This window comes from Paenibacillus sp. 2RAB27, assembly GCF_052115445.1.
GTDB lineage: Bacteria > Bacillota > Bacilli > Paenibacillales > NBRC-103111 > Paenibacillus_E.
This window is the reverse complement of sequence record NZ_JBFRGR010000006.1, coordinates 230,687-288,357: the sequence shown is the minus strand read 5'-3', so window position 1 is coordinate 288,357 and position 57,671 is coordinate 230,687. Positions and strand designations below refer to the sequence as shown.

The 57,671-nt window shown below is 44.5% G+C and carries 58 protein-coding genes and 1 riboswitch (1 of these 59 cut by a window edge); of the genes, 14 read left to right on the top strand and 44 right to left on the bottom strand.

The genetic code is table 11. From position 1 onward, the window contains the following. Positions 1-127: 127 nt before the first annotated feature. The 6 genes from AB4114_RS12160 to AB4114_RS12135 form a co-directional block, all read right to left on the bottom strand. A complete protein-coding gene (locus AB4114_RS12160; RefSeq protein ID WP_171631846.1) occupies positions 128-943 on the bottom strand; it encodes a carbohydrate ABC transporter permease in 816 nt (271 codons plus the stop codon). Between the two features lie 15 nt (positions 944-958). Then, a complete protein-coding gene (locus AB4114_RS12155; protein ID WP_441988740.1) occupies positions 959-1,852 on the bottom strand; it encodes a carbohydrate ABC transporter permease in 894 nt (297 codons plus the stop codon). Between the two features lie 121 nt (positions 1,853-1,973). After that, positions 1,974-3,305, bottom strand: a complete 1,332-nt coding sequence (locus AB4114_RS12150; protein ID WP_171631847.1) for an ABC transporter substrate-binding protein — start codon at positions 3,303-3,305, stop codon at positions 1,974-1,976. 11 nt (positions 3,306-3,316) lie between these two features. Next, positions 3,317-4,195 (bottom strand): HAD-IIA family hydrolase, encoded by an 879-nt coding sequence (locus AB4114_RS12145; RefSeq protein ID WP_312886288.1) that lies wholly within the window; start codon positions 4,193-4,195, stop codon positions 3,317-3,319. 220 nt (positions 4,196-4,415) lie between these two features. Beyond that, positions 4,416-4,964, bottom strand: coding sequence for a glycerol-3-phosphate responsive antiterminator (locus AB4114_RS12140; protein ID WP_441988690.1), 549 nt, complete (start codon positions 4,962-4,964; stop codon positions 4,416-4,418). Positions 4,965-5,062: 98 nt separating this feature from the next. Beyond that, positions 5,063-10,468: a glycerophosphodiester phosphodiesterase family protein gene (locus AB4114_RS12135; protein ID WP_441988689.1), complete on the bottom strand. Its 5,406-nt coding sequence runs from the start codon at positions 10,466-10,468 to the stop codon at positions 5,063-5,065. 699 nt (positions 10,469-11,167) lie between these two features. Here AB4114_RS12135 and AB4114_RS12130 point away from each other — a divergent pair. Further along, entirely contained in the window at positions 11,168-12,136 is a 969-nt protein-coding gene (locus tag AB4114_RS12130) for a cation diffusion facilitator family transporter (RefSeq protein WP_441988688.1), read from the top strand. Between the two features lie 92 nt (positions 12,137-12,228). Here the strand turns inward: AB4114_RS12130 and AB4114_RS12125 are convergent, their stop codons facing one another. Continuing rightward, on the bottom strand, positions 12,229-13,290 hold the full coding sequence (locus AB4114_RS12125; protein ID WP_441988687.1) for a LacI family DNA-binding transcriptional regulator: 1,062 nt from the start codon (positions 13,288-13,290) through the stop codon (positions 12,229-12,231). A 227-nt stretch (positions 13,291-13,517) separates the two neighbouring features. Between AB4114_RS12125 and AB4114_RS12120 the strand changes: the two genes are divergently transcribed. Then, complete coding sequence (locus tag AB4114_RS12120; RefSeq protein ID WP_441988686.1) at positions 13,518-13,652, top strand: hypothetical protein; 135 nt, start codon at positions 13,518-13,520, stop codon at positions 13,650-13,652. A gap of 12 nt (positions 13,653-13,664) precedes the next feature. Then, on the top strand, positions 13,665-14,306 hold the full coding sequence (locus tag AB4114_RS12115; RefSeq protein ID WP_441988685.1) for a phytanoyl-CoA dioxygenase family protein: 642 nt from the start codon (positions 13,665-13,667) through the stop codon (positions 14,304-14,306). A gap of 125 nt (positions 14,307-14,431) precedes the next feature. Here AB4114_RS12115 and AB4114_RS12110 read toward each other — a convergent pair whose 3' ends face one another. The 15 genes from AB4114_RS12110 to AB4114_RS12040 form a co-directional block, all read right to left on the bottom strand. Beyond that, complete coding sequence (locus tag AB4114_RS12110; RefSeq protein ID WP_441988684.1) at positions 14,432-14,587, bottom strand: hypothetical protein; 156 nt, start codon at positions 14,585-14,587, stop codon at positions 14,432-14,434. Between the two features lie 93 nt (positions 14,588-14,680). Then, on the bottom strand, positions 14,681-15,505 hold the full coding sequence (locus AB4114_RS12105) for an ABC transporter ATP-binding protein (protein ID WP_441988683.1): 825 nt from the start codon (positions 15,503-15,505) through the stop codon (positions 14,681-14,683). A 1-nt stretch (position 15,506) separates the two neighbouring features. Beyond that, positions 15,507-16,325 carry an ABC transporter permease gene (locus AB4114_RS12100; RefSeq protein ID WP_441988682.1) on the bottom strand — a complete coding sequence of 273 codons (819 nt, stop codon included), beginning with the start codon at positions 16,323-16,325 and terminating at the stop codon, positions 15,507-15,509. Positions 16,326-16,360: 35 nt separating this feature from the next. Beyond that, positions 16,361-17,380, bottom strand: a complete 1,020-nt coding sequence (locus tag AB4114_RS12095; protein WP_441988681.1) for an ABC transporter substrate-binding protein — start codon at positions 17,378-17,380, stop codon at positions 16,361-16,363. 65 nt (positions 17,381-17,445) lie between these two features. After that, a riboswitch (guanidine-I (ykkC/yxkD leader) is annotated at positions 17,446-17,554 on the bottom strand. 332 nt (positions 17,555-17,886) lie between these two features. After that, on the bottom strand, positions 17,887-18,357 hold the full coding sequence (locus tag AB4114_RS12090; RefSeq protein ID WP_441988680.1) for a YhcH/YjgK/YiaL family protein: 471 nt from the start codon (positions 18,355-18,357) through the stop codon (positions 17,887-17,889). Positions 18,358-18,389: 32 nt separating this feature from the next. Further along, on the bottom strand, positions 18,390-19,244 hold the full coding sequence (locus AB4114_RS12085; protein WP_441988679.1) for a MurR/RpiR family transcriptional regulator: 855 nt from the start codon (positions 19,242-19,244) through the stop codon (positions 18,390-18,392). A 64-nt stretch (positions 19,245-19,308) separates the two neighbouring features. Then, positions 19,309-20,187, bottom strand: a complete 879-nt coding sequence (locus tag AB4114_RS12080; protein WP_441988678.1) for an ROK family protein — start codon at positions 20,185-20,187, stop codon at positions 19,309-19,311. A 3-nt stretch (positions 20,188-20,190) separates the two neighbouring features. Next, complete coding sequence (locus AB4114_RS12075; protein WP_441988677.1) at positions 20,191-20,880, bottom strand: N-acetylmannosamine-6-phosphate 2-epimerase; 690 nt, start codon at positions 20,878-20,880, stop codon at positions 20,191-20,193. A gap of 26 nt (positions 20,881-20,906) precedes the next feature. After that, positions 20,907-21,749 carry a carbohydrate ABC transporter permease gene (locus tag AB4114_RS12070; protein ID WP_441988676.1) on the bottom strand — a complete coding sequence of 281 codons (843 nt, stop codon included), beginning with the start codon at positions 21,747-21,749 and terminating at the stop codon, positions 20,907-20,909. A 14-nt stretch (positions 21,750-21,763) separates the two neighbouring features. Next, complete coding sequence (locus AB4114_RS12065; RefSeq protein WP_441988675.1) at positions 21,764-22,639, bottom strand: carbohydrate ABC transporter permease; 876 nt, start codon at positions 22,637-22,639, stop codon at positions 21,764-21,766. A gap of 76 nt (positions 22,640-22,715) precedes the next feature. Next, complete coding sequence (locus AB4114_RS12060) at positions 22,716-24,128, bottom strand: ABC transporter substrate-binding protein (protein WP_441988674.1); 1,413 nt, start codon at positions 24,126-24,128, stop codon at positions 22,716-22,718. Between the two features lie 203 nt (positions 24,129-24,331). Next, positions 24,332-25,246: a dihydrodipicolinate synthase family protein gene (locus tag AB4114_RS12055; protein ID WP_441988673.1), complete on the bottom strand. Its 915-nt coding sequence runs from the start codon at positions 25,244-25,246 to the stop codon at positions 24,332-24,334. A 306-nt stretch (positions 25,247-25,552) separates the two neighbouring features. Then, positions 25,553-26,317: a succinate dehydrogenase iron-sulfur subunit gene (gene sdhB, locus AB4114_RS12050; protein WP_056613628.1), complete on the bottom strand. Its 765-nt coding sequence runs from the start codon at positions 26,315-26,317 to the stop codon at positions 25,553-25,555. 2 nt (positions 26,318-26,319) lie between these two features. Beyond that, positions 26,320-28,083: a succinate dehydrogenase flavoprotein subunit gene (gene sdhA, locus AB4114_RS12045; protein WP_441988672.1), complete on the bottom strand. Its 1,764-nt coding sequence runs from the start codon at positions 28,081-28,083 to the stop codon at positions 26,320-26,322. A gap of 16 nt (positions 28,084-28,099) precedes the next feature. Next, positions 28,100-28,756, bottom strand: a complete 657-nt coding sequence (locus tag AB4114_RS12040) for a succinate dehydrogenase cytochrome b558 subunit (RefSeq protein WP_441988739.1) — start codon at positions 28,754-28,756, stop codon at positions 28,100-28,102. 270 nt (positions 28,757-29,026) lie between these two features. On the opposite strand from AB4114_RS12040, the gene AB4114_RS12035 reads away from it, so the two are divergent. Next, the gene (locus tag AB4114_RS12035) at positions 29,027-29,923 is read left to right on the top strand and encodes a LysR family transcriptional regulator (RefSeq protein ID WP_441988671.1); all 897 of its coding nucleotides are present in this window, start codon (positions 29,027-29,029) and stop codon (positions 29,921-29,923) included. 14 nt (positions 29,924-29,937) lie between these two features. Here AB4114_RS12035 and AB4114_RS12030 read toward each other — a convergent pair whose 3' ends face one another. The 3 genes from AB4114_RS12030 to AB4114_RS12020 are packed head-to-tail and all read right to left on the bottom strand — an operon-like array spanning position 29,938 to position 32,778. Then, a complete protein-coding gene (locus AB4114_RS12030) occupies positions 29,938-30,693 on the bottom strand; it encodes a response regulator transcription factor (RefSeq protein ID WP_441988670.1) in 756 nt (251 codons plus the stop codon). Positions 30,694-30,750: 57 nt separating this feature from the next. Then, positions 30,751-31,413 (bottom strand): potassium channel family protein, encoded by a 663-nt coding sequence (locus tag AB4114_RS12025; protein ID WP_441988669.1) that lies wholly within the window; start codon positions 31,411-31,413, stop codon positions 30,751-30,753. A gap of 12 nt (positions 31,414-31,425) precedes the next feature. Next, entirely contained in the window at positions 31,426-32,778 is a 1,353-nt protein-coding gene (locus AB4114_RS12020; protein WP_441988668.1) for a TrkH family potassium uptake protein, read from the bottom strand. A gap of 211 nt (positions 32,779-32,989) precedes the next feature. Here AB4114_RS12020 and AB4114_RS12015 point away from each other — a divergent pair, with 211 nt between their 5' ends. Further along, the gene (locus AB4114_RS12015; protein WP_441988667.1) at positions 32,990-34,630 is read left to right on the top strand and encodes a CPBP family intramembrane glutamic endopeptidase; all 1,641 of its coding nucleotides are present in this window, start codon (positions 32,990-32,992) and stop codon (positions 34,628-34,630) included. Here the strand turns inward: AB4114_RS12015 and uvrC are convergent. The 3 genes from uvrC to AB4114_RS12000 form a co-directional block, all read right to left on the bottom strand. Then, on the bottom strand, positions 34,590-36,488 hold the full coding sequence (gene uvrC, locus AB4114_RS12010; protein WP_441988666.1) for an excinuclease ABC subunit UvrC: 1,899 nt from the start codon (positions 36,486-36,488) through the stop codon (positions 34,590-34,592). The genes AB4114_RS12015 and uvrC overlap by 41 nt on opposite strands. Positions 36,489-36,604: 116 nt before the next feature. Beyond that, positions 36,605-36,919 carry a thioredoxin gene (trxA, locus tag AB4114_RS12005; RefSeq protein WP_056613612.1) on the bottom strand — a complete coding sequence of 105 codons (315 nt, stop codon included), beginning with the start codon at positions 36,917-36,919 and terminating at the stop codon, positions 36,605-36,607. Positions 36,920-37,078: 159 nt separating this feature from the next. Next, on the bottom strand, positions 37,079-37,462 hold the full coding sequence (locus AB4114_RS12000) for a MerR family transcriptional regulator (protein WP_056613610.1): 384 nt from the start codon (positions 37,460-37,462) through the stop codon (positions 37,079-37,081). Positions 37,463-37,672: 210 nt separating this feature from the next. Here AB4114_RS12000 and AB4114_RS11995 point away from each other — a divergent pair, with 210 nt between their 5' ends. Further along, complete coding sequence (locus AB4114_RS11995; RefSeq protein WP_171631927.1) at positions 37,673-37,813, top strand: YqzM family protein; 141 nt, start codon at positions 37,673-37,675, stop codon at positions 37,811-37,813. A gap of 376 nt (positions 37,814-38,189) precedes the next feature. Here the strand turns inward: AB4114_RS11995 and dnaI are convergent, their stop codons facing one another. The 4 genes from dnaI to AB4114_RS11975 all read right to left on the bottom strand — a co-directional run bounded on the left by dnaI (position 38,190) and on the right by AB4114_RS11975 (position 42,148). Next, positions 38,190-39,143 carry a primosomal protein DnaI gene (gene dnaI / locus AB4114_RS11990; RefSeq protein WP_441988738.1) on the bottom strand — a complete coding sequence of 318 codons (954 nt, stop codon included), beginning with the start codon at positions 39,141-39,143 and terminating at the stop codon, positions 38,190-38,192. 54 nt (positions 39,144-39,197) lie between these two features. Further along, entirely contained in the window at positions 39,198-40,691 is a 1,494-nt protein-coding gene (locus AB4114_RS11985; protein WP_441988665.1) for a helicase DnaB, read from the bottom strand. Between the two features lie 207 nt (positions 40,692-40,898). Next, positions 40,899-41,795, bottom strand: coding sequence for an alpha/beta fold hydrolase (locus AB4114_RS11980; RefSeq protein WP_441988664.1), 897 nt, complete (start codon positions 41,793-41,795; stop codon positions 40,899-40,901). 68 nt (positions 41,796-41,863) lie between these two features. Continuing rightward, positions 41,864-42,148 (bottom strand): YuiB family protein, encoded by a 285-nt coding sequence (locus tag AB4114_RS11975; protein ID WP_056613601.1) that lies wholly within the window; start codon positions 42,146-42,148, stop codon positions 41,864-41,866. A 210-nt stretch (positions 42,149-42,358) separates the two neighbouring features. Here AB4114_RS11975 and hemQ point away from each other — a divergent pair, with 210 nt between their 5' ends. Continuing rightward, the gene (gene hemQ / locus AB4114_RS11970; protein ID WP_441988663.1) at positions 42,359-43,105 is read left to right on the top strand and encodes a hydrogen peroxide-dependent heme synthase; all 747 of its coding nucleotides are present in this window, start codon (positions 42,359-42,361) and stop codon (positions 43,103-43,105) included. A gap of 100 nt (positions 43,106-43,205) precedes the next feature. Here hemQ and AB4114_RS11965 read toward each other — a convergent pair whose 3' ends face one another. Beyond that, complete coding sequence (locus AB4114_RS11965; protein ID WP_441988662.1) at positions 43,206-43,487, bottom strand: hypothetical protein; 282 nt, start codon at positions 43,485-43,487, stop codon at positions 43,206-43,208. Positions 43,488-43,514: 27 nt separating this feature from the next. Next, positions 43,515-44,705 (bottom strand): NAD(P)/FAD-dependent oxidoreductase, encoded by a 1,191-nt coding sequence (locus tag AB4114_RS11960; RefSeq protein ID WP_056613596.1) that lies wholly within the window; start codon positions 44,703-44,705, stop codon positions 43,515-43,517. A gap of 392 nt (positions 44,706-45,097) precedes the next feature. Here AB4114_RS11960 and AB4114_RS11955 point away from each other — a divergent pair, with 392 nt between their 5' ends. Continuing rightward, complete coding sequence (locus AB4114_RS11955) at positions 45,098-46,099, top strand: NAD(P)/FAD-dependent oxidoreductase (protein WP_441988661.1); 1,002 nt, start codon at positions 45,098-45,100, stop codon at positions 46,097-46,099. A 61-nt stretch (positions 46,100-46,160) separates the two neighbouring features. Here AB4114_RS11955 and AB4114_RS11950 read toward each other — a convergent pair whose 3' ends face one another. Next, entirely contained in the window at positions 46,161-46,361 is a 201-nt protein-coding gene (locus AB4114_RS11950; RefSeq protein WP_441988660.1) for a hypothetical protein, read from the bottom strand. Positions 46,362-46,399: 38 nt separating this feature from the next. Beyond that, on the bottom strand, positions 46,400-46,645 hold the full coding sequence (locus AB4114_RS11945) for a sporulation histidine kinase inhibitor Sda (RefSeq protein WP_216855846.1): 246 nt from the start codon (positions 46,643-46,645) through the stop codon (positions 46,400-46,402). A gap of 255 nt (positions 46,646-46,900) precedes the next feature. Between AB4114_RS11945 and AB4114_RS11940 the strand changes: the two genes are divergently transcribed. Next, the gene (locus AB4114_RS11940) at positions 46,901-47,068 is read left to right on the top strand and encodes a mechanosensitive ion channel protein MscL (RefSeq protein WP_441988659.1); all 168 of its coding nucleotides are present in this window, start codon (positions 46,901-46,903) and stop codon (positions 47,066-47,068) included. A 42-nt stretch (positions 47,069-47,110) separates the two neighbouring features. Here the strand turns inward: AB4114_RS11940 and AB4114_RS11935 are convergent, their stop codons facing one another. Continuing rightward, positions 47,111-47,791, bottom strand: a complete 681-nt coding sequence (locus tag AB4114_RS11935) for a glycoside hydrolase family 73 protein (protein WP_441988658.1) — start codon at positions 47,789-47,791, stop codon at positions 47,111-47,113. A 158-nt stretch (positions 47,792-47,949) separates the two neighbouring features. Between AB4114_RS11935 and AB4114_RS11930 the strand changes: the two genes are divergently transcribed. Together AB4114_RS11930 and AB4114_RS11925 are read left to right on the top strand one after the other, a co-directional pair. After that, positions 47,950-48,999, top strand: coding sequence for a MerR family transcriptional regulator (locus tag AB4114_RS11930; RefSeq protein ID WP_441988657.1), 1,050 nt, complete (start codon positions 47,950-47,952; stop codon positions 48,997-48,999). Positions 49,000-49,080: 81 nt separating this feature from the next. Further along, entirely contained in the window at positions 49,081-49,767 is a 687-nt protein-coding gene (locus tag AB4114_RS11925; RefSeq protein WP_441988656.1) for a class I SAM-dependent methyltransferase, read from the top strand. A 467-nt stretch (positions 49,768-50,234) separates the two neighbouring features. Here the strand turns inward: AB4114_RS11925 and AB4114_RS11920 are convergent, their stop codons facing one another. Beyond that, positions 50,235-50,606, bottom strand: coding sequence for a HesB/IscA family protein (locus tag AB4114_RS11920; protein WP_441988655.1), 372 nt, complete (start codon positions 50,604-50,606; stop codon positions 50,235-50,237). A gap of 113 nt (positions 50,607-50,719) precedes the next feature. After that, the gene (locus AB4114_RS11915; protein ID WP_441988737.1) at positions 50,720-50,887 is read right to left on the bottom strand and encodes a Spo0E family sporulation regulatory protein-aspartic acid phosphatase; all 168 of its coding nucleotides are present in this window, start codon (positions 50,885-50,887) and stop codon (positions 50,720-50,722) included. 354 nt (positions 50,888-51,241) lie between these two features. Between AB4114_RS11915 and mqnE the strand changes: the two genes are divergently transcribed. Together mqnE and AB4114_RS11905 are read left to right on the top strand one after the other, a co-directional pair. Next, positions 51,242-52,348, top strand: coding sequence for an aminofutalosine synthase MqnE (gene mqnE / locus AB4114_RS11910; RefSeq protein WP_441988654.1), 1,107 nt, complete (start codon positions 51,242-51,244; stop codon positions 52,346-52,348). A 40-nt stretch (positions 52,349-52,388) separates the two neighbouring features. Further along, positions 52,389-53,453: an NAD(P)/FAD-dependent oxidoreductase gene (locus AB4114_RS11905; protein ID WP_441988736.1), complete on the top strand. Its 1,065-nt coding sequence runs from the start codon at positions 52,389-52,391 to the stop codon at positions 53,451-53,453. A 15-nt stretch (positions 53,454-53,468) separates the two neighbouring features. Here AB4114_RS11905 and AB4114_RS11900 read toward each other — a convergent pair whose 3' ends face one another. Then, on the bottom strand, positions 53,469-53,723 hold the full coding sequence (locus AB4114_RS11900) for a YuzB family protein (RefSeq protein ID WP_056613522.1): 255 nt from the start codon (positions 53,721-53,723) through the stop codon (positions 53,469-53,471). Positions 53,724-53,819: 96 nt separating this feature from the next. Here AB4114_RS11900 and AB4114_RS11895 point away from each other — a divergent pair, with 96 nt between their 5' ends. Beyond that, complete coding sequence (locus AB4114_RS11895; RefSeq protein WP_028558591.1) at positions 53,820-54,065, top strand: NifU family protein; 246 nt, start codon at positions 53,820-53,822, stop codon at positions 54,063-54,065. A 62-nt stretch (positions 54,066-54,127) separates the two neighbouring features. On the opposite strand, the gene AB4114_RS11890 is transcribed toward AB4114_RS11895, so the two are convergent. The 4 genes in view from AB4114_RS11890 to AB4114_RS11875 are tightly spaced (at most 49 nt apart) and all read right to left on the bottom strand, a layout consistent with a single transcriptional unit that may run on beyond the window. After that, complete coding sequence (locus AB4114_RS11890) at positions 54,128-54,916, bottom strand: SDR family oxidoreductase (protein ID WP_441988653.1); 789 nt, start codon at positions 54,914-54,916, stop codon at positions 54,128-54,130. Positions 54,917-54,922: 6 nt separating this feature from the next. Beyond that, on the bottom strand, positions 54,923-55,630 hold the full coding sequence (locus AB4114_RS11885; protein ID WP_171631951.1) for a Cthe_2314 family HEPN domain-containing protein: 708 nt from the start codon (positions 55,628-55,630) through the stop codon (positions 54,923-54,925). 49 nt (positions 55,631-55,679) lie between these two features. After that, positions 55,680-56,648 carry a DMT family transporter gene (locus AB4114_RS11880; RefSeq protein ID WP_441988652.1) on the bottom strand — a complete coding sequence of 323 codons (969 nt, stop codon included), beginning with the start codon at positions 56,646-56,648 and terminating at the stop codon, positions 55,680-55,682. Further along, positions 56,645-57,671, bottom strand: the 3' portion of a protein-coding gene (locus AB4114_RS11875; protein ID WP_441988651.1) for a UbiD family decarboxylase. Its footprint extends 737 nt past the window's final position; only the last 1,027 of its 1,764 coding nucleotides appear in the window; its start codon lies beyond the right edge, outside the window; the stop codon is at positions 56,645-56,647. Before AB4114_RS11875 ends, AB4114_RS11880 begins: the two co-directional genes overlap by 4 nt.

The window sequence follows — 57,671 nt, the reverse complement described above, 5'->3', positions numbered from 1 at the left end:
GGTGTGCGTCTGCGCTTTGCGAGTTTTTTACTCAAGCTTCATCCCTCCTGATTGTAAAGTCTTTATAGGAAGATTTAACCAATCAGGCAGGATATGAATCAGCTTCTTGGTTGTTTTCCAACCATCATTATTTAATACCCGAATGCATGAAGCTTTCTACAAACTGACGTTGAAAGACGAAAAATGCGGTTAATAGCGGCAGGATGACCAACACAGTAGCCGCTGTTACCGTCCCCCATTGCGCGCCTGTCTCAAACGATTGGGCAAAAATCGCAATCCCGACCGTGAGCGGTCTCGTTTCGATAGAGTTCGTGATGATCAGCGGCCACATGAAATCGTTCCAGTGCGCACTGACGGAGATTAACCCAAACGCGATATAGGTCGATTTGGCTGAAGGCAGATACACGTGCCAAAGCGTTTGCCACCAACGACAGCCGTCCATTCTTGCAGCTTCGTCTAAATCCATTGGTATTTGCTTAAACGTTTGCCTAAGCAAGAATACACTAAACGAAGATGCCCAATACGGCAGCATGATCGCCAGTTTCGTGTCAACCAGGCCCAACTCTTTCATGATCGTGTAATTCGGAAAAATGAGTATGTCAGGCGGTATCATGATTTGGACAAGAAAGAGCATGAACATAACGCCTCGACCTATGAAATTTAATCTAGCAAAAGCATACGCCGCAAGCGTAGCCGTAATCAGTTGTGCAGCCAGCACACCAAGTACAATGATGATCGTATTGGAATAATAGCGAAGGAAGGTGATGGTTTCCCAAGCAGTCTTGTAATTTTGGAAGGTGGGATGCTGAACCGCAAAGGGGTTTACTCGGGTAATGACTTCACTCGACGGCGTAAATGAAGTAAAGACAGCCCATACGAGCGGTACAGCAAAAGCGATCGCCAGCAGCGCGATGACCAAACGATTAGTGACCCTTACGACCATGATGCTGACTCCTTTCTAGTAATGGATCCGTTTATCCAGAAATGCATAATTAAAGATGGAGATACTAAGTAAGATAACGAGCAGCACGACGGTAAGGACCGATGCTTTTCCCATATCCCAGAAGCTGAAAGCCGTCTCATAAATATGATATAACAGCAAATTACTTGCGTTATTCGGACCACCTTTCGTCATAATGTACAGGTGATCTACCAATTTAAACGAATTCGTCGTCGCGATTACCATCACGAATAGCGTGGTTGGCATTAAAAGTGGAAACGTCAGCTTACGGAAAGTTTGAAAAGGGCGTGCCCCTTCCATTTCCGCAGCTTCGTACACTTCTTTCGGTAAATTTTGCAAGCCAGCCAAATAAAAAATCATAAAAAATCCTGTTTCCTTCCATATCACCATCAGCATCATCGAAAAGAGGACCCAATTCGGATCTCCTAGCCAATGCTGAGTCGGTATGCCAAACACACTTAAAAACTTATCGAGCAAGCCATAGCTAGGTGTATAAATAAACAGCCATATATTGGCGATAGCAATCATCGGAATGACCGTCGGATAGAAAAAGAGTGCACGCAGCAAGCCTGTGCCTCTGAGCTTATTATTGACCCATACGGCTACGTACATAGCTAGTAAAATACTCACCGGAACCGTGCCGATCGCAAGCAGCACATTATTTCTTAACACTTTCAAAAAAATATCGTCTTGAAAGACATGCACATATTGATCCAACCCGACAAACGTTTTGTCGGTGAAATCGGAGCTGTAGAAGCTCCAATAGATCGATTTTAAGATGGGGTAAAACGTAAATAAGCCTAAAAATAAGAGTGAGGGTATGAGCAATGCATAGGCGAAACTATTTTCTCTCCAGTTGATCTTCCTTTTTGTTCGAAGTGACGGTTGCATCAAGGAAATTCCCTCTTTCTCACAAGTCGTGAAAGCCTGAGGCAGGGAAGCGCAGGCCACTAACTTGGAGTTAACCTCCGTTAGCCGAACGCTTCCCTGCCGTTTGTACGTTTACTTGCTGCTATTTTTGAAAGCTTTTCAAAATGTCATCCGCTTGCTGTTGGGATTTATCCAAAGCTTCTTTCGGCGTCATCGTTCCTAGCAAAGCTGCTTGGATGTTATCGTTAAATAGCTTCGTTACTTGACCGTTTTGGTATGTCGAAAGCTCGCTGTCCGCATATTGGAGTTGATCTCTAGCAACAGCCGCTTGCGGGAAATCCTTAATGTAGTTTTTCAGCTTGTCTGTCTCATAAGCAGCTTTCGTCGTGCCTACATAGCCGGTATCAATTGACCATTGCGCTACACGATCTGGCTGTGTCAAGAACTGAATGAATTTAACGGATGCTGCTTTGCGGTCATCTGGAATATTTTTGAAAACATACAGATTGCCGCCGCCTGTCGGTGAACCATATTTTTTGTTGGCTGGCAGGAACGCTACACCAAAGTTGAATTTCGCATCCGTTTTGACTTTGGTCAGATTTCCTGTTGTATGATACATCATAGCCGTTTTCCCGCTAATGAAATCGGAAGGCACGGTTGCCCACTCCAGTGTACCTTCTGGCATAACTTTATCCTTGCGACCTAAATCCGTGTAAAATTGCAGAGCTTCCTGCACTTCCGGCTTATTGAAGAACACTTGCTTGCCGTCAGCCGAAACAATATTGGTGCCTGTTTGAAGGGATAATGCTTGCGTCATCCAATACTGATAACCCGTGCTCGGGATTTCAAGCCCCCACTGCGATTTGTCACTGGTCGTGAGCTTAGCTGCATATTCTTTCAGTTCCGTCCAATTCGCAGGCGCCTTCTCCGGATCAAGACCTGCTTTTTTAAATAAATCCTTGTTGTAGTACAGCACGATCGTACTGCGTTGGAACGGTACGCTCCATACCGTATCCCCTGACTTGGTGTTCCCCATAAACGCTTCATAGAAGCCGCTAAAATACTCTTTAGAGAAGCGAGGTGTCAAATCTTCAATAGCTTTCATGGAAATCAAGCTGTACAAATCAGTCGAAAGCAGCACGGCTACGTCTGGCGAGTTGCCTCCCTGTACAGCAGTTGCAACCTTGGTCATCGTATCTTGATAGCTGCCGCCATAAACGGGTTTAACCGTAATCGTTGGGTTTTCTTTGTGGAAATCGTCAGCTAGCTGATCAATTAGTTTCGTAATCGGACCGCCTACCGCTACAGGAAAGTAAAATTGCAGTTCAACTGGCTTCGTGTTCGCTGTTGCTTCCGCGCTTGCCGTCGGGGATGTCGATGCTGCAGCTGTCTTGGTATCCGTGTTGCTCTCACCCTTCGCGCAAGCTGTTGCTACCAGAGTTACCATTAGTAATGATACGAGTGCTTTTTTCATTGTTTTTCCTCCTAAAGTTGATTAAATGTAATTTCACTTAGCTCTTGCAAAATATAATCAGGTTCAATGCCTGTCCTTACGATGTCGTTCTTCGCGTCAGCACCAGTCAGTACTAGTGCGGTGTACATATCGTTCGAATTCCCGAATTGAATATCGGTGGATAACCGATCACCAACCATTAAGCACTCCGATGGCAAAATATGCAGTTGGTCGAAGGCCTTTTGCGCATAGTAAGCGGATGGTTTGCCGATCACATGGACGGTTTTCTGAAGGCTGGCTGTTTCCAGTGCTTTCACAAGCGACCATGTATCCGGGATCACACCATCATCGATTGGACAAAAGGGATCCGGATTAGCAGCGATCAGCTTAGCCCCATTTCGCAGGGCATTCACGCCCGCCGTTAGCTTTTCAAATGTAAACTGCCTGTCTAATCCGACAAGCACATGTGTTGCGAGCAGCGGATTCTCTGTCGTCTTTACTTGATTACGCGCCAATTCTAGCTCCATGGCCGCTTCACCGATCATCAATACAGTCGCATTCGGCTCAAGCTCTTGAAAAAACTTCCCAGCCACACATAAGGCCGTGAGTACTTCATCCACTTCGCAAGGAACGCCTAATTCGATAAGCCGCTGATGCACGCTTTCCTTGGTCCGAATCGTCGTATTCGTAACGAACATCACCGATTTGTCTTGCTCACGCAGCCAGCTCACGGTGCTCAATACACCCGGCAAAAGCTTACTGCCCGAATAAATGGTACCGTCCAAATCGAATAAATAGCCTTTGAATGAATGCAACTCCTTACTGCTTTTCCTTGAATGTGTTCGCTGAAAATGCTGGGTAGTAATCTTGTCATCGATTCCACGTTCAGGAAATCTAGATGTATCTGCCACAGTACTGCCTCACTTTCAATAAAAATAACCCTTATCCAAAAAACACGAAAACAAGCCAATTCAGAGTATGACAAGCATGCTCCTGCTTATTTTCACATTTTCCTGGACAAGGGTTTTCTCCTGGTCTCGACCCGATGTTTCAGTTCGTGTGATATTCATAGTTTTACTATAAAGGATAATTGTAAGCGGAAAATTATCGTAATTTAGTCATTTTGTAAACTTAACGTCCGTTCCACATGCTCGGATCTCCAATGGAAATGTAATCCGCACCACTTTCTAGCGCTTCTACAATTTCTTTTTCGTATCGAATAAGACCTCCGACAATTAACGGTTGTTTGATGGTGTTTTTCAATTCTTTGATCACTCTCGGCATTAAGCCTGGCATGAGCTCCACTTCGTCCGGCTGTGTGCTGTTGATCATCCGGACTGCCGTTTGTAGGGCAGCCGTATCAATAATAAAAATACGCTGTATACTTTTGATACCGGCTTGTCTAGCTGCCGCAACTGCATTGGACTTGGTCGTAACAATTCCGTCCACTTTAAACTTTTCGGCTAAATACCCTACCGCATGTGCGTCCCGGCCAAGGCCGCCTACCATTTCAAGATGGACATACACTTGTTTGCCTGCTTGGTGAAGCTGCCCCATAATGGATTCCAAATTGCCAATATGACCAGTCATTAGATTAACTCGGGTCACATCACTTTCAAGTACTTTCGCGAGCTGATCGTCTTTGGTCACCGATGCTATAATTGGGTACTTCTTCAACATGCTCCCCCACCCCCACCTTAACCATAACAAATATTTGTTTGCTCAGGATTAACATCCCCTCCGCTATTCCTTTCTTAGAGGGGATGCTCACCATGCCATTAGTTAGAAAAGTTTAGAGCTTGCAGCATGCGGCTTAGCATCACTGCGCTTTCTGCACGAGTGCCGGTACTTAGTGGTGAAAAGACATTGCCATCCCTGCCATTAATAATCTGCAGCTTGGAAGCTGTTCGGATCGCATCCTTGGCCCACTCGGCGATATTCGCTGCGTCACTGAACGTGACCGAGCTGGTTGGTTGGAGCTTAGCACTGTAACCTGCGAATTGCAGTGCTCTGTCAATCATGACCGCCATTTCTTGGCGGGAGATCGGTGCATCTGGTCGGAATGTGTGGTCTTCATAACCACTTACGAGTCCAGCATCTGCCGCAAGGCTAACTGCCGTCGCAAACCAATCCGCAGCTTTAACATCCTTAAAGTTTGTAACAGTCGATTGTGAGGAAGATAAGCCAAACGATCTCACCAGTAAAGCGGCAAACTCTGCACGTGTTACTTGACGATCAGGTGCAAAGCTCGAAGCCCCTACACCCTGAACAATCATTTTATTCGCCATGGATTCCACGGTCTGTTTGGACCAATGATGCTCTAAATCGCTGAAAGTCACTGGGTTTGCCATCAGTAGATACGTGCTGTTCGTACGGCTGTAGATGAGAACGTCATTACCTTGAATCGAGAATGGAACTGGATGATACACGGTATTGCCTTTCGCATCTTGTTCTACACGCACAGCAGCCAATGCCTTTATGTCCGATACAGCGTCCAACTTGATGGATCTAGCAATAAACTGATGGAAGTTGGAAATTTCTTCGCTCTTGCCTTCTTCGGTTCCCACTGTAAGCGTAAAGTCGATGGCTTTTTTGACATCTTTCCCGGTTGCAATTGCTTCTGCAACAGCCTTTTCATTCAATTTAATTTGAATGGTCAAGTTTAGCTTATCTTGTGATGTTCCGTGCTTCACTGCCAAAGCTTGCAAATCTACAGCTGACAGATTCAGCTCATAGGATCCAAGTTCTGTTTGAATGATTACGGTATGATTGCTTGCAGCCGACATCACGGCTTGAATGGCAGCTGGTGCCAGGATGGCAACTGCTTGATCCTTCTTCTCATTCAATGGCACGGTAACAATCAGCTTTTTGTCCGTTCCCGATTGTTGAATGGCCGCTTGGATCAACGCATCTGTCACTTTGAACGGAGAATCCTTAATTTCCGTACCTCCACCTACGCTACCACCATTTTGCTCACTGTCATCTGGTACACTTGGCTCACTTGGCTCACTTGGTCCATTCAGCGTGATTGGCTGTGTGTACAAGTCATACTTATTGCCATCATTCATCGTGTAGGTGTATCGTAACAAAGCATGCGCTACACCTGAACCCTTACCATTCGCTGTAACCTCATTGCCGTTTACTTCAAAGGAATTTTGCCCATCCAACATAACAATCTCAGGTGCGATACTTGTTGTATCCCCTTTGTACGTTGTCACGCTGGCTTGAATCGGAATCGTTTCATTCTTCTCGAACGTAAACTCCGATTTCTCCGGTTTAATCGCTGCCGCCATATCCGCAGCCCAGTTGGCATAGTCGGTTGTTATGCCCCAAGCGCCATTTATGAAGAATCGATTAAACACTGTTCGATCATTAATTGTCCAAGGTGAAATCAAGATACCACGATGCTTAGCAGCCTCCATAAAGTTTTGCGAGATACCATGGTAATCATTGTTGAAAGTAGCATTCAAAGGCTGAATGGAGCTAAGTACTGTGCGCAGCATGCCTTTCACGTTGTTTCCGCCGGACAAACTTGATAACAAGCCTGAAGGCATGGTCGGCATCAAGCTGTTCATACGCGAGATCTGATTGGCTACGAACGACATGTTGTCGATATCAGCTTCGGCATTTTTAGATTGGACCAACTGAACGAAAGCATCAATAGCCGATGGTGTGGATGTCTTAATCTCGTTCATGATCATTTTGCCMCGTTGCTGAACGAGGTCAATTTGTTCTTCCAATGTCGGAATTTTCACATCTGGATAGTCCGTCGGATGAGGCTTATTGGCATTGAGTGCCTTAATTTCAGCCAATGTGTAATTCTCGATATTGCCCGTGCCATTCGTCGTTCCCTTCAAATCACCATCATGATGAATGACGAGGTAGCCATCCTTGGAAATATAAACGTCATTTTCAATGAAATCTGCCCCATTATCCAGCGCCAACATATTACTCTCAATCGTATTCTCTGGCGCAGCCGTCGGCAGTCCGCGATGTCCAATAATGTACGGTTTGCGTATCAAGGTCGTGTTATTGTTATACACACTTAAAGCATTGAAAGCCGCACTTGGCGTGCCCGTCACAATCCCATTAACTCCCGCTGTAATCAGCGAATGCAAGGCAAGATTTTCCCCATTAGTTGTGGAAACAGATTTTGCCCATACCATGATCGTTCTCATTTGCAGATAGTTCGTATTTTCTCTTGTAGCAGCCTGCTGTGGAAGCACCGCAATATGTGCGAGGCTTGTATTGGTTATCTGACGAATTTCCAGCAACTGATCGTTGTTCTCAATTGTTTTACCGGAAAAATCCACGATTCCGCGTATGATCGGATACGCTTGTCTGGCCTTTTTAACCAAATCGCCATTACTTGATATCACAAATACATCCTCAATACTATTCACTTTCAAGTACGGCACCAAGGCATCTACCGTCTGCTCATCCTTGACATAGAAGGCAGCCATCGTTGAAGTTCCGAGCGTAGTTAGGATCGAATCAAAGTCCCCAATCACGGTTTGACTGCTAGCATCAGTCACTTTAAGATCCTTGTTGACATGTAAGATGACGGTAGCAGGTAAGGAAGTACCTGTCAGTTTGGATAAATCGTTGGCAGTTGCAATCTCCGTCACAACGGTGGAAGCCATAGCAATTTTCGTAGTAGGCTCCGTCACACTTACATATTTCTGAGTCGCGGATAAAGGCAGCGCATCCCGTTGTAAAGTAATCCGAATATTGTCTACCCTCATTTTGCTGGCGTTGGATTGTAAACCAATTCTTCCTTTTGCATACAAACCTGCATTGTCCGTATCCACGACAACCTTGTCGTTTATCATCTCCATCACACGATTGTCAAAAGCTTTGATCGTATAATGGTACAGTTTGCTAGGGTCTATAGCTTCCGTAAAAGCACCGGTATCCATGACATTCCAGGCATTCGATGTAGTTCTTTCAGCAAATTCTACACCATTTGCCGCTGTAGCGTCTTTTCTGACCGCCATTTGATAATACGGATAATCATTGTTTTGAATACGATACATGATGGAATGCCATCTAGCATTATCGTTCGCTTGCAAGTGCGTCACATCAGCTTCGATTTTATAATTGCCAAAAGCCCCTAGGAAATCAGGCAAAAGTACACGAGAAGGATTATCTGGGGCTGCTGCCGCATCCAATTCGAATCCTCCCGTTTTAACAACGGCTTTGCTCGTAGTCGTCCCTTCTTTTCGTGTCCAGCCTGCGGGAAGCGTTCCTTCCGTAAGCTGATCAAAATTTTCTTCATAGAGCACATACTCACTATCCGTTGCTTCTTTCGCTACAACAAACATTGAAATGGAAACTCCGTCTTTTTGAGCAGTTAGGGAGTATACACCTTTTTGGAGAACGCTCAGACTGGTACTATTCACTACAACGGAAGGGCTGCTAGTTGCCCAGGTCAAATCGCTGCCTGTCACTGTACCTGACGTAAAATCACTAAAATCTGCTTTAAACACGATTGAATTCAAGGGTACTGGTTGATTCACTGTAGCTACAAAGTAACCATCATCGTGCTTGAGGGAATTTACTTTTGCTGGCACCGTACTCGGTGTTACCGTTACTTCTTGCAAGTACTCGGCCGTATCGTAAATCACCCTAACTGTTGCTCTTCCTGCTTTAATTGGATAAAACGAATTATTCGAAACCTTGATGATCGACTCATCCGAGGAGTAGTACTTGATTGATTTGTTTAAAATGTCTTCGCTAATACCATCCGAGTAATACACACTGCCGGTCACACTTATCGGACCACTCAATGCTTCCATCGTGTTAGGTACAACGAGGTCAAGCCGATCTGCCGTTATTCGCGTTACCTTCAGGTTGTCGAACGAAACCCTGCTTTGATCCGCTTGCAGCCCTACTTTCCCTTTCTCCATCACGACTGTCGCTGGCAACGTTGTGTCCGTCACCATCGTGTAGGTCGGATCTGACTTTGCTTTCATATACTCCTTGACGTTATTGCCAAAAACCCGAACCTTCATCGTGTAGTCGGAGTTCAAAGTCAATGCTCTCCAAGAACCCGAAATCGGAGTTGGCGAATACCAGTTGCTGTCCGCTTTGCGATAGGCGAATTCGTAGGTACCATTTTGACGGATAGCCATTTGATTGTAAGGAACTTTCCCCGTAGAAGGCACTCTGAACATCAATGCTGCCCATCTTCCTGCATCCAGCACAGTTTCGAATCGTACATCCGCTTCAACCGTGTAGTTATCCCACTGTACCGGAGCAATAATCCGCCCCTGCTTACCTGAAGCCTTTCCATCAAAAGTCATCCGTCCATTGCCATATGTATCCTGCACAACTGTAAACGGCGCGCTTCCCGCGTTCACATCAGAAATCCATCCGTATGGAATCGTGCCCGTCGGATTCGCATCGAAATTTTCCTGCAAAAGCACGGGATTCACCGGATCTGTCACGGGATTACTGTCCACGAGGTTGATCACACCAAAACCAGAGGTATCATTCCAAAATGAGCTCGATTGGTACGCACTCCAGTAACTATTTCTTTGCTGCGCAGCGTCCGCCCCATAGCGGTCTGTTACGCCAATTTCCAAGCCCAGCTTCTTCGTCAACACAGGATCCATCTTCAACATATCCCATGGTACCGCTGTTTCTAAAGACCAGCCCGTTGCGGTTTTCTTAATGGCCCGCAAAATCTTATTCGAATCCTTGCTGCTTTGTCCATTTGTCGCAGCCCCGAAGTGAAACTCAGGGGATGTAGAATCCGATTGATACACAAATCCGAGTTGCATATCATCTGTTGCATAAGGCGCAGATTGATGCATCGTTGGATCTAGGAAGAAATTAATGTTATCCTGTTCAAACCAATTCCCCGTACCTGCTGCAGTCAGGCTCTCATCATCTGCCTTAACCMCAATGTACAGGTACTTATTGTCCCAGAGCATGCCGAATTTACTATCTTTAAACGTTCCACCACCTGTTTGTTTCGTTAACCTCTGGTTAATTGACCAAAGTGACTCGTCCAAATCCCCATCAATCACCGGGGCATTAACCGTCTTCCTCACATCGAGAGAATTTCTTACATCTTCCGCAGCATGAGCCTCTTGGACATTCATTAGACCAATAGGTGCTAAGCTAGTAACTAGTGCAGCGACTAGTAGACTATTCAAAACCTTTTTATATCGTTTCATAGAATCAACCCTTTCTTGGAAAATGGATGAATGCATGTTATATACTCGTTAAAAAAACAGATGAACCTACTTTCGATCGTCTTCAAATCCTCCTATCTGTTTTGGAGAACACAAAAAACCCTTCACGCATACAAATGACCTCAGCTAGCTTCCACTAGCCGTTCATTTGCTGCCATGAAGGGTTTTCTCCGCGTCTCCTACCCTTGCCTGTTCAGTTGTCCTATACTCATTCTAGTCATTGAGTGTTTTTGAAGTGTTATCTTGGCAATAAGAAATTGTAAAATATATGCGAATTCAATCCATTGTTGGGTGTGATTGTGAGGTTGGTTGATAACCATTATGTATATGGGGTATTGGTCATGACATAAAAAAAAGGAACCCAGCCAACGGGGCCGGGTTCTAAAAGTTTATATTAAAAAGGGGGTCTTGTTTATTATATTACCAAGTGAACATTATGGAACCATAACAGGAATATTTCATTTCTGTTACAAATTAGAAAACGCTTTCTATTCTAATTTGCTGTCTCCGTCCTCCGTTCTCTGTTCTCCGCTCTCTGTTCTCCCCTCTCCGCAATGCCCTGCTCCTCGCCTCCATCCACCTCACCTTCAAATTCTTCCCCATTTCCAGTTGCACGTTTTACCCAAGTGGCATATACTAAGTATACACTAATTAGAATAATTATAAATAAGGAGGTACCCTATGAGCGTCGAGTATGACTATCATCATCTCCACCATGTGAAAGAACAAAGTAAGTCAAGAAAAACCCTGTGGGTTACCCTCATATTAACGGCCTTTTTCACGATTGTTGAAATTATCGGTGGGGTGTTATCGAATTCCCTTGCTCTTTTATCCGATTCGGCTCATATGATTTCAGATGTCATTGCGCTTGGTCTGAGTATGGTTGCCCTCCAATTAGCTACGCGCCAGCCCAATGCTCGCTTCACTTTTGGATTCCTGCGCTTTGAAATTGTCGCTTCTTTTCTCAACGGCTTAGCGCTTTGCATCATCGCTTTGGGAATTTGTATTGAAGCCGTCCAACGTGTCCTCCACCCTCAACCCATACAATTGGGACTCATGCTAGGCATTGCCTCGATCGGGTTCGTCGTTAACCTCGTCCTTACGTTGGTTCTCCATAACAGCGTCAAGGAGGAAGACAATCTGAATGTGCAAAGCGCGCTCTGGCACTTTTTCGGAGATTTGCTTAGCTCGGTGGGTGTGATCATTTCGGCCATTGTTATTTATTATTCCGGTCTTCTCTGGTTCGATCCGTTGATTTCGATCGTGATTGGGGGCATTATTTTTACAGGTGGCAGCAAAATAATTCGTGAATCCTTCATGATCCTGATGGAATCCGTCCCTGAAAAGTTTAATCTAGACGAAATCCGCTCCGTGATCGCGAAGGTTGAAGGCGTAGAAGATGTCCACGAAATGCATCTCTGGGCGGTTTCGACCGACCATTATTCCCTAACCGCGCACGTGTTTATTAGTCCTAACATTCAGCCTTTTTGTGTCATTCTCGCTATTAATGAGACGTTAAAGAGCAAGTACGGCATCGAGCATGCCACGATTCAAATCGAACACGCGGACATTAATCCGCACGGGGAATACGGGAAAGATTTCCTGCGGCAGCAAAAGCAGCTGAAACAACAAAACCACACAAGCGCCTAGCGCTCCAGCATAGACCTACCAAACTTGAAGGAAACCACCTTTAACTTTTAAACAAGCAAACCGTTAATCACCTCCCAAGGTGACTAACGGTTTTATTCGTTATGCGTCGAATTACGCACAACCATTTCCATATCGATGAGCAGCTCATGCCCCTTCATCTGAGCCAGATACGAATCCAGCAATATCGCGCTTTCCTCGTCTACTTCTTCCCCCATCTGCCGCATCAGGAAAGCCGCAACTAAACGCGTTTGCAGCTCGACTGGCATCTCGAAGCTCGTAATGGAAGGAATGCTAGCCTTCGCAAAATGCTCATTATCCATACCGATAAGCTGCACTTCCTCAGGAACACGGATGCCTCGCGCATGGCATTCAGCAATCAATTCCAACGCTAGCGCATCATTGAACGTGTAGATGCCGATAGGTCGGAGCCCGCCGCTCACACGCAGCGCCTCTTCCAAAGTTCCAGCGACACCCAGCTCTCCTGCATCCAAAAGCGCATGCACGATCGTCTCCGCTCGGTCACCTAGCCCCGCCAGAAAACCCTCGATGCGCTGCTCATTCGCGCCCATCCCCTTACGTCTTCCCGCATAGAAAACAGCTCTGCAGCCATGTGACAGAAAATACTGAACGGCCTGGCTCGAGGCCTTGGCAAAATCCAAATTCACAGCCAGCTTCGTAATCTCATTCGGCCACCCCCACCCGTTAAAGATGACAAGCGGCGTTCCTTCACCCACTAATTGCTGTGTGGAATGCATGCTGATCGCCAAGCCATGGGAAACTAATCCGTCCACTCGTCGTTGCAGCAAATGCTCAATATGCCTCGTCTCCACTTCAGGATCCATGCCTGCCGCTGAGAATACAGATAAGTGATAGCCGTAACTGTGAAACCTTCTTTCCAATTTCTCAGCAAATCTGCCATAATACCCGCCAAAATGCGGGAGAATCAATCCTAACTCATTCGAGCGTCGCCGACTTAAACTCGTTGCCATGACGTTCCGGCGATAACCTAGTCGGACAACCGCTTCTTCCACTTTGCGGATGGTTTCCGGAGACATCGGAACCTWCCTTCGGTTAATAACATTCGACACCGTCGCAATGGACACACCTGCCTCAGAGGCAACATCGACGATGGTAGCTTGTTTGTTTTTTTTCATCCTATGCCCTCATTCTTGAAACGCTTAAACTCATTGTAGCTAGAAGGGGATTGCTCGTCAAATCTCTGTCTTTTTTGCAAATAATCCAAAAGCGCTTCTGCTCTTTAGCATTTCTACCAATTCTTAGACATCACTACTTACAGAAAAATAAGCATCAGAGTATGATGAACTCAATTGAAACTCCCGCTTCACTTGCCATACCCAATTTGAACAAAGAGGTGACCCCCATGTTTCAAGTGCCAGCAGAGAAAATCGCATTTTATGAAGAGAATGGTTTTGTCCAGTTAGAGGATGTCTTGTCGGAAAAGGAAATCAATGAGCTGAGCGCTTACCTCGACGAGGTCATGGCGATTGAAGGATAACATACACAAAGTGTGGAGAAGGACTCCGACTACTTCAAAATTCTCAACAGCAAAATGAATACATGGCGGGATTCTGCAGGTATAGCCCTTTACGTGCTAAGTCCCAAACTTGCGGATATTGCCAGGCAATTTTCCGGTTCAACCGGCGTCCGCTTGTTCCATGATCAAGCCTTCTGGAAAATGCCCGGAGATTCCAAACCTACACCTTGGCATCAGGATGCCACTTATTTTCCCATGCATGAATCGAACGTCCTAACCCTATGGCTGCCGATGCATGATGTGGATGATGTGAATGGGTGCTTGTCCTTCATCCCAGGCTCTCATAAGGAAGGGAAATTAACGAATGTCGACTTCCTCCATCCCATCGATTTACTCGAGCTCACCAAGGAAAGTGGTACAAACCTCCGCCGACCTATCAACGTCCCTCTCAAACGCGGCAGCTTCACACTTCATCATGGACTCACTTTTCATTATGCGCATGCCAACAAATCTGACAAACCACGCCGAGTCTTGACCATCGTCTATATGCCGGAGAATGCCACTTTTAATAGCAAAAGCAATCATGAGCTCACCCAAGGCTCTGGCTTTCAGGAAGGTGAACTCCTTAAGGGGCGGCTTTTCCCCGTCTTAGCATCGGCTCCACAATCTGACTAAGCGGTATGGGATAGGATATCTGTTACTCTTTTGGCGTTTTGAATGATTAACTGGAAAACCTCCATCTAAATTCTCCCTATTTGGTTCAAAATCAGAATTAGATGGATTTCATGTAGCTAATTTACTCACTTCTGCGGTTTTTGAGCAAAATGGCTCAAAATAGCTGGATGTTTTCCAGTTATTTCATCTATTTCATCTATTTCATCTATTCCACCTATCTCACCTATCTCACCTATCTCACCTATCTCACCCATCTCACGCATCTCACCCATCTCACCCATCTCCCCCATCTCCCCCAATGCACAATTGATGCAGTCACAACCAAACACAAAAGGCACCACTAGCAGATCATCTGCTATGGTGCCCCTATGCCTTTACTCGTCGTGATGCCCAATCAACGAAATGATCTGCTTCTTCAGCTTCATGAAAGCTTCGGAATCCTTCACATCCTCTACCTGCCGCAACCCGCGCGGTATGACAATTTCACTGCGGATCGTGCCTGGATGCGCCTGCATCACATATACCCGCTGCGATAAGAAGATAGCTTCCTCGATATCGTGCGTGATGAACACAACCGTCGTCTTCTCCTTTTCCCAAATGCGCAGCAGCAGCTCCTGCATGGCATTTTTCGTTTGCGGATCCAGCGCGCCGAACGGTTCATCCATGAGCAGCACATCCGGATTATTCGCCAAAGCTCGCGCGATCGCCACCCGCTGCTTCATCCCGCCCGAAAGCTCCTTCGGCAATGATTTCGCGAACTTATGCAACCCGACTAGCTCCATGAAGTGATCGGATATGGCTCTCTTTTCGAACAAAGGAACACCCTTCAACGTCAATCCGAACTCAATATTCTCTCTCACGGATAGCCAGGGGAATAACGTATAGCTCTGGAAGACCATGCCTCTGTCAGCGCCAGGACCTTCAATCTCATGCCCGTTGATACTCAGATCCCCCATCGTCAAGGGCTCTAATCCAGCAATAATCCGCAATAAGGAAGACTTCCCGCAGCCTGAGGGCCCGACAAAGCTGACAAATTCATGCGCATCCACATGAAAGGACACTCGATCCAAAGCTACGAATTGCGACTTCTTCGTACTGTACACCTTCGTAACATCGACCGCCTCAATTTTTCGTACAGCAGCACTCGCAATAGTCCCCTCAGAAGGTACGTTGTTATAATCTAAGTTTAATGCTTCCATCTTAACGTCCTCCTTCCAACCATGGGAAAAATCGCTTATGACAATAAGCAAATGTGCGATCCGTCAGTAAGCCAAGCAAACCAATCGCAATTATGCCTACGAAAATTTGATCCGTGTTCAAGAACCGCTGCGCCTTCATGATCGAAAATCCAAGACCACTGCTAGCCGCAACCAACTCAGCTACAACCAGATACGTCCATGCCCATCCAATGATTAAGCGGAGCGTATTCATCAAATCTGGAAGCAGTGCAGGAATCAGCACCTTTTCGATCACTTGCCAGCGTTTCGCACCTAACGTATAAGAGGTTTGCAGTAGATCATTGGAGACTGACCTTGTATTGTCTGCAACCATCAGCATCAATTGGAAGAAACACCCCAGGAAGATGACGAGGACCTTCGCCCATTCGCCAATCCCTGCCCACACCATGATCAAGGGAATAAACGCTGTCGCAGGCATATACCGAATAAATTCAGTAGGAGGTACTAGGATAGCTTCCGCAAACTTATACGTACCTGCCAGGATCCCTAGCGGTATCCCGATGATACAAGCGAGCAAGAATCCACCGCCCACTCGGAAAATACTGATCCAAACATTTTGCCAGAACACGGGGTTCTGTAATTGAATCCCAAACTGCCGGAGCACCTGATCCGGTGTTGGAAGGAATGTACGATTAACCAAGTTGCCGTAGCTCATTACGCTCCAGAACAATAACAGAATCGCAATGATAAGCACAACACCTGACAAATATGATTTACGGCTAATTTCACCACGTATGGCAAACAATGTGGACTTGCGTCTTTTTTTCACCAGCGTTTCCATCTGCAGCCCTCCTGCTCAGCCTTTATATCTTTAATTTATTTCTTGCGTTCCTTCATGACTTCCTCTACAAAGTGGCCATCCAAGAAGGTTTCCGCTTTCGGTATTGTGCTCAGCATATCTAAGCCTTTTAAGAATTCGGCCGTCTTAACAGAAGTAAAGGCTAGCGATTCGTAGGAATCCCCTTTGGCGAAAGCCTTGACGTTATCCTCCAGTTGGAAAATCTTCACGCTATCCACGCCAGCTTTGTATTCATCAATCGGCGTCTCTGCCGCTTTAGCCATAATTTTCAAAGACTCTTCTGGGTTCGCTTTCCAGTAGTCCAATGCATCGAACCAAGCGTTAATGACTTTTTTCACATCGTCTGGACGATTCTTCGTAATTTCTTCTTTAAATACGAGCAAGTCAGGAATCAATCCTGGTGTATCCTTGGATGAGAAGAGCAGCTTCCCTTTCCCCTCTTGAATGGCTTTGCTTAAGAAAGGCTCCCAAAGTACCGCAGCATCCAGATTACCCGCTATGAACGCTGGCCCTGCATCGTTGACTGTCATATTCGTATAAGAGACATCCTTCTCTGCTAATCCGGCTTTCTCAAGCGCTGTCAGCATCAGAAGATGATCGACAGTTCCAAGCTCAGTTGCGACTTTCTTACCTTTCAAATCTTTCAATGAATTGATACTAGGCTTCACAACAACACCGTCGCCGCCATTCGAATTATCATTCACCAGCACTGCTTTCAACTTAATGCCTTTGCTTGCTGGAACTAGTGTATCGCTCAACGTTTGACTATTTGCATCCACTTTACCTGAAGCGAGTGCGGATAAGGAGTCACTGTACACAGGGAACCAGACCAGATCCACGTTCACGCCATTTTTCTCGAAAAAGCCCTTCTCCTTCACAAGGTACCACACGAACCAACCCGGCCATGGACTAAGCGCCAACTTGATTGGCTCTTTGCTGCCTCCTGCTGTCGTACTCGCCTCTTTACTTCCACACCCGCTGATTACTGTAAAAGTTAATAATACCGCCAACATCAGAAATATAGTTTTTTGTCTCATTCCCCGAACTCCCTCTCTGTATAAAATGATTAGGAAAAAGCCCGGAATGATATCATATCCTGATATCCTCCCGGGCTTTTATCCCTCCGTGTGCACGATGAAGCTCACCGTGTGTCTTCTCTTGGACCTGACCGATAGCCTTCATTCTATCGCGGAACCCTAGAAAACAAGTTTGCTATGCGGTTGTTACTTCGTTGTCTTACTTTTGTTTATATCATACTTAGATTGTTCGTTTATGTCAACATATATAACATAGTTAATTTTAAATCGTTTGAAATCGCTATTCGCGTAACGTTACATGACATAAATACAGTCCTGACGGGGGTACCGCAATATATTCAATTCTATTCCGCCTTCAGATGTTAGATAAACAGCCTGTTCAGCTCGCCGAGTCTCATGTCATCATGACCAAAAAGCCCCTTCGCTTAAACTGCGAATGGGGCCTTTGTCTATAGACAGCTAACTGTTATCTATACTTTACAAGTGACGAACAAACAAGTATCGAACTAAGGCTGTAACAGCCCCACATGAACTTTAATTACCGCTTTTTTGATTTTCGATGATTGCCCCATGCCAGGTCTATGAATATCGTTAGGGAAAAAGACGGCGAACATGCCAGGCTTGAGATGAAGCAAAATCTCGTCTGCCGATGGATCATATAATGCATAGTCATGTTCACTTTCATAGGCTTTTACAACACGGAGATCTTCCCGATCCGCAAACCAACCGATCGTCTCTTCTCCATCGATTAAGTAGTGGATATCAATATACGACTCGTGCTTCTCAGCTAGCTGCTCGTCCATCGGCTTAGCATCAAATTCCATAAACGATACGTACATCTGATCACCTTTGATCTCTACTCGACCTTCAGGCACGTCACCATTAAGCAGTAGATTAAGTTCCTCTAAGGCCGTTACGATAACTGTATGCTCAAATTTATTTTGTTTTTCCCACAATGACATTGTACCTAAAATCATGGACTATTCCCCCATTGCACATGTGTAATCCTTTAAAGCAATTTCACGACCACGGACTCCGCTGTATGTTCCTTGTTCCTAATCGATTCCTCGTAGGATCTTTTGAAGTATTCCACATATAAGACATCCAACAAATAGAGCTGCGAAATTTTCGCCGACAAGGAACCTCCCTGCAGAGGGCCTTCATTGGCTCCACATAACAGCGTAAGATCAGAATACGAAGTTAATGGCGACTTGACAAAGCGGGTAATCGAAATGACGGTAGCCCCGCATTCCTTCGCCTTTTTGGCCACCTCAATCGTATCCTTGGTTGAGCCCGAATACGAGATGATCACAGCCACATCCCGTTTGGTCATCAACGCTGCCGACATCATCTGAAGATGTGAATCGATTGTGCATTCCGTTTTGTTGGTGATGCGCATGAATTTAATTTTCGCTTCCATGGCTGTCATTAAAGATGAGCCTACACCGAAAAATATGACTTTTTCTGCTTGAAGTAAGTAATTAATGGCTTCATCGATTTTGGAGCTATCAATTAAGTTGAACGTTTCGTTTAACGCACTTATGTTGGTTGACAGCACCTTGGATGCAACTTGTGCGATGGAATCATTCATCAATACCTTCTCGGTAAGCTGCGGAATTTCATTTTCCACGGTAATGCTATGTGCCAGTGCAATTTTGAAATCTTGGTAGCCCTTGTAGCTCAAGGACTTGCAGAACCTGAATATACTAGATTCGCCAACCCCGCAAACATCTGCAAGATCTGTAATTGACATGTAGACAACTCTGTCTATGTTCTCCAGGACATAGTCCGCTACTTTTTTCTCGGTCGTTGTTAGGTTGTTATATTTAGAATGAATAGTTGTAAAAATATTGATTGTGCGCACACGATCACCCTCTTAGCCTCAAGATTCAGACATGATGCGCAACAATAATGCGAATGCGCCTCTTTCAGCGTAAGAATAATGAGGCCGCGCCCAATAGACCAGCCTTATTTCCCAAAGAAGCCTTAAGAATTTTCACGTCTGCAAAACTTTCCATGATCAAATCTTGYGTTTGGGCCTCGACTGCACGAACGAGTTCCTCTTGCTCCATCACACCGCCCCCTACAATAATAGCCGAGGGATTAAAAATATGAATAATTGAAGCTAAGCCAACGGCTACTTCTGCCGCCCAAGCATGCAAGACCTGCTGCAATGGTTCGTTTCCTAATCTTATTTTACCAAAAAAAACCTTGCCGTCCACACATTCCGGATCCACCTGTTGCGCCATTCGAACTAATGCTGTCGTTGAGGCATAGTTTTCATAATAAGGCTTTCTCTCTCCACCGCGCGCGTCTGGTAATGGGTGCGTAATGATATGACCGAATTCCGCAGCTACACCCTTAGCTCCTCGGTAAATCTGACGATCGATAACGATCGCTCCGCCGATACCTGTTCCGAACGTAAGACATAAGAAATCTTGAAACGATTGCGCTGCGCCGAAATAGGCCTCTCCCAATGCTGCCGCGTTGACATCATTTTCAACTCTAGCAGGCTTCTTGAATCGATTTTCAACGATCTCTCTGATTTTCATTCCCGTGTAATCCGGAATATTCTCATTTGCATAAACAATATACCCTTCTTCGGAATTGACTTGTCCAGCTGTGCTTATGGCAATAGCATCGTAATCCGCATACACCGCAAGCTGGAGAAGCAATTTCTCTATGACATGAGGGCCTCCCTTGAGGCTTTCAGTGGGATATTCCTTATATTGATCGACATTCCCTCGTTCATCGCAAATCCCCATCTTCGTGTTGGTACCACCAATATCTGCCGCTAAAATTTTCATAAGCTATTGGATCGCCTTAACGAATCGTTTGGTAATCTCCATCGGTCGCGTGATGATAGATCCTACAACAGCCGAGTAGATACCTAGATCAAATAATCGCTTCAATTCTTCAGGTGTCGAGATGCCACCCTCAGCAATGATGGGGACGGATAATGTCGCAACGAGTTTCTGTGCCAATTCGAAATTTGGCAAAGGCTTGCCTTTCGTTGCTTCCGTATAACCGCATAATGTTGTACCCACACTGTCAAAACCCAGTTCAACTGCCGTGACCGCTTCCTCATACGTCGAGCAATCCGCCATAAAGAGCTGATTCTTATATTTCTTTTTAATTTGCGGAAATAAATCTGAAATCGTGGAGCCATCCGGTCTTATGCGGTCGGTTGCGTCCATTGCTATCATATCTACACCTTCCTGACAAAGCGCATCGACCTCTTTCATGGTAGGCGTAATGAAAACATCCGATCCATCGTACACTTGCTTGATGATCCCGATAATCGGCAAATCGACATGTTTCTTAATTTCATGAATATCTGCTACGCTGTTTGCTCGAATTCCCGAAGCACCGCCTAAGTAAGCCGCATAGGACATTCTCCCCATAATAAATGGACTGTGCAACGGTTCTTCAGGTAATGCTTGGCAGGAAACAACCAATTTCCCTTTAATCATTTCCAGAATTGTCTTATTTGTATCCATCCGTTCCCCACTCCACACCTATATTTTTATTCCTTCACTGCGCCAGCCGTCATGCCTTGGGTAAAATAACGTTGGAACAAAACGAATATTAACAGCATTGGAATTGCAGCAACCGTGGCTCCTGCCATTTTATAGGCAAAATTCGGATTAAGATCCTGCATCAAAGTTGCCGTACCTACCATCAGTGTTTTCATATTTTTCTCTTGTCCAACGACGGACTGCCATAAATAATCGTTCCATACTTGTACAAAGTTTAAAATAAATAGTGCACCAATACCAGGTTTAACAATCGGAAGCATAATTTGCATGAAAGTCTTCCATTCACTAGCTCCGTCAATTCTCGCCGCTTCTCTTAAAGCATTTGGTGCTGTATCGAAAAACCCTTTTAACAAAAACACACCAAATGCAGTGGCAACGTTCGGCCAGATCATGCCGTTATAACTGTTCACCATCCCGAATTGCTGCGTGATCCGGAATAGCGGAACGATCATGATTTCTTTCGGAATCATCAAGCTCGCTACAAAAATAATGAAGATGATATTACTGCCTTTGAACCTAATTTTCGAAAAGGCATAAGCGGCCATAGCCCCAACACCGATTACAAGCACCGTGGTGACACCAGAAACGAACACACTATTGAATACCCATCTCAGAGCTGGTTGACTTTGAAATACGTCCGCATAGTTAGAGAAAGTAATCGTGGTTGGCCACCAGTCAGGCGGCATTTTCACAACATCCGAGCTATTTTTAAGTGAACTTGTAAAGAGCCAATATAAAGGAAACAAGTTAAATATCGCGAAGATGAAAATGATCACATTAGATATGATATCAATCCGCTCCATTTTCTTCTTGCTGTTTGATTTCGACATGCTGAATACCCCCTTTACTTCTCCTTGACTAAGCTTCTTAACTGAGGCACGGACAACAATAATGTAATCACGAACATGATTACCCCAACAGCTGAAGCCATACCAAGTTGATTATATTTAAATGCGTTATTGTAGAGATAGTACATCAGTGTTACGGAAGCATTATTCGGTCCACCACCAGTTAAGAGCTGGATGACTACGAATATTTTCAAAACAGCAATGATGTTAATGATCACAATATAAATAGTCGTGGATTGGACAGAAGGAATCAATATTTTGAAAATGACCTGCCATCTGCTCGCCCCGTCCACTTCCGCCGCTTCAAACAGATCTTTCGATACGCCCAGCATCGCGGCGATATAAAGAATGATCGCTTGTCCCACATTTGTTGCGAATGTTACGAATATAATAACCGGCATAACCGTTGTTGTTTTCCCCAATAAATTAACATTACCCAAACCCATTTCCTGAGAGAAATAAGAAATTAACCCATTCGCAGGATTCAGTAAGAAACTCCACACCATACTCATGACAACCATTGAGACCATTACCGGTACATAGTAGCTACCTCGAATGAATGAAACATACTTGGCATTCTTGTCAAATACAGCGGAAGCTACAAACAGTGCGAAACCGACCGTAAGAATAACGATAAACACGACGAACACAACGGTATTTATGAGCGCTTTGAAAAATACAGGATCGTTAAACAGCGCCACATAATTATCCAGTCCAACGAACTTTTCAGATTGATAATTGATCCGATACAAGCTAAGTCTTATACCTTCAATAATCGGATATACCAAGAAAACTAAGAAAATCAGCATCTGTGGTGAAATAAATAGGTAACCGGTGATACTATCTTTGAGGGATTGACTGCGTATTCTCATATCGGTTTTCCTTTCTAATTAGCAGCCTTAGGATCACTCGGATCCCAAGGCTATTAATCGGTTATTGATGATTCATTTACTTCGTTTGATAGATAACTGAGCTCTCTTTATTCGTTTGAATAACCTTATTACCTTTGGCCTGATAATCCTTCACAACCTGCTCAGGAGTTTTGGCACCTGTATATAGGGCTTGAAGCTCAGGGTAAAGCACTTCTCGTAATTGGCTATAGCCTGGAACGTTACCGCTGAAGTTAAATAGATACTTGGAATTTGCATCGTAAGCTGCAAAGAGCGGGTTCACATCTTTGAGTTCTCTGGATACTGAAGTTCTTACTGGGATACCATTCTTCGAAGACTTCACCAATTCAGGATCTGTGGAGAAGAATTTAACAAAATCTTTAGCTACTTCGACTTTCGCTTTGTCTTTATTTTGGAATACGCTCGCGCCCACTACGTACGTAAAGGACAATGGATCTCCGCTTTCAGACGGAATATTAGCTAGGCGTACATCGAACTTCGCGCTCTTGCCGCTAGCCATATCCGCTTTGGTGTTGTTGAACAAGATCGGATTCGTAAAGCTGATCGCTAACTGCTGATTACGGAACATGCCGTTCGCATCATTGGACGATACCGATTCAGGACCCGGATTCGTGTAGCCTGCGTCCTTGATTTTCTTCAACCAAGTCGCAGCTTTAACACCGTTCGCATCATCAAGCACGATATTTCCTTTATCGTCAAAGAATTTATTACCGAACATTCTCATATAGGCAAGGTTCCATGTGTCCCCTTGATTATTTACAGCATAAAGTGACATCGGATAAGCATTGGAATACTTATCTTTCGGCAGGTTATCTTTCAGACCTTTTAGAATTTGCTCATACTCGGCTAGTGTCCACGTCTTAATATCATTAGGTCCACCAATGTATTTCTCTAGACCGGCTGCTTTGAACATATCCGCGTTATAGACCAAGGTTCCTGGGTTATGTTGGAACGGGTAGAAATAAACATCTTTGCCGAAAGTCACCGCATCCCAAAAGTTTTTGGCAATGTCGGTTTTGGATGCATCATCCACAATATCAGTTAACGGCACTAAAGCACCGCGATGAACATAATCGCCCATTGCAAAAACGCTTTCAAAAAATACATCTGGCGCCGTTCCGCTGCTTAAGTTGACATTGAGAAGCTGATCACGTTGGTCGCCTGCAATAACTTCAACTTTGATTTTCGCATCATACTTTTTGTATTGCGCAGTAAATTTATCAGCTGCCGCTTTCAAGAAGCTATCGTAATCAGCGCCAGGCTCTGTAGAATCCAGAACACCTTTCCACTGTGGTGTCAGCCAAACTTTAAGCTCTACCTTTTTCCCAGTAGCTTCTCCTGCATTGCTAGTACTAGTGGCTTCTTTATTACTGCTAGTGCATCCCGCGACAATTGAAGTCAACATCGTCAGAGCCAAAACTGCTATTGGAAAGCGTTTAATTTTCATCATAAATCTACCCCTTGTCTATTATTCTAGATGCGATCTGACTTTGTATAAACTTTGGCAACTGAGCCCCTCTGCTATAACCGTGTACGACTCCCTACATGTGAAGGCGAGATGGCTCGTCCATCTCATCTCCTCATCGAATCTTGAACCCGTTTTTGCATTGTAGCCCCATGTGTTGGAGTCCCCAAAGCATACAATGGTTTTTTTCATCGTTTACAAAATTCCTGAATCGCTTCATCGATCATTGTCACAATGTTATCTATTCGTCCTAAGTCTTCATTGCTGATGCCTTCTAACGGCCCTCTAACGCTGCCAATGTTCACGCCTCTGCGATTCAGTACTTCTTTAATAACGGCATACATGGATCCATTCTGTGAGCAAAGCGCGATAATGATGTCATTAATACAGCTTTGGATGCGTTTCGCTTCTTCAAACTTACCTTGAAGGAAGAGTTCATTAGCTTGTAAGAATAATTCCGGCATAGCCGCGTAAGTGCCGCCGATTCCACCATCAGCTCCCATAATTCTTCCAGCGACATACTGTTCGTCAGGGCCATTGAATACAACAACGTTGTCTCCGCCGACTCTTTTGAATCGTTCGATATCCATCGTTGGCATTGAGGAGTTTTTCACACCGATTACTTTCGGGTTAGCAAGAAGCTTCTCAAATAGCGCCGGAGTTAATGTATAACCTGTCGTTTGCGGAATGTTATATATAATAAAGTCTAGTGGAGTTGCATCGATAATTTCATTCCAATATTTATAAACAGAACTATCTGGCAGCTTGAAATAAATAGGCGGGATCGCAGATAGAGCATCATATCCCAATTCAGCTGCATGTTTCGCCAATGCAATGCTGTCTCTAGTAGAAGGTGCCCCTACATGGGCAATCAACGTCATTTTGCCTTTCAAACGGTTTGCCACATAGCTAAGCACCGCTTTGCGTTCGTCAAGGTTTTGGTAAATACATTCACCGGAACTTCCCCCGACATAAACCCCATTGACTTTTTTTTCATACAAATAATCACATAATGCGTTGGTTCGGGCTTCTGAGATATCACCTTGATCGTCATAGCATGCGTAAAATGCTGGTATGATTCCATGGAATTTTTCTAATCTCAATGAATTCCCCTCCTAATGTTTATAATGTTTGGCAAGATCAACATTATCATAAAAACGCCATTCTGTAAATTAATTTCACCATTTTATATTTTATAAAAAATATTTCCACCAACCCCTTCCTCCTCTGGATTTGCTAGGTTATGTTTTGAAATTGTCATAGCTCTCACCTGCAAGTAGTATTTCCCTTTTTTCTTCCACGATGCAATTACAAATTGCACAGTACTTCTAGTTATCGGAAGTACTCCCGAAAAACCAAAAAAAGGCCCAGCACCAGAGGTGCTAGGCCTTTCTATCAGTCAGCGTCGCTTACACGCCTAACCATTTCTTGAACAAGTGCTTCGTCGTGTCCGCATTCAAAGCTGCGATTGACGTCGTAAGCGGAATACCCTTCGGACAGGAGCGTACGCAGTTCTGCGAGTTACCGCAGCCTTCGATACCGCCGTCTGTCATCAGCGTATCCAAACGCTCGTCTTTGTTCATCTCACCCGTTGGGTGAGCATTGAATAGACGAACTTGGGAAAGTGCGGAAGGCCCGATAAACGAGTTTTTGTCGTTTACGTTCGGACAAGCTTCCAGACACACGCCGCATGTCATACATTTGGACAACTCATAAGCCCATTGACGCTTCGACTCAGCCATACGCGGTCCAGGACCAAGATCGTAGGTTCCGTCGATTGGTACCCATGCTTTAACCTTTTTCAACGCGTTGAACATGCGTCCACGGTCGATAACAAGGTCACGCATAACAGGGAATGTGCTCATTGGTGCTACACGAATCGGCTGCTCCAGCTTATCTACAAGCGCGGAACAAGCTTGACGCGGCTTCCCATTGATAACCATGGAACAAGCGCCACATACTTCTTCCAGACAGTTGGATTCCCAACAAACTGGTGTTGTTTTGTCGCCATTCGCATTCTTAGGATTACGCTGAACTTCCATCAAACCGCTGATCACGTTCATGTTCGCGCGGTAAGGAACTTCAAACTCCTCTGTGTACGGTTTGGAATCCGGACTCTCTTGACGAGTCACGATAAACTTCACTGTTTTCGTTGCGCTTAGTGTCTCCGCCATGATCAGGATCCCTCCTTTTTCTTCTCCGTGGAGTAGTCACGTTTACGAGGTTTAATCAACGATACATCAATTTCATCATACGAAATCTTAGGACCATCTGGCGTCCAGTCTGCGATTGTCGTTTTCATGAAGTTATCATCATCACGCTCTGGGAATTCAGGCTTGTAATGCGCGCCACGACTCTCATCACGCATCAACGCACCAACTGTCATCGCTTCTGCAAGCTCGAACATGTTCCAAAGTTGGCGCGTGAACGCAACTCCTTGGTTGTTCCAACGTGCCGTATCTGTGATGTTGATGTTGTTGTAACGCTCTTTCAAATCCTTGATCTTGCCAATCGTTTCAGTCAAACGATCGTTGTAACGAACAACCGTCATATTAGCATTCATCATGTCGCCAAGCTCTTTATGAAGCACGTACGCATTTTCCGTACCGTTGTTCATTTTGAGCAAGCTCTCATAACGATCTTGATGGCGTTTCTTCTCACGATCATAAATGATGGAGGACGTATCATCCGCATGCTTGGATAAGCCGCGAATATACTCAACCGCTTTAGGACCAGAAACCATGCCGTCATAAATCGCGGAAACGAGAGAGTTCGCGCCCAAACGGTTTGCACCGTGATGCTGATACTCACACTCACCTGCTGCGAATAGGCCTGGAATGTTCGTCATCATGTTATAGTCAACCCACATGCCGCCCATGGAATAATGAACCGCTGGGAAAATTTTCATTGGAATTTTACGCGGGTCATCACCCATGAACTTCTCGTAAATTTCCATAATACCGCCGAGCTTAATATCAAGCTCTTTCGGGTCTTTATGAGAAAGATCCAAGTAAACCATGTTCTCGCCATTAATACCAAGCTTCTGATCCATACACACGGAGAAAATCTCACGCGTTGCAATATCACGAGGCACAAGGTTACCGTAGGCTGGATATTTCTCTTCAAGGAAGTACCAAGGCTTACCGTCTTTGTAAGTCCAAATACGTCCACCCTCACCACGTGCTGATTCGGACATCAAGCGCAGCTTGTCGTCTCCCGGAATCGCCGTCGGGTGAATTTGAATCATTTCACCATTCGCGTATTTCACACCTTGTTGGTAAACCGCACTTGCTGCCGTACCTGTGTTAATAACGGAATTCGTTGTTTTGCCGAAAATGATACCAGGACCGCCTGTTGCCAAGATAACCGCATCAGCTGGGAACGTTTGAATTTCCATGCTGCGCAAATCTTGTGCTGCGATACCACGGCATACGCCTTCGTCATCAATAACCGAACCCAGGAATTCCCAGTGTTCGAATTTCGTTACGAGACCCGCTGTTTCCCAACGACGAACTTGTTCGTCGAGCGCATACAGCAATTGTTGACCCGTTGTTGCTCCTGCGAACGCTGTACGGTGATATTTGGTACCACCGAAACGACGGAAATCAAGCAAACCTTCTGGTGTACGGTTAAACATAACGCCCATCCGGTCCATCAAATGAATAATGCCTGGAGCTGCGTCGCATAATGCTTTAACAGGAGGTTGATTCGCTAAGAAATCTCCCCCGTATACTGTATCGTCAAAGTGCTCCCACGTGGAGTCACCTTCACCCTTCGTATTCACCGCACCGTTAATGCCGCCTTGCGCACATACGGAGTGGGAACGTTTCACAGGAACTAAGGAGAACAATTGTACATGTACTCCGGCCTCTGCTGCTTTAATTGTCGCCATGAGTCCCGCAAGGCCTCCGCCGACGACGATGATTTTTGAATTAGCCACTTCTGTTCACCCTCCCTTAATGCCCCGTATGCGCTTCTACTGGAACTGAAAATTCTGTACCTGTAAACGCAGTTAATGACATGATAAACATCACCGTCATTAGAACGAACAAGCCCATTGTAATGATTGTCGAAAAGCGTTGCGCACGCGGTCCAATTGTAATACCCCAGCTCACTAGGAATGACCATAGGCCGTTCGTGAAATGGAATGTTGCAGAAACAATCCCAACTAGATATAACGTGAAAATAACTGGATTCGTTGCAATATCATGCATCGTTCTACCAAGTTCTTCATGTGCCACATTGCCTAAAGCAACCTGAACACGAGTCTCGAATAGATGCCATGCAATGAACAAGAAAGTAAGTACCCCTGTCACACGTTGCAACATAAACATCGTATTACGGAAATACCCGTAGCTTGATACGTTATTACGTGATTGGTACGCTACATAAAGTCCATAAACGGCATGATAAAGAAGCGGAAGCCAGATCCCCACGATTTCCATGAGCAATACTAACGGCAAACCGTTCAACCAGTTAATTTGATCCACGAAGGCTTCAGGCCCTTTCGTAGCTTCATAGTTAGTGAGCAAATGCTCAATAAGGAAGAAGCCCACCGGAATGACACCTAGTAACGAGTGGATCTTTCGAAAGTAATACGAATTACTCATAATGTAACCAATTCCCCCCTCAACAAAATTCAATAAACATCCGACAAGTTTTGACAAAACAAGCCACATATCATTGTACTCTCGCCGCAAACGAGCGTCAACCCATAATCATCCACGCCTATTTTGCCAATTCAGTCAATGATTATACACAAAGGTCCACGAAATATAGATAATTTGTGACATGTACATCGTACCTCTTTCGCGCTTATAATGGAAGTGCCGTTTTTTTATATCTACTTATAACTATTTCACATATAGAGATGAGGGAAACGTTTGGAGCTTTTAGAAGTCTTCGCCATCGTAGTCGAACAAGTCAGCCTTAATAAAGCGTCACAATTGTTAAACATTTCACAGCCTGCCCTATCGCGAAAAATTATGAAGCTAGAAGATGAGCTTGGCGTGGAGCTTTTTATCCGAAAGGGGAAAAGACTGGAGTTAACGAAAGCGGGGCAAATTTGTTATGACCATGCCTTAGAGAAACGCCATCTGGAGCGGAAATTCAAGCAAGCTCTTCATAGTTACAAAGCCGCGGGCAGCCTGTCATCACTTACCATTGGAGCCTCTCTAACAACACTCCAGTCTACGCTGCCGGATCTCATCACGGATTATTTACGTGACTATCCACTCACAGATATCAAGCTTCTTACCGGCAAAACACATGAAATTGTCTCCCTGGTGAAAGACAACAAAGTAGATATCGGCATCGTTGCCTCTCAAATTAATGCGACAAGCCTACACTGTGAGCCTTTGTTCGACGACCATCTCAGCTTGGTGCTCCCATCCGGACATCCCTTGATCGATCGTGCGGAGATTACGATGAAGGATTTGAATGATTTGCCGATGATCCTCTTTTCCAAAGGTACGTGGTATCGCATTCTGATGGACGAGCTATTCAATCGTTTCACGATATTCCCTAATGTTCAAATGGAGATCGATTCCTTCGAAGCGATCATTCGGCTCGTCTCTACCTGTAAGACGGCAACCTTATTGCCCAAATCCTATTTACGTGAAGATTTAATTCAGAATAATGAACTAATTTTAAGAGAACTCCAAGAATTGGAACAAACGAAACGAACAACCTCACTCATCTACTCCGATCACTCGGCAGATAATGCGGAATCCATGAAATTCGTCGCCCAGGCAATCAACTATTTTGCTAAACACCGCTAGCCCGAACCATACACTTACATGTGCACAAATTTATATCCAACACCCCAAACGGTTCGAATCCATTTCGGCTCTTTGGGGTTGTCTTCGATCTTCTTCCGAAGATTTGCAATATGTACATCAATAGCCCTGTCAGTCACGAAAGAATCAAATCCACGCACGGTTTGCAATAGATCTTCACGACTGTACACGCGACCCGGGTTGTTAATAAAGCATCTCATAATTTCGAATTCCGAATACGTTGTCTCAACAATCTCACCATACACACTCATGGAACGTGTGTTCGTATTCAGTGTTATCTTGTCCTGCTTGTCCATGATAGCCGCAAGTACAGTTGGATTAGCCGGTTTTACTTCTTCCTGTACTTTTTGTATCGACTGTGCCACAGGAAACTGATTCATGGTTGGATATCTCTGAGCGCGGCGAATAAGCGCATGAGCTCTCGCAATCAATTCATGCATACTAAATGGCTTGCACATGAAGTCATCTGCGCCCGCTCCTAGGGCGTTGACGCGTTCAACGATTTTATTCTTCATAGAAATTATCATGATCGGCACACTTGAGGTCTCACGAACTTGGCGACAAATCGCTAGCCCGTCCATATCTGGCAGCACCAAATCCAGCAGAATCAGATCAGGTTGAAATTGCGGTATGGCGGCAATCCCACTCGTCCCATTCTCCTCTCGGATAACATGGAAGCCCTCTTCCTTCAAATACAACGTTACCATATCACCGATCATCGCATCATCTTCGATCATGAGTACCTTATACATGCGTTGTCCACCTTCATATGAAAATTCCCTTGCTGCAGGACTTGGTATGTGTTCGGATCAGCCGATAACTTGACTTTCAAACTCATTAATTTGGTTGTTGGTTCCGATGATCACCATGATATCATTTTCATTCACAACATCACCTGCTTGCGGCGCAATGATAACCCCTGTCTGCTTATTGATCGCCACAACACTGCAGCCATATTTAGCTCGTGGATCCAACTGTTGAATCGTATACCCGCACAACCGCTTTGGCACTGAAAGCTCTACAATTGTGTAGTCTTTGGAAATTTCAATATAATCCAATAGATTAGGGGTCACCAATTGATGCGCCACGCGAATGCCCATATCCCGTTCCGGGTAAACGACGCGATCGACACCTAATTTCGTCAGCACCTTTCCATGAAGCTCGGATAATGCTTTGGCAACGACTTGACTTACACCCAAATCTTTCATTACGATCGCTGTCAAAATGCTGGATTGAATATCATCCCCGATGGCGATGACAGCACAATCGAAATTTCGAATACCTAACGATTTCAGTACATCTTCATCCGTTGCGTCCGCGACAACAGAATGTGTTAGTTCATCACTCATGTCGTTCACGACTTCCTCGTCCAGATCAATCCCCAAAACTTCATGACCAAGTTTCATAAGTTCTCTAGAAAGACTTGACCCGAATCTGCCTAATCCTACCACAACGTATTGCTTCTTCTTCATCTTGTTTTACACCTATCCAATCGTAATTTTCCCCTCAGGGTATCTAAATAATTCTTTTTCCTGCTTTGGCTGTAAGGCATAAGCAAGTGTAATTGTACCAAGTCGTCCAGCAAACATCGTTATACAGATAAGCACTTTCCCAAACGTTGTTAATTCTGGTGTCAATCCCATCGAAAGGCCTACTGTTCCAAATGCGGATGTGACTTCAAACAAAATTTTGATAAATGATGAATCTTGCGTCGTGGATAAAATCATTGTTACGATAATGACTAAGAATAAAGCCATCATGGATAACGTAATTGCTTTGAGAATACGATCCTTCGCTAAGCGATAGCGATAAATGACGATATCTTCTTTTCCACGAACCATCGTGATGATTGCACTAATCAGAATGGTAAACGTAGTTGTCTTGATCCCACCACCAGTTGAACCTGGCGAAGCTCCAATAAACATAAGAATGATGAGCAGAAATTGGGAAGCTTGACGAAGCGCACCAATGTCCACGGTGTTGGCCCCTGCCGTTCGAGCTGTTACAGATTGAAAAAAGGATCCTAATACTTTTGCGCCAAAATCTAATGAACCTAGGGTTCTGATATTTGTAAACTCGAATATAAAAATACCAACTGCACCTACTAACAAGAGTAAACCGCTCATGCTTAGAACGACCTTTGAATGCAAAGAAAGCTTTCTCTTATTACGAAATTCCATTAGATCGGAGATGACAATAAATCCAATCCCTCCAAGAATAATCAGCATCATTGCAACAAAATTAACAACAAAATCACCGACATATCCGGTTAGAGAAACAAAAGGTGCATCCACAGTACCGAACAAATCAAAGCCCGCATTGTTAAACATGGAGACAGCATGCCAGATGCCGTAATAGAGACCTCTAGTAAAGCCAAAATCGAAAGAAAACCGAATTGTAAAGATAACAGCAGCAATGGCTTCAATGGACAGGGAATAGATAATAACTTTACGGATCAAACGGACAATACCTTCCATACTGCCTTGGTTGAAAGCTTCTTGTAAGACTAACCTTTCTTTTAAAGTAATTTTTTTACGAAAAGCAAAAGCGACTAATGTCGCCATTGTCATAAATCCAAGCCCGCCAACTTGAATCAAAGACACAATAACTATCTGCCCAAACATCGTATATGCACTTCCGGTATCCACAACAACAAGCCCTGTTACACAAGTCGCAGAGACTGCCGTAAAAAAGGCATCAATAAAAGGTATGGAATGTCCTGTCGCCGATGAGAGTGGCAACGTCAATAGTCCCGCTCCTATGAAAATGATAACAGCGAAACCTAAAACTAGGATCTGCGGAGGTGTAAGCTGCCAAATATTCAGTTTTTTATTCATTGCGCCTCCTGCATTATGTAAGTAAATAAGTTAAATTCCATTTGGATATACCGATAGAGTTCCCCGTTCATTTGTAGAAATTCCACCAAGTAGCAATTCAAAAGGTATTATATAATTGTTTCCGAATGTTTACCAGCAAATTGGCTTTCTTTTTAAACTATGATAACGTAAAGAAATGATTGAGAATCGTGAATTCAGAAGGGAATTGACTATGCAAAGGCTGAAATTTAATCGTTTCCTGCTCCTCTTGGCTTGTATTGGCATGTTCCTTTACCTCGGGGTTTCGATGTTGTATGGACTGCGTGATGAGGAACCTGCCGTAGCGGATATGCCCTCGATCACGAAGCAGCAAGCAGCCGATAGTGCGGCAGCCTTCATTCGTCAGCGTTATGAGCTGCATAACCCACAAACCTATGTCGTCTATCAATCTAAAAAAGAACGAAGCGGCTACTTTCAAAAGGAACATTTACTAGAAGCTTATACGAAGCAATATGGCGAAAAGTTCCCCATTGATTATTATCAAGTCAGCGTCAAGGATGCCACTACCAAACGTCAGTTTGAAGTTGATGTCAATTATACGAATTCAAGCATCATCGGCTGGCACGAAAATCTGGCCATGACGAAAACGAAGTCAACGTCGCTCATGAGTAAAACCAAAGCAGATACATTAGCGAAGCTGGAGATTCGTCAAATGGGCTTTGATCCGGAGGACTTCAGCCAACTCGACCATGCAAGTAATGATTATCCTGAAGAGCAAATGACGCTTCAATACGAAAAACGCACGCAACCCATCGGTGAAGCAAAGCTAAACGTTCAAGTAAACTTCGATCAAACGAATCTCACCGGTTTCAATGTAAGCTTTGGGCTGCCTGATTCTCACCTGAATTGGCTTACCCAACAAGATGATTCCGCTTCACGCATGACCTGGATTTCCATGGGCTTCACGCTGTTGATGACGCTTGCTGCGATTGTTTTTGCCATTATATATAGGAAACTTATCAAATTCAGCAGGGGTTTGTTATTAACTACGATCTTCTTCGTGATTTATATCATGAACAATGTGAATATGTATCCAGCTTTTCGAGTTATGAGTGGGGATACGAACAGTAGTGAAGCCGTTTGGTTTACCATTGTATTCATGAGTGTCGTCACTATCCTACTTGGGATATCGCTCTATCTTTCTTTAGTCGCCGGTATTGGATTGTGGAAATCCATTAGTCTTAATAAATGGACTGCCTGGAAAGAAGACAAGTTTGGCCAAGAGGTGTACGATGGAATGGGTCGTGGCTATTTACTCGCACTCTTTATCTTAGGTATCCAGCAGGTCTTATTTTACACAGGTGAAGTGAAATTCGATGTGTGGTCGGTCAATGACCCTGCCGATTCGGTACTCAATATGCTCAAGCCTCAATTATTCCCGCTTATGGCGTGGGTTGCTGCTATTTCGGAAGAAGCTACTTTCCGCTTCCTAGGCATTATCCTTTTCAAAAAACTGTTCCGCAACAATTTCATCGCCATCTTACTCCCGAGTGTGATCTGGGCAGCAAGTCATACGCAATATCCGATCTATCCCGTCTACACCCGACTAATCGAGGTCACMATTATCGGTATCATTCTCGGATATGTGTTCCTGAAATATGGATTCATCACCGCGATATTCGTCCATGCTTGTATGGATAGCATTCTGATGGGGCTGTCCCTCTTCTCCTTAGGCCACATCAGCGATGTACTCGCTGGCATTCTCTATCTTGCACTCCCTGGACTCGTTGGGCTTGGCTTAGCTTGGCTGCATGGAAAAAGGCGAAAGCCCCCTATTCCTGGGGAGCCGCCGCCTCGCCTTGAAGTGCTTTGATAATGTCACTCGCTAATTTTTCACCAATACCTAGAGGCTTGAAGTCTGTGACTTCGGCCTCTTTTATTTTGCGCACGGAGCCAAAATGCTTCAGCAGCGCCTTACGGCGCTTCTCACCGATGCCTGGAATGGCATCGAGCTGTGAGACGACCATCGACTTGGCCCGCGTTTCCCGGTGAAACGTGATGGCGAAGCGATGGACTTCGTCTTGAATACGCTGCAGCAAATAAAACTCTTGGCTGTCACGCGGCAGTGGAACAATTTCGGCAGGATCACCAATCATCAGCTGGGCTGTTTTATGCTTGGCATCCTTCACAAGCCCGCAAATCGGAATATATAAGCCTAGTTCATTCTCCAGAATGTCTATGGCAGCTGAGATTTGCCCTTTCCCCCCATCGACAACAATCAAATCAGGCATTGTGAGATTGTCCTTCAGAACACGCTCATAGCGCCGTCTGATGACTTCCCGCATCGTTTCATAATCATCTGGTCCAACGACCGTCTTCACTTTATATTTACGGTATTCCTTGCGATCTGGCTTCCCATCCACGAATACAACCATGGCCGACACGGGATTCGTCCCTTGGATGTTCGAGTTATCGAATGCCTCAATTCGGCGAATCGTGCCAATGCCCAGCCACTCACCGAGGTTCTCGACAGCCTTCGTTGTACGACGCTCGTCGCGTTCAACAAGTCGGAACTTCTCATCCAAAGCGTTCACCGCGTTGTCTCTGGCCATATCGACCATTTGCTTCTTCAGCCCGCGCTGCGGCATGTGCACTTTCACCTTGAGCCAACCTTCCAAGGCTTCGCGAATCTCTTTCTCGTCAGCCTCGGTGCGTCTTACCCCATCCCCCAATGCCTCTTGCTGAGCTTCTGGCTCTGGCATCGTGGGCAGGAAGATCTCCTTCGGCAATGCTGGATTGTCGCTGTACACCTGTGTGACATACGTCATGAAATCGTTGTACTCATCGCCGTAGTAAGGGAAGAGCGAGACGTGCCGTTCGATGAGCTTGCCTTGGCGCATGTACTGGATGTGCACCGCCATCCAGCCCTTGTCGACGGCATAGCCGAAGACATCGCGGTCCAGCGCGTCGGCCGTCGTGATCTTCTGCTTCTCCATGAGCGCGTCGATGCTCATGATGTGATCGCGCAGCTCCTTCGCGCGCTCGAAGTTCAATTCTTCAGCTGCCGCCAACATCTTGGTCGTCAGCTCTTCCTTAATGACGTCGTGTCCCCCGTTCAGGAAACGGCTGATCTCTTGCACCATCCGCTCATTCGTTTCCGCGGATACCTCTAGTGCGCAGGGCGCAAGACATTGCCCCATATGATAGTATAGGCATACTTTATCGGGCATGGTCTTGCACTTGCGCAGTGGATACAACCGATCCAGCAGCTTCTTCGTCTGCTGGGCAGCGAATGCATTCGGATAAGGGCCGAAATACTTCCCCTTATCCTTGTACACCCGCCGCGTGACTTCTAGACGCGGCTGCTCTTCGTGTGTAATTTTGATATAAGGAAACGTCTTATCATCCTTAAGAAGTACGTTATACCGCGGATGATGCTGCTTAATCAGATTACACTCGAGGATAAGTGCCTCCATATTAGAGGAAGTAATAATATATTCAAAGTCGCGAATTTCGCTGACTAACTTTTGCGTTTTGGCACTGTGACTCCCCGTGAAATAGGAACGCACACGATTTTTCAACACTTTAGCCTTGCCTACATAAATAATTGTGCCTTGATGGTTCTTCATAATATAACAGCCCGGCTTATCCGGGAGTAAAGATAGCTTGTGCCTAATCGTTTCTAGGCTCTGTTCGCGGACGTCTGCGTCCTCTTGCTCAAACTCAGTCATACCTAAATCTCCTTCCAGAAAAAATCATCGCGAATGAAAAAAAAGCTCTTTCTCAGCATAGCAGAAAAAGAGCTTTTTCTCACGAACAATTGTTTCTAGTTTGTAACGGTTAGATCTTATTGATGACGTGAAACAACGTTTTTCAACGCGTCTTTGGATTGGAAACCAACCACTTTATCAACGGGTTGACCATCTTTGAAAACGATTAGCGTAGGGATACTCATAACGCCAAAGCGAGCAGCGGATTCCGGGTTGTCATCCACGTTTACTTTTGCGATTTTCAAAGATTCAACTTCTTTATCTAGCTCTTCCAATACAGGAGCGATCATTTTACAAGGTCCGCACCAAGGTGCCCAGAAGTCTACAAGTACTGTACCTTCTCCTTCAACTTCTGCTTTAAAACTGTTGTCAGAAACATTCACGATTGCCATGATAGTTCCTCCTTCTAAGAATGAATTTGATTTATAAGGTGAAAAGTAAGATTAAGTTCGTCACTTAACTTGCTTCGCATCACGTCAACATACAAAGTATACCACACTCATATGCCTTTTCAACCAAGCCATAAGTTAGCAAACGGGGTATCCTTTGGTCTATATCGAGGGTAATCCAACAGGCAGCCCTTGGCGTCGCTGTTCCTCAATATAGGATATACGGTCTTTGAGATTCGCTTGGAGCAGTTGCAGCATCTCCATTTGTTTCTCGATTTCTTGCAGCTTCTCGGTGTACAGAGGCAGCAAATCATCACACTGTGATTCTTGATTCTTCATCACACAGTTCAGAAAGCTTTCAATCTGCTCCGTCGTAAAGCCGAGACTCAAGTAAAACTGAATGGTCTTAACGCGTTCAACAACCATTTGATTGTAGACCCGATAGCCATTCTCTTCACGTTGTGTTGCGATCAGCCCTTTGGCTTCGTAGTAGCGCAAGGACCGAATACTTGCTCCGGTAAGCTTGGATAACTCACTAATCCGCATGGACGTCACTTCTTTCTATTCCCACATGCTTGGAGGGATGTCTTTATTGTAAACCATAACACTAATGTCAGAGTCAAGAAGTATTTTACCCATTTCGCTCTATATTGCGATTGTTTGCACAATTGTCACTTTGATTAGCTTTACAACTTTCGACGAATTTGGGTATACTAGGCTTACAAATACGAATGTCGGACGTTAGGGGGTAACCACATGAGCAATCAACACCCTGAGCATCACGTGTACGAAGAACCGCGTAATGATTTCATGGATGTAGGCATAGGTTTTGGCGCATTCTTTGGCGCATTGTTCGTCATTGCAGTCATTGCTACCGTCATCCAAGTGATGAAGTAAACGAAACATCAAAAGTTAAAGCCGCTTTGCAGGCAATTGCGAAGTGGCTTTTTTCTTTTTCTTGCGCTGCCTTAGTCATTAGCTGTATAAACTACAGTTAATTTTCGTGATTCAGTTGGTTTTACATAAATAACTGGAAAATATGCAGTTAATTTGGTGGATTTTTGAAGAATTGACTAAAATGTTGAAAAATAAATGTAGGAAATACAACTAATCCATCAAAAGCTGCTACAAGGGCTCATTTAGATGGAGGAAATCCAGTTATTCTCCAAATCCGTGGCGCTTGCATGCTTACATGATACTTGCATGCTTTATAGCAAGTAACCGCAATTGTAACACAAAAACCTAGCCATCTTCGGCTAGGTTTTCTTTCGCTTTATTTTCCACGCTTGTTCGTCCCCGTTACCTCAACCACATCAACGAATGGTCGTATCCGATCCATGATTCGTTGCCCCTTGTACTCCTCGTCGCCGTCTTTGTTCGTGAAGCTGAAATGCTTCTCCAAACCAGATAGCGCATAATTCGAAGTAAAGAACGTTGGTTTGCGATTCATCCGATGATTCACGATAGCGCCAATAACATGATCTCTCAGCCAAGGGTTCAAATTCTCTGCCCCAATATCGTCAAATACGAGCAAATCCGTTTCCTTGAGAAGGTCAATCGTCTCCTTGAGCTTATAAGGTTCTTGGAACATCCCTTTCAAGTCCTCAGCAAAGTCTGGCATATAGACGATGGCACCTGTCATACCGACCTTCGCTAGCTGATGCAGCATGTAACCCATCAAGAACGTTTTCCCTGTACCGAACGATCCAGATAAATATAGCCCACGCGTCTGAAGACCTTCTTCAATGGTTAAACTCACATAGTCGTTAATTTGCATTACCGCTTTCGCACGATCGAGATCCGTCTCCAAGATATCTCCAAAGGAGAAACTACGCGAAATCATTCGTGGGTCCACGTGAAACGTGCGGATTCGGCTGGAGATGGCGTCCTGCTGGCCTTTGGCAATAAACTTCTTGCAAGCTACCTTCTCCTCATGAATAAAAGGCGTTTGCCCGTCCACCGATTCGGCTGTAAGAATTGTATAATGTCCTGTCATATCATTCGGACAGTTCTCAAGACCCGGGCAATTTGAGCAAGTTTTAAATTCCGAAACATGCTGATACAGCTTATTCATATTTATTTTAATCGCATAATCATCCACAAAAGGATACTTCTGACGAAATTTAGCAATCAAAGGATCCGCAAGAACGCCTTGAATTTTCAATTCAGCTTTTCTTTTCCATTCTGTATCCGGCAATGATTTGAGTAAATGCGATAAGGACTCCATCATATTCGGCACCTCCTAACAGTTCCATCGTTCAGTCCGTAGATAAGCCACTTACTAACTTTTTCGGTTAAAACGCTCATCCAGCTTCTGCGCCATCCGTCTTGCCGCCTCTAGCTCCTCTGCAGACAGCCTAGTAGACGCTGTAGTCCCCGTATCAGGCAATACAATAGGGATATGAGGCTTCTGTGTCTTGCCCTGACGTCCACGCGTAGCAGAGCCTCCGCCAGCTTTCGCAGATTCCACTTTAGAAGCAGCTTTCTGCTTGTAATTGATTTTCTCACGTACATATTCAACGGCATGCTCATACGAATTAATCTGCTTGCCTAGCATATCGGATGCTACAGCCTCAATCGAAGATTTGGCCCAAGAACGCCGATCAATATGCAAGAAGTGAATCAACACATTAATAACTTCTTCTTTTAATTTATAGTTCAAATCGATTTTCTCGAAAATATTAAGTACGCCATCAGGTATCGAACCCTGTGTGAAAAACATTTTCAACACAGCCGTGTATGGCTCATTTCGCATGATGTAGTTGTACTGATGATCCGTGCATTCGCCGCGCAGTTGCTGAGGTACTTCTAAATAATAAGCCATCTCAACGGACTGCTCTTCCGAAGTTTCCACTTCATCCTCAGATTTCGTAATCGTACGTTCCCGTTCCTCATCCCGCTTCTTGCTCTGTCTGTAGAACAAATTCGCATTATATTGCATGAGATCCATGACAAGGTCACCTTCTTCGGTGAACACGCCATCCTCATCAAGCAAGCGGCACGTTTCTTGCAGGGACAGATTGTACTTCTTCGCCACAATATTAATGGCAACCATATGCTCCGGCTTGTGCTTCAGCGCTTCAACGAACACGCGGTTACTCGCTCCACGCGGGAACCTCATGATGATATCCGCATACTTGAAGCCTTTGGTCGTCACGTCCATCCGTGCTTCCCCTTGCTTGCTTGCAGACGCCTCATAGAGGGCTTGTTCCAGCTCATAGTCCACAACCTGTGTGTTCAGGCGGAATAACTCATAAAAAGGAACCGACAAGTTCTCCTCGACCGCCTCACGACACTCCTCTGGTTCAGGTGAGAGCAGATCTTCACGCAGCGAAAGCAGCATGAACTTCCCAACCTTGTCGCGCAGCAGCAGCGTTAAATGCTGGTTTCGGAAAAACTCATTCGGCCCTAAAGGCGCGAACAGCGTATAGACGAAAACATAGTCTTCTTCCTCGGGTACAAACTTGCGAGTCGTCTGAAGAAGACCAATCGCCTCTAGCTTGGAGGATTGTTCAATAATATACTTTCGACCTCGCTCATTCTGTTCGAGATCTAGCAGAAGAAACAACTTGCGTTGCTGCTCCATCGGCGAAAAGCCCACTTTCTCTGCACTCATCTGCTGATAGAGTGCTTGATAGAAGCTTATGGCCAAACCGCCTATCATCGGTTGATACATCATCGCTAGCATTTTATAGTCTAAACTGCTCAAAGAAAATTCACGGTTCACGCAAAACCTGTGATTCTCGGTGAAATGCAGCATATTCGTCATTCTCATCCCGTTACAGCACCATCCTGCCTCAGCTCGACTGAAAGATCGCTCATAATCTAGCTATCCCATGTCTCAGTCTCTCTCTATTAGTCTACCACAAAAATCGACAATCTTGGTATCTACAAGAGAAAAGATAATTTTACCTTTCGGGCAAGAAAAAGATTCCATCGCAATTTGACTAGCAATGGAATCTTCATTTTGGCGTCATTATTCTTACGTATAAACTGGGGACTCATCATCACTCGAATACTCGTGTACATTCCCATACATTTGAGGATTAAGCTTCTGTGCGATAGTTAGATCGAGTTTCCAACGTTCCTTCTGTTCCTTCTTCTGGAGGCTGTCCACCCATAGATGAATAATGTCATTCATGCGTGCAGCGCTTTGAATCGGTACAGGATGCTTCGCATCTTTGATGAAAAAAAGAGAGCTATGCGGTATCCCCGTATGGAGAATTTGAGCATAGGGATGGAAGTCAACGTCTTTTTCACCATAGATCAATAAGACGGGCTGCTTAATCTCTGAGAGACTATTTGTACAGTTGTAACGCAAGGATTGCTCGAAATAGGATCTTACATTGTCTGCTTTATCTTGCAAAGCATGGTCTTTTAACGCCTGATACGTTGTCTTTTTATCGGCATTGCCATACGTAATCGCTCTAATCAAAAAATTCATAATTCGACTTGGATTCGCCATTCGTATCGCAAGCCAAATTCTGATTCGATTGTACGTATCTGTCAATTCTGACATGCCACTGACGACAATCCCCCCCACCCATCGATGGGGATGCGTAAGCAGTGCCTCCAAGGCGACCGTTCCTCCCGTTGAGTAACCGCAAAGAAAGGCATCCTCGATCCCTAAGAAATCAAGAAGCCCTATCATGTCTTGCGAAATCAGTTGATAACTTAGTGACTGCTTCGAACTCGCACTTCCGCCATGACCTCTAATGTCAAATGTAATGACTCGGAAATGGGCGCCTAGTTGTTCTTTCTGATACCTGAACGCTTCTAAGGTTAGCAGCGGAGGATGAATAAAGACTATAGGTGCGCCCCATTCTGGTCCCGTTATCTCATAATGCAGTGATGTTCCATTCACATTCGCCCAAGGCACGGATCGTGTCTCCCCCGTAAGTGACTTTAAGTAACTTCTCTTAGCCTGACCCAATTGCCCCAGTAATATTAGAACATTTTGAAACCGCGAATACGCAGTGCTTTAATCGCCGAACCGCTCAAAATTGCACCGACTAAGCCGCCGATTGCCGGAATCACGTCAACAATGGTGAAACTCTCGTCACTTGACATAAAGGAAGAATTCCCCATGTATCCATAGATGATAATCCCAATCACTAAAGCAATGAACGCGTAAAGTGGAAACCACGTTGTTTTCATTAGCATGTTCAGAATAAAGCCGATCCCAAAGAATAACACCATCATTAAGACCGTGGCGATAACCATTTGCAGCACGATAGTTCCCCCTTATATATGTAGAAGCACTTCCTAGTTTTGGCCTCTATAGCTCTTATTATTGTAATCTACGGAAAGGTACAGGTAAAGTGTACACAAATTGAACAATTAATTGGACATTTCCTATACTTCACCCCTCCATGCATTTGCCCTTTCTCCATGAATTGGATACAATGTAGGGGATATTAGCCCTTGAATGGAGGAAAAAAAATGAGTGAAGCCGTACAAACGCTGGAAGGCTGGTATGCGCTCCATGATTTCCGTCTAATGGATTGGAATGCATGGCATGCTGCAACCCCACAAGAACGTAAGCATGCAGCGGACGAGCTGCAATCCTTCTTGTCCCAGTGGCAACAAATTGAGAACGATAAACTAGGCAGTACTGCCGTTTATAGCATCGTGGGCCAGAAGGCTGACTTCGTTTTCATGCAACTGCGTGAAACATTGGAAGAGCTGAATGAGCTTGAAACTGCTTTTAACAAGTCTAGCTTTGCTGCTTTTACTATACCCGTTTATTCCTACGTCTCCATCGTAGAATTGAGCAGTTACCTGGCGAAGCCAGGTGTTGATCCTGCACAAGATCCTGAGCTTCAAGCTCGTTTGAAGCCGATTCTTCCGAAATCCAAGCATATTTGTTTCTACCCGATGAACAAGCGTCGTGAAGGCAATGACAACTGGTACATGGTTCCTGCAGAAGATCGTAAAACGATGATGCGCAGTCATGGTATGATCGGTCGTACATACGCTGGTAAAGTAAAACAAATCATTACAGGCTCTGTTGGATTGGATGATTGGGAATGGGGCGTTACACTATTCTCAGATGATCCTCTTCATTTCAAAAAGCTCGTGTACGAAATGCGTTTTGACGAAGTCAGCGCACGTTTCGGTGAGTTCGGAGATTTCTACGTTGGGAACGTTATGCTTCCTGAGAAATTCGCGTCATTCATTCAAATATAATGACTTAAGAGCAAAGGACTTCGGTTCTCTGCTCTTTTTTGTTGATTTTACATAGAAAAAAGAAGCACTGCCCTCATATAGAGCAATGCTTCTTTGGTATCTATTCTTCATCCTCGTCGTCACGCAGAGCAGCTGCTAATTCAGCTTCCATCTGAGTTTTACGTGCTAGATACGCTTCAGTATCACGGTCACGCTGACGGCTCTTTTCCTTCAGACGTTCAATCGCAGGAAGAATGAGGATATCAATTTCCTTTTGGACAACAGCGACATGATCGTAACGTTTCTCAATCTCTAAGAAGTGACCGACTTCGATCAAGGCATTGTAACGATCCAGTTCATCCCGGGTAAGAAGTCCTCTTACTTGGACACTACAGTGTCGCATGGCAATCCCCCCGTTAGCGTTCCTTGACTAGAAACGGCCTTTACGTATAACTAGTGGAATTCCGCCAATAATGTAAAGGTATCTCATATCAACCACTTTTTTCATCATAGCAGCAACATTCCCTTTCAATTTACGGGAACCTACGATACCGATCGCTTGACCTTTACCAAGGGAAGCTACTGTACCTTTGTTCGAGTATTTGAAAGTTTTCATCTGCGATCCGCGAATTGACGCGATCAAGTTGTGAGCTACAGCTTCACCTTGTTGCATCGCAATTTGTGCTGTTGGTGGATATGGTCTGCCTTCATCATTCATCACGATGGAACAGTCACCCACAACATAAATATTATCAAAGCCTGGAGCATGAAGGTGCTCGTTAACTTTAATTCTACCGCGCATCGTTTCGAAGCCGGCTTCGTCTAGCATATGGTTTCCGCGGATACCGCCTGTCCACACAACTGTTGCAGCTTTGATGAACTCATCGCCAGCAATCAGAACGCCTTCTGGCGTACATTCTTTAATGGCTGTACCAATTTTGAAAGTAATACCTTTGTCCGTAAGAACTTTCATCGCGTACTCAACAAGCTCAGGATCGAAACCTGGCAATGCTGTTGGCGCAGCTTCAATATTATAAATCTTCACAAGGGAAGGATCCACATCGAACTCTTTGCATAGAAGAGGGATACGATCAGCAAGTTCACCGATGAATTCAATACCCGTAAATCCAGCGCCACCAATAACGAAAGTTAGGTAATCTTTGCGGTCTGGTTCACGCTTAAACTTCGCGAATTGATATTCAATGTGCTCACGAATAAAACGAACACTATTAATACTGCGAATATTCAGCGCATTTTCTTTCAGACCAGGAATTCCGAAAGTTTCCGCTTCGCCACCAAGTCCGATTACTAGGTAGTCGTAGGAAAGTGTTCCGTCTTCCAAAATAACTTTTTTCTCATGTGGACGAATTTGCGTAACTGTCGATTTCACGAAATCAACTTTAAATTCATCAATCAATTTCAAAATGTTCACGCGTGCATTTTCAGGATTATCTGTCCCGGCAGCAGGCATGTGGAGATGTGTTGTAATGTAGTGATAGTCATGCTTGTTAACAAGCGTAACATCAGCTTCGTTGTAGTTCAATTCCTTCTGCAACCGAATTGCAGCAAGGATTCCGCCGTAACCGGCTCCTAATATAACGATTCTTGGTATTCTACTCATGTCTCTCTCACTTCCATATCCGTATTTTGTCCCATGGTCTCTCTATCTTGTGAAAAATTACACAAACAGCTTCAAAAGTAGTATACTGCTACTAGTTTGCACGCTTTCGAAGTGAATTATGATAAAACAGGTGGAAATTCGTCACAACATGGTAAACCGATTCTCATGATATGATATAATTTTCATAAGTAAATATCAAGTGTCATTTTGCATAAAAAATCTTGTATTCTAGGCGTTTTAGCCTATCCAATCCATGTAAGCATTTACTTATCCTATCTATAAGCAATTTATATGTGAAATTTATAATTTTCTGTTTCCTTCAATAAAAGGGACGTTTATAATTAGTATGATTATCACTGTGTTACACTATGGGTTTGATCGGAGGTTCTATCATGAACGAAAGAGAAACCAGTCAAGACATCGTTGATATTATCGTAATTGGCGGCGGCCCTGCTGGCATGTTCGCATCATTTTATGCAGGGATGCGTCAAGCATCTGTGAAAATCATTGAAAGCATGCCACAACTTGGTGGTCAACTTGCAGCTCTTTATCCGGAAAAATACATTTATGACGTTGCAGGCTTCCCAAAAATTACAGCTCAAGAGCTTGTAAATAACTTATATGCTCAAATGAAACACTTTCCTATTCATATTTGTTTGGAAGAAAAAGTACATAATGTCGTTAAGAAAGAAGAACGTCTTTTTGAAATTACAACAGACAAAGGTGTACACCTAAGCCATGCTGTTATCATTTCGGGTGGTGTTGGCGCATTCGAGCCGCGCCGTCTTGAATTACCGGAAGCAGCGCAATTCGAAAAGAAAAATTTACATTACTTCGTAAGTGACCTGTATGCATTTGCCGGTCAAAAAGTACTTATTAGCGGTGGAGGTGATTCCGCAGTTGACTGGGCATTGATGCTTGAGCCGATTGCTGAGCAAGTAACCTTGATCCACCGTCGAGATAAATTCCGTGCGCATGAGCACAATGTAGAGAACTTAATGAATTCGAAGGTTAATATTGTTACACCCACTGAGATCACAAAACTTCACGGAACAGATCGTATCGAGCAAATTACACTTAAAAATATTAAATCCGGCGAAGAAAGCATCCACGATGTCGATGCCGTTATTATCAACTTCGGCTTCGTATCCTCTCTTGGACCGATTTCTGAATGGGGTCTTGACATCGAAAACGGCTCAATCGTTGTTGATTCCCGTATGGAAACAACGATCCCGGGTATCTTCGCTGCTGGCGATATTACGACATACCCTGGTAAATTGAAATTGATTGCTGTTGGGTTCGGTGAAGCACCTACGGCAATTAACAATGCCAAAGTTTACATTGACCCAAGTGCCAAGCTTTCACCAGGACATAGTTCGAACATGAAATTATAATGTTTAGAAATGAAAAGGGGTATTCTAACCTAATCTACGGATAAGGAGGAATACCCCTTTGTCATCTATATGTCCAGTTTGTAACGGCATGCAAGAATTGCAGACCTACTGTCCTGTGTGCTCGCAGCGTATGTGTGACCATGGTAAGCTGAGTGACTTGCTCGGTCCTTATTCGCCTTACGAGATAAACACTTCCTTGATTAACCAGGAAGGCGATGAGCCAGAGCTCTGCCTTCACCTCTTGAATTGCCCCGACTGTCATTCTAGCTTTACCTTGCAAATACGTGCTGAGTTGAATTTTTAATTAAGTGGTGCCTCGTCCTTAACCAACACGGATAGTTTTAATTTGCGTCTCTGTATTTCCGCGAGCAATAGTTCAAGAAAATCCGATTCTAATCGTAAATCTAGTGCCTTGTAATAAGAGTCGATCAATGTCTCATCGCTAATTTGTCTCACTGAAATCACCCATATTCTATAATTTAAACTAATAGTATCATGGGGTTTTTGATAGAACAAGCGTTCCGTTATCCACAGATAAGTGTGCATATCCTGTGGGTAAATTGTTAATATGTACCATAAGGGCTATCAAAGTATAGGGGGATACTGTGCATAAACTTATACACATCCAAAACTTGTAAATTGCTGATAAAAAAAAATGATCACTAATTTAGGTATTTTTAACGTTTATTTAACATAACCTTCATCTATTTCACAAAATTGAAAAGAAATTTTAATCGTCCGTTAATATTCATCGTCTACAATGATAGTAGAACAACAAATCAAACAAATCTAAGGAGCTGAATGAGTATGATCGTTTACGATATCGTGTTAAATGGAGAAATTAAAGAAACAATCAAACCTCGCAAGAACCGTTTGAAAGAAATTTATGCCTATATGCAGGAACAAACGAAGTTGATGCAAGCCAAATATGGTGAAAACGTAAGAATTAAAGGCCGAATGGTTTACTAACCTCATCAATACCCCTTTCGGCCCCTATGATTTCTTCCACATTTAAATAATGCCCTTGCGATGTAACACAGTTAATAAGCGATAGAAATCATAGCTTCCTTTCTCAGGTGTGTCGATCAAGCCAGCCTTAACTGCCGCATCAACGGCTGACTTGGCCCATGTTGGCACGATCGTCAAAGCGGCCTGTTCTTCGAGTGAGTGCACTCTACTTGTTAATTCTGAAATCTGGGCTTGTAAGTTCTCTAACATCCGTATGACCTCCTCATCGAAGAAGATTAACCCTTCCGTCGCTATAATTGCATTCAATTTACTTGGATAGGCAGGGTCAGTCGCGTATCCACTCTTCTGTAGTGCAGCTGTTTGAGTTTGTGGAATGCTTGCTGACCGAACTGCCGAATAACGCGCAGCTTGAAATAATAAATCTTGATCCCGAAATCCATCCTCAATGGAGCCGTATGCCCGAAAATCCCCCGGTACATCAAACACGTGATTCTCATTTATGAATTCCCATGTGCTTACAGATACACGATCGCCTTGCCAATAAGGCGTTAGTGCGCCATTTCCAACTTTATATCCAACCAAGTTATTCCAAGCGTTTATTTTACTCCCAGTTTCTAGTATTGCTTGTGCAATTCGAACAGAAGGGAAAATTGGCGAGCCTTCTAAACGAAGCTTCAAAGCAATCGGTGCAACGAGATCGATGAAATCCTTTCTAGTTGCCATTTGACTCCCTCCTTTCAAACAAAGACTAGTACTATCATCATAGTATATTCCACAATTTGGTAATGAGAGACGACTCCTATCTAGCTAGTCCACGCTATTTGCAACTTTACTTTTCCCTTACGTTAATGTTTATTTAAAGTGAGAGAAAGGGTGAAAGCATGCAAATTAAAGATGTTGCAAACAAATTGAATATTTCTCCAAGAGCCATCCGCTTTTATGAAGATAAAGGGCTTATTTCACCGTCTAAACAGGAAAATAATTCATATAGGACATTTACAGAAAAAGAAATATGGCGGCTGCAAACGATTATTTCGCTTCGTGAATCCGGTATGTCTGTTGCCGATATTCAAAAAGCCTTACAAGAAGTTGATGCCGATGATAAAGAGCAGCTTCAATACTATTTAGAAATACAACGGTCTGTTGTTTTTGCTCAATGGCTGGAGTTCAAGCAAATCATTGAAACGACGGATACCATGATTGATCTTCTGAAACAGAACAACTCACTTCCGATCGATGATATTTTCACACTCGCGGAAGGTTCTAAACGGCTTCGAGAAATGCGCAAAAGTTGGAAGGATACATGGAACTTTGATCAACAAGCCTTGACTCATGATGAACGGGTTTTACATAATGACCACGAGTATAAAGGATACGAGGAAGTTCTCGATCTAACACTTCAATGGGTAAAACCGAGGGTTGGGGAGAAAGGGCTCGATCTTGGGACAGGCACAGGTAATTTAGCAAGGCGATTTCTGCAAAAGGGCATTCACATGGCTGGCGTAGACCAGTCCAAAGAAATGATCAAGCAATGTCAAAGTAAACATCCGCAAATGGATATGAAACTCGGGAATTTCTTGGCCATTCCCTACATGGATAACCAATTCGATTTTGTCGTTACATCGTTTGCCTTTCACCATATTACGAACGAACAGCAATTGCTGGCTCTAGATGAAATGCGCCGCGTACTCAAGTCTCACGGCAGAATTTGCATAGCGGATTTAATGTTCGAAAATGAATCAGCCAAGGAACAATACATGCACGAATGTACAGCGAGCGGGCGAACAGATCTACTCACAACCCTGCAAGATCAGCATTATGCCATCTGCTCTTCCCTGCTAACTTGGTTTGACGAAAATGGTTATATTACCAAACATACGAAACTCAACGATTTGCTATATATCGTCTATGCAGTTCCCATTCAACCCTAAAAAAACGATGTCTTGACCTTCTCCTTACGTTACACATTATGATGACATTGTTTAACATACCCCTAAGGAGGAGATTACCACATGCCTAATCATGCAGACATTTATGCCAATCAAGCAGACATGTATGAACGACTCGTTTCCAAACAAGCAAGCTTATATGAAACCATTCAAACCATCATCCCCGTTGAAGGTCTAGACATTATCGACATGGGAGCCGGTGCTGGAAGATTAACCCGTATTCTCGCTCCACAAGCAAAGTCCATTGTAGCTTTAGATGAATCTGAATCTATGCTGCGAATTACCGCAGATCATCTTGGGAAAGCTGAGTTGCACAATTGGCGAACACAAGTTACTGACCATAGGCATTTACCTGCCGCCAGTCACAGTGCAGATTTAATCGTATCCGGTTGGAGTATTTGCTACCTTGGAAATTCGGATGTCGATCAATGGGAAGCCAATATTCACCAAATTATAGGCGAAATCAGAAGAGTTCTGCGGCCAGGCGGTACGGTCATTATTATCGAGAACTTCGGAACCGGCTCCGAAACACCCCATCCGCCTGACTTCTTGATGAATTATTATAGGCTGCTTGAATCCGAGTATGGTTTTTCTCATACGTGGATACGGACCGATTATACGTTTGAGAGCGTAGATGAGGCCGAGATGCTTACGCGATTTTTCTTTGGCGACGCGATAGCTAACAAGGTTGTTAGTGAGCAGTTGAGTGTGTTGCCTGAATGTGCGGGTGTTTGGTGGTTAACGGTGTAAGTGTCGTTGGTTTACTTTGAAAAGGGAACGTAGATGCGCTATTTCGCCGAAATCACTTGAAATATATACCAAGAGGAACGAAGATTCGCTATTTCCCTTATTTCCGAGGACTTTGGTGTTTCTGGCCAAAATAGGGCACTGTCGTTCCCCTTGGATGCTCATTTCGTTGAATTATTCGAAAATAGCGTATCCTAGTTCCCTTTCTCAGAACACAAAAAACCTTCTGAACTAAGGAAACAACTTCACTTAGCTTTGTAATAGTCTTGGCTTCTTCAGCACAAAAAAACCTCCTAAGTATGTGTTTAACATCAACACACAAACTTAGAAGGTTGCGTACATTCAATTAAATGATTGCGGATTGTTGAAATTCTTTTGCAATCCTTAATCTACTCTTACTCTCATTGTTCTCATTAACAAGGTGTAATATTCAAGCGATAAATCCGCTCAAATCCCCCGTAACCCCTTACTTAAGCCTCAACCTTTTCATCACAAGGCTCAGGTGTTCCTTCATAATCAGCTGGCTTGAAGGAAGAGCCACACCCACAGGATGCTACAGCATTAGGGTTATTGATGGTAAAACCGCCGCCCATGCCTTTGTCTTCGAAGTCGATTTGGACGCCGTATAAATACTTAGCGCTCTCTTCATCCACGACAACCTTCACGCCGTGAATGGTAAATTCTTTATCGTCAGACTTTTGATCATCGTCGAAGCCCATTCCATAAGAAAAGCCGCTGCAACCACCAGCCTTCACGCCAAGGCGTAAGAAAAGATTCGGTGATTCTTCCGATGCCAAAAGCTCTTTAATTTTCTCACTTGCAGATTCACTTATATTAATCATAATGGAAATCCCTCCTTGGTTTTTCCCTGTAAATTAAGGAAAACTGGCATTGGTATTACGAAGTGCTTGCTATAAGTATACTCCTAATCCATCCGATGCTCAAGGGCAGCTGTTCACTGTTTAGAACGTCTTGTGGCATAATACTGCAATAGTAACTGGTCCAGATCTCGACTACATTTCTGCACGTCAGGATGAAGGAAACCATGCGAGGTCCCTAAACTAACCATTTTGCCTCGAAGTTGTTCAATTTTAATATGAAGTCGTTCCTGCGGTTCGGTCACGAATAATGGTAGCACGATTATTATCACCTTTAGCCCTTACGTAATCACATTGCAATAGTATACAGGAATTTGTTAATATTGGGAATAACATTTCGCCGATTTCATCGAAAAAATATAGGTCATGGATAAGATTGTCGATTTATCTTCAACGTTCTGATGTTGCCCCTCCCAAGTAGGAGGTTTATAATAAGAGAGATGGATAGCTTGTATCGATATAAATCTGGTTGTGAATTCCTTAACCGAACTGGTTGACAGGTACGCGAGCAACTCACACCACCTAACGCACCTAGTCCTAACTGCTGGCTGCGTCGTTTCATTATGCGGTTTATTTTATTTTCATAGGAGGCATGGAGCATGAGTATTACGACAGTAGACCCGATCAAACGGATGGCTGAGATTGCTGACAAAGTTGAGAACGGCGAACGTCTGACCATGGAAGATGGACTGTTTTTATATGAATCTGACGATCTTTTAACCATCGGTCAATTAGCGAATAAAGTGAATACACGATTGAATGGGAACAAGGTGTATTTTGTACAAAATATGAGCTTATATTTCACGAATGTCTGTGAGGAGCATTGTTCATTTTGTCATTTCCGCCGCGACGAAGGTCAAGAAGGTGCTTATACCTTAACACCAGATCAGATGTTAGATTATATCGCTGAGAATTTTAACCCTGAAATTAAGGAATTCCATATTAGTCAGGGGCATAACCCTCATCTGCCTTTTGAGTATTACGTTGATTGCATTCGTCGCTTAAAGCAAGCATACCCGGATGTCACGATTAAAGCTCATACTGCTGCCGAGATCGAATTCTTCTCGCGTATTAGCGGCCTCAGCTATCGAGATGTACTTAAGGCATTAATGGATGCTGGACTTTCCACACTTCCTGGCGGAGGAGCCGAAATTCTTACGGAACGTTACCGTTCAAAAATGAAGGTCGAAAAAGCTTCCACTGAAGAATGGTTAGACGTTCATCGTCAAGCTCATCTTCTAGGGATGAAAACACACGCGACCATGCTATATGGATCCATTGAAACGAAAGAAGAACGGATTCGCCATATGATGTTGCTGCGCGAGCTGCAAGACGAAACAGGCGGTTTCCTCGTATTCATTCCTAATTCTGTTCAGCCAGCGAGCAAAAATGCAAGTCTTAAACGTTTCGTTCCTGCTTGGGACGAACTCAAAACGATGGCGATTAGCCGCCTAATGTTGGACAATTTCCCACATATTAAAGCTTACTTCATCAATATCGGAACGAAACTTACGCAACTTTCCTTCACATTCGGTGCTTCAGATGCTCACGGCACGATCGTGAAAGAGAAAATCTCACATGCTGCTGGCGCTCTTTCACCAGAAGGTTTAACACGCGATGAGATTGTATGGCTCATTCAAGGTGCGGGCCGCGTCGCGGTTGAGCGAGACACCTTTTATAATGAAATCAAAGTGTATGAGAGATAATAGAGAATAGATCATCGTTCAGAAGGGATATTGGTTGGCTATGAAAAAGTTTGTCATTCTCGGAGGAGGCTATGGCGGTCTGACCATAGCTTTGAATTTGCTGGAAAAGGATTTACCAGACGACACTGAACTTATTATGATTGATCGCAGTCCATTCCAAGGCCTCAAAACGGAATATTATGCACTAGCTTCCGGTACCATTGCTGAAACGCATATTCGTGTAGCTTATCCCGATGATTCGCGGCTTCAGCTTGTTTACGGAGAAGTATCTGATGTTAATCTCGAAACGAAACAAATCAACTTCCACGACAAAGAACCCATCTCCTACGACTGGCTAGTCATTGGACTTGGTTGTGTTGACAGTTATCATGGTATTACTGGCGCTCAGGAGTTTTCGTCCAGTATCCAGACACTGGCTCAAACGCGGGCAACGTATCAGAAAATAAACAACATCAATCCATACGGACAAGTATCCATCATTGGTGGGGGACTTAGCGGTGTAGAAATGGCTTCAGAACTTCGTGAAAGCCGCCCTGACTTGAACATCCGATTAATTGATCGTGGTCCTAGTCTGCTCTCCGCTTTCCCTACGAATCTGCAGCAATATGTGCGTGAATGGATGATCGAACATCATATTGAGCTGCGTACACAAGTATCGCTTGTTCGATTAGATGGCGGTGATTTGTACAATCAAGATGAAATTATCCGTACTGATGCGACAATTTGGACAGCGGGTATACAACCAACGCCTATTGTCGAAGCTTTGAATGTACCAAAAGACCGTCAAGGACGTATTCTATTAAACGAATACCACCAAATCCCGAACTTTGAGGAAGTTTACGTCGTAGGTGACTGCGCGTCCCTACCGTTCTCACCAAGTGCCCAAGCTGCACAAGCGCAAGGTAAACAAATAGCCGAAGTCATCCAAGCGATTTGGAAAGGCGATGCACCTAAACTTGGTAAAATCAAGCTGCGAGGCACACTCGGTTCACTTGGCAAAAAGAGCGGCTTCGGCATCATGGGAAAACGTACGCTAATGACAGGGAAAATTGCTCGTATGTTGAAAAGCGGCGTGCTTTGGAAATCCAAACGCCACTTCGGTTAGGTTAGCTAGATCGGCTTATTCACTAAGCAAATCATACATGGCCTCTATCTCTTTGATCTTTTCCAAAATAAGAACATGGAGGCTCTCGGCGCTTTCTGCGGCAATGATTTCTCCGTTGACTAGCGCGTAAGGCTCCATGTAGCACTGGCCACAGTTGCCCAGACAGCCGTATTCCATGACATCAAATTCCGGATTTTGTTCAAGGTCTTTCATTACTTTATCTGTTCCTGTGTGCATATTGCTGGCACAAAATTCTATAATTGGTCGCATTTAAAAATTCCACCCCATGCTGATAGTTTCAAGCCTCAAACCATTTTCATTTAAAGCGTATTGTACTATAATAGATAAAGAAAGGAGATGAATCAAATGACAGAAAAAACCAAAGAAGCGATTTACGATGAAGTTCTTGAGGTTTTAGATAAACTTCGTCCTTTCCTACAACGTGATGGCGGTGACGTCGATCTAGTTGATGTGGAAGACGGAATCGTAAAACTTAAACTTATGGGTGCCTGCGGCAGCTGCCCGAGCTCAACGATCACTTTGAAAGCTGGTATTGAGCGCGCATTGGTTGAAGAGGTAGAAGGCATAACAGAAGTCGTACAGGTATTCTAATTACGACTATATCATAAAGAAGAGCTTACCTCTATGGTAAGCTCTTTTTGCTATGCCGCGTTCTATTTACGTTGTTTGAGCACGGGTATTGGCTGAATAGGATCCAACGCGCCAGAGATATCCATAATATTGCCTGTGATAAAATCCGAGTTAGGCGAGCAGAGGAAATCGATGACACGCGCTACATCCTCACCCGTTCCCGGTCGGCCAACAGGTGTTTCGCCATCAACTTCTAAGCGAGCTTCTTCCATGGTGCGTTCTTTGTTCTTCCCGCGAATGTCGCCCGGACAAATCATGTTCACCGTGATCCCATGCGCGGCTTCTTCTTCGGCTAATGTTTTGGTAAAGGAAACTAACCCTACTTTGGCAGCCGCATAAGCAGCTCTGTGCGTCCAACCTCTCGCTTCAGCCGCTTTCCCAAAGCCGAAATGGATAATACGCCCCCATCTGCGCTCTCTCATCATAGGCAGCACAAGATGATCCAACTCCATTACGCCGATCAGATTCCCTCGCATTAAATAGTCTATTTCGTCCATGCTGTAATCAGCGAAAAAACGCCGTTCACGAACAAAAGGCCCTGCGTTATTGACAAGTATATCTATCGGCCCCAACTGTGAGGCCGTTTCTTCAACCATGCGAAAGATGTCCTCGCGCTTGGCTACATCTCCCTGCACCGCGATGCTGCGAACGCCCATATCCTTCAATTGATGTACGAGTTCTGCAGCTTCCTTCTCACTTGTTACATAATTCACAGCAACCTGGCAGCCCTTCTTGGCTAAGGTCAATGCCGTCATTTTGCCCAGACCCTTGGCACTGCCTGTCACAAGCACTGTTCGACCTCTTAATGGCATGGTCCCCTACCCCTTTGTCACATATGCCGTGATATAAGTAAATGCTATTGTTAAGGTTCGGCATACCATGTCAAATCCCTGCTGCAAATCGGATAAATTCAGCTTCACATCCTCAATATGAACGCGTTCACCGAGCAGCGGCTCTTTCTGCATAAGATCGTCTAACATCTCAGCATTAATATAATGCATTTCCATATTACGTAGATTGCGGAGTCGTTCTAACGGCACTTTATACGTCATTTTGAGGGTATAAAGCTGCAGTTCTAACGAGCCATGAAGATGCTTCTCATGCATATGGCGGAGTACCGTAAAGTACGAAAATCGCGATTTCACGGTTTCGGTCTTCAGGGCGAAGAGGTCATTCATAAAGGTTCCTAGTTTATCAAAAACAGAAAAAAGACGGATGAACGCATTTTTGTAGAAATACACAAAGCGTTGATAATCATCTGTTTCTTGCGGAGTCATTTCTTCCAAATAGCCTTTAACAATCCGCTCACCATATCGCTCACAGCAATATTTGCTCTGTTCGAGCTCATCTAAGGCATCAATAAAACCCTTGCTCCATATCGCTTGCCGATGAAAGATCGAATGCACCGTGGAGAGGTGACTCTGTTCCGTTTCGATCTGTTTCATATAGGCTCTCACCGCATCGAAAGCTTCCAGCAGGAGTCCGCTGTCGATACGTTCCGGCTCATTAAATAACACACGAAGCATAAGATCACCTCCTTTTTATCCAAATAATAAGCGATCTCGCATAGCCCAGTTACTTCGTTAACGTCGTGGTCGTTGGTGCAGGTACAGGTGCCCGTTTGACGCTGGATGTACGATCACGCTGCACGAAAAACATCGCGGCTAACACACCTACGCCACCAAGATACTGACTTAACGAGATCGATTCTCCTAGAAAAAAGAAACCGCCAAGTGCAGCTGTAACCGGAAGTAAATACCCATAGGCCGATGCTTTGAAAGGCCCCAGTTTGGCTAAACTCCAATTGTGTAAGGAGAAACCTACCGCTGTTGCCAGCAATGAGGTATAGATTAAGCTAATCCAACCTGTCTGTGAGATCGCGGCGAAGTAAGCACCATCTGCACGCATTAGCACGAACGGTAATAAAGACAAGGCTCCAGCGGTCATTTCAAGTGAAATTAAAATCGGAAGCGGATACTTCACAACTAAACGGTTCATCCCAATGAGATAAATGGCTCCCATAAAACTGCGCATTAGCAATAGAATATCACCGCGAAATGTTTCACTGCCCAAGTGAAAGCCTTCGGCTCCCCCCGAGACAATGAGGATCACACTGCCGAGCGCCAAGGGAATTCCGATGAGAATTCGCCATGTAATCTTCACTTGCCTAGCCATGACGGCAATAAGCACTGTAATTACTGGCATAAAACCTCGCCCAAGTACGGCACCATTCGCAGCGTTGGAAAACTGTAAAGCATATTGCAGCAGTGCTTCCATCCCTACGGCATTAAGTATCCCTAACCCACAAATAAGCAGAAGATCACGACCCGCAATTTGGAAACGAAGTGACCGAGAACGATAATAGAAGTAAGTATAGACCCACAGGATTGGAATCATACTTGCGAAGCGCAGTCCATTAAAGACGAGACTGTCCCATTCTCTTCCGCCGATTTTGAGAGAAGCTAGATTGATCCCCCACAGCAAATAGACCAATACAAATCCCAAATGCGGATAGATCGCTCGTAATCGTCCCGAGCTTATCACGCGAAGTATTCCTTCCATCTGCGATCAACGAGTTCAACAATATCTTCCCGCGGGAACAGCTCGTCTGGATAGCCAGGTTTCATTCGAGCGTCAATGACAATTGGAACTTCATATGCAATATGATGTCGGTTCACACTGGATTGCGCGTACATATCACTTGCAGGGTTAAACCGTGTGAAGACCGTCCATAAGAATTTCGTTTGGTCATTCGCGATATCACTAGCATCATCGACAAGGATGACCATAGGCCATTGCTTCAATCTGTCAGCTGCATTCGCAAGCAATCGTTGTGGTAACTCTGGCTCCGCTGCGTACGAGGCACCAGAGACAAGCAGACAGCCGCCACAGTACACAGCGATATCATGGATCTCAGGCAGTTCGCCCTCTGTGTATGCCCTTGGCAGCTCGCGTACAGGGTCACCTGTGCCGAGCAGTACGGCTTTCGAGCCGTGGTTGAGCTGGCCGCCGGTATAATCCAAGGTATCATGCGATGTTTTATTAAATATAAACAGATCCCGAGCCGGATCGAAACGTTCTAATACGGTTTCTAACAGCTGTGAGAAGTTCGCTAAGGTCGTCGGACGGTCCGTTACGATCAAGAACTTCGTGAGGGATAACTGACCCTCACCGAGGATCCGAAACGCCGTGCCGAGCGCCTCACGGCTGTAGCTTTCGCGGACGACAGCGGCTGCGAGCGGGTGGAACCCGGTCTCGGCATACGTCCACAGGTCTTTCACCCCTGGCATCGCCATTGGGAACGCGGGCTCGAGCAATCTTTGCAAGAATTCGCCAAGGAAGTAATCCTCTTGGCGGGGCTTGCCGACGATCGTCGCCGGATAGATCGCGTCTTTGCGGTGCCACACATGATTCACGTTGAACACAGGGAAATCATGCGTGAGTGAGTAATACCCGAAGTGGTCGCCGAACGGCCCTTCGGGGCGTCTGAGATGCGGCGGAACGGAGCCGCATATCGCGAACTCCGCCTCGGCTACGAGGCGGTGCCCCCCATGGGGATTCTCCACC

Coding starts and splice junctions, on each gene's coding strand:
- AB4114_RS12100 (WP_441988682.1), bottom strand. CDS start 16,325: ATGGAAACGCTGGTGAAAAAAAGACGCAAGTCCACATTGTTTGCCATA.
- AB4114_RS11985 (WP_441988665.1), bottom strand. CDS start 40,691: ATGAGAATGACGAATATGCTGCATTTCACCGAGAATCACAGGTTTTGC.
- AB4114_RS12120 (WP_441988686.1), top strand. CDS start 13,518: ATGTTTCAAGTGCCAGCAGAGAAAATCGCATTTTATGAAGAGAATGGT.
- AB4114_RS11920 (WP_441988655.1), bottom strand. CDS start 50,606: ATGATTAATATAAGTGAATCTGCAAGTGAGAAAATTAAAGAGCTTTTG.
- AB4114_RS12105 (WP_441988683.1), bottom strand. CDS start 15,505: ATGGAAGCATTAAACTTAGATTATAACAACGTACCTTCTGAGGGGACT.
- hemQ (WP_441988663.1), top strand. CDS start 42,359: ATGAGTGAAGCCGTACAAACGCTGGAAGGCTGGTATGCGCTCCATGAT.
- AB4114_RS11885 (WP_171631951.1), bottom strand. CDS start 55,630: ATGCTTCGTGTGTTATTTAATGAGCCGGAACGTATCGACAGCGGACTC.
- AB4114_RS12090 (WP_441988680.1), bottom strand. CDS start 18,357: ATGATTTTAGGTACAATGTCATTGTGGGAAAAACAAAATAAATTTGAG.
- AB4114_RS11945 (WP_216855846.1), bottom strand. CDS start 46,645: ATGCACACTTATCTGTGGATAACGGAACGCTTGTTCTATCAAAAACCC.
- AB4114_RS12025 (WP_441988669.1), bottom strand. CDS start 31,413: ATGAAGAAGAAGCAATACGTTGTGGTAGGATTAGGCAGATTCGGGTCA.
- AB4114_RS12065 (WP_441988675.1), bottom strand. CDS start 22,639: ATGAGAATACGCAGTCAATCCCTCAAAGATAGTATCACCGGTTACCTA.
- AB4114_RS12095 (WP_441988681.1), bottom strand. CDS start 17,380: ATGAGACAAAAAACTATATTTCTGATGTTGGCGGTATTATTAACTTTT.
- AB4114_RS12160 (WP_171631846.1), bottom strand. CDS start 943: ATGGTCGTAAGGGTCACTAATCGTTTGGTCATCGCGCTGCTGGCGATC.
- AB4114_RS11965 (WP_441988662.1), bottom strand. CDS start 43,487: ATGCGACACTGTAGTGTCCAAGTAAGAGGACTTCTTACCCGGGATGAA.
- AB4114_RS11955 (WP_441988661.1), top strand. CDS start 45,098: ATGAACGAAAGAGAAACCAGTCAAGACATCGTTGATATTATCGTAATT.
- AB4114_RS11995 (WP_171631927.1), top strand. CDS start 37,673: ATGAGCAATCAACACCCTGAGCATCACGTGTACGAAGAACCGCGTAAT.
- AB4114_RS11890 (WP_441988653.1), bottom strand. CDS start 54,916: ATGCCATTAAGAGGTCGAACAGTGCTTGTGACAGGCAGTGCCAAGGGT.
- AB4114_RS12130 (WP_441988688.1), top strand. CDS start 11,168: ATGAGCGTCGAGTATGACTATCATCATCTCCACCATGTGAAAGAACAA.
- trxA (WP_056613612.1), bottom strand. CDS start 36,919: ATGGCAATCGTGAATGTTTCTGACAACAGTTTTAAAGCAGAAGTTGAA.
- mqnE (WP_441988654.1), top strand. CDS start 51,242: ATGAGTATTACGACAGTAGACCCGATCAAACGGATGGCTGAGATTGCT.
- AB4114_RS11900 (WP_056613522.1), bottom strand. CDS start 53,723: ATGCGACCAATTATAGAATTTTGTGCCAGCAATATGCACACAGGAACA.
- AB4114_RS12110 (WP_441988684.1), bottom strand. CDS start 14,587: ATGGGTGAGATGGGTGAGATGCGTGAGATGGGTGAGATAGGTGAGATA.
- AB4114_RS11925 (WP_441988656.1), top strand. CDS start 49,081: ATGCCTAATCATGCAGACATTTATGCCAATCAAGCAGACATGTATGAA.
- sdhB (WP_056613628.1), bottom strand. CDS start 26,317: ATGGCGGAGACACTAAGCGCAACGAAAACAGTGAAGTTTATCGTGACT.
- AB4114_RS12060 (WP_441988674.1), bottom strand. CDS start 24,128: ATGATGAAAATTAAACGCTTTCCAATAGCAGTTTTGGCTCTGACGATG.
- AB4114_RS11950 (WP_441988660.1), bottom strand. CDS start 46,361: ATGACAGTCGGGGCAATTCAAGAGGTGAAGGCAGAGCTCTGGCTCATC.
- AB4114_RS12155 (WP_441988740.1), bottom strand. CDS start 1,852: ATGCAACCGTCACTTCGAACAAAAAGGAAGATCAACTGGAGAGAAAAT.
- AB4114_RS11930 (WP_441988657.1), top strand. CDS start 47,950: ATGCAAATTAAAGATGTTGCAAACAAATTGAATATTTCTCCAAGAGCC.
- dnaI (WP_441988738.1), bottom strand. CDS start 39,143: ATGGAGTCCTTATCGCATTTACTCAAATCATTGCCGGATACAGAATGG.
- AB4114_RS12030 (WP_441988670.1), bottom strand. CDS start 30,693: ATGTATAAGGTACTCATGATCGAAGATGATGCGATGATCGGTGATATG.
- AB4114_RS12070 (WP_441988676.1), bottom strand. CDS start 21,749: ATGTCGAAATCAAACAGCAAGAAGAAAATGGAGCGGATTGATATCATA.
- AB4114_RS12000 (WP_056613610.1), bottom strand. CDS start 37,462: ATGCGGATTAGTGAGTTATCCAAGCTTACCGGAGCAAGTATTCGGTCC.
- AB4114_RS11905 (WP_441988736.1), top strand. CDS start 52,389: ATGAAAAAGTTTGTCATTCTCGGAGGAGGCTATGGCGGTCTGACCATA.
- AB4114_RS11960 (WP_056613596.1), bottom strand. CDS start 44,705: ATGAGTAGAATACCAAGAATCGTTATATTAGGAGCCGGTTACGGCGGA.
- uvrC (WP_441988666.1), bottom strand. CDS start 36,488: ATGACTGAGTTTGAGCAAGAGGACGCAGACGTCCGCGAACAGAGCCTA.
- AB4114_RS11940 (WP_441988659.1), top strand. CDS start 46,901: ATGAGTATGATCGTTTACGATATCGTGTTAAATGGAGAAATTAAAGAA.
- AB4114_RS11895 (WP_028558591.1), top strand. CDS start 53,820: ATGACAGAAAAAACCAAAGAAGCGATTTACGATGAAGTTCTTGAGGTT.
- AB4114_RS12020 (WP_441988668.1), bottom strand. CDS start 32,778: ATGAATAAAAAACTGAATATTTGGCAGCTTACACCTCCGCAGATCCTA.
- AB4114_RS12075 (WP_441988677.1), bottom strand. CDS start 20,880: ATGGATACAAATAAGACAATTCTGGAAATGATTAAAGGGAAATTGGTT.
- AB4114_RS12140 (WP_441988690.1), bottom strand. CDS start 4,964: ATGTTGAAGAAGTACCCAATTATAGCATCGGTGACCAAAGACGATCAG.
- AB4114_RS11935 (WP_441988658.1), bottom strand. CDS start 47,791: ATGGCAACTAGAAAGGATTTCATCGATCTCGTTGCACCGATTGCTTTG.
- AB4114_RS12150 (WP_171631847.1), bottom strand. CDS start 3,305: ATGAAAAAAGCACTCGTATCATTACTAATGGTAACTCTGGTAGCAACA.